Origin of the sequence: Georgenia satyanarayanai (genome assembly GCF_023715365.1) — a bacterium.
In the GTDB taxonomy this organism is placed as follows: domain Bacteria; phylum Actinomycetota; class Actinomycetes; order Actinomycetales; family Actinomycetaceae; genus Oceanitalea; species Oceanitalea satyanarayanai_B.
Map to the genome: position 1 here is coordinate 1 of NZ_JAMBNZ010000005.1, position 55690 is coordinate 55690.

Below are 55690 nucleotides of genomic sequence, written 5' to 3' on the forward strand. Positions count from 1 at the left end.
GCCGAGCAATTCAACGTCTGGCCAGCACGCATATCCGACATCGAACGCGGCAAGAGGCGAGATGACGACTTCGCCAGCACCTACCGCCAGTGGCTCCTCGCCGCTTGACAGTCCATAGGAGCATCATCCGAGCTCCGCCCGTCCTCGGGCAGCTTCGGACCTCCGCCGTCCGGAGATGGGCACCGCAGAGGAGGCGGCGAGGCGAGCCACAACGCCGTCATCTCACTGGTCCTGACCAAGGCGCCCCCACTTCCGACGACGACGGCGGTCAGGGCATGATCCCGAGCGGTCTACGCGCCGCTGCTCAGTGCCGTGGGTGTCTTCACAGCCGCAGTCTTTCAGTCACCACGGACCACCTCCGCACTTACGAGCGTCGCGCGGGCACCCGCCACACGCTAAGCCCTTCCTAAATGTGTGTGCACCCCCGGCCGATGCGGGCCCGGTCCCGATGGCGGATCGTGAGCCGGAACAAGTGCTCTCAGGAGCCCGAGGATCTCTGTGGCCAGGAGGCCCACCCTTCAGTGAGGTCACAGAGGATGGGCTTGGCGGCTTCGAAACGCTCTGCCGGGATCTCCTCGGCGCGGGATCTTCCGGAGTTTGCACCGTCGGGATAGGTGAACGCGTACTCGACCCAAGGCTGGGGTCCGTCTTCGATGCCCTCCCGGTAGTGTCCGGTGATGACCGCGAGCACTTGCTGCTCTAGTAGGTCGGCTTCAGTGGTCCAGTTGGAGTCGCACGCGTCGCAGCCGCATACCGGATAGTGGAAGTCGTGCAGCAAACCGGCGTGCAGAAAGATGCCGGGGTAGGCAGTGAACACGAACGTCAGCGCGGCGCATGCCGGGTCGTTGGGCTGGATGCGCACCGCGCGTAGGAATTCAGGAGCTGGGCGGAGCAGATCTCCAGCGGTCCCCTCACCCTCGGTGAGTCGGACGTCGTAGGTAGCGCGCAGATGTGAGATGAGGGCATCAGCCACTGTGTGGAGTGGTGCGAAGCGCTCGGGATGGGTGTCGACCGAGTAAGTCTCTTCCGGCGGTGACCCGCTCCACCGGTTCCCGTAGTCGATGATCTGGCCGTCTGCGTCATGGAAGACCGGTGCAACGACCGAGGGCCGGTTATACGCGCTCACCTCCTCATCCTCCCGCACCCGAGCGCGAAGGACGTCCTTTCGATCACTCCCCACGCCACGGCGCGCTAGTAATCCGGTTCTCCCGCAGGGCTCAGGGCGGGGGCTACGGTCAAACACCTCCGCGTGTCCGCCGTGGGATTCAGGTCGAGACTGCCTCGACGGTGGACACGGTCCCGTGTGAGGAACCGGCCGCGGGTCACGCCGAGCTCGCCGTCCTCCTCGGCGTGGAGATCAGCCTCGTCCCGCAGGGGATCCCTTCCACGTCGTACGCCTGACCGGCGACGCGCTGGACCGCTGCCGCCGCCGCACGCTCTCTCTCGGAATACGACCTACCTATCGGGCTCGAAGTCATGCGGCTCTTCGGACATTCGGTGGGGATCACGTCTTGAGGCCTCCGGCGACGAGGAGCATACGGAGACGGTAGTTGTCGCGGTTGCGGTAGCCGCGGGCGAGGCGGCGGTGGAGCTCGATGATGCCGTTGATGGCCTCGGTGCCGCCGTTGTTGGAGCGGTTGGTGGTGAAGTAGGCCAAGAACGCGTCCTTCCAGCGGCGTAGCGTCCGCCCGAGTCTCGCGATCTCGGGGATGGGGCAGGTGTGGAAGATGCTCAGGGTGCGTTCGGCCATGACCCGGCCGGCGGTCAGGTCGGCGCAGCGGTAGGCGGCCCTGAGGTCTTGGGCGCAGCGCCAGGCGAGGTAGACGGCCTGGTGGGCCTCGTCGGTCTCGATCGCTGCCGCGAGGCGAGTGAGTTGGCGGTCGGTGAGGTTCTCCGCGCCGGCGCGCAGGATTCTCTGGATGCCGTAGAGCGGGTCGCCCTTGCGGCCGCGGTGTCCCAGGGTCTCTTGCTGGACGCGGCGACGGACCTCATCAACGGCCTGGGTACCGAGCTTGACGACGTGAAAGGCGTCCAGCACGGCGGTGGCGTCGGCGAGCTCGTCGGCGATCGCGGTCTTGTAGCCGGCGAAGGGGTCCAGCGCCGCGACCTGCACCCCGGCACGGAAGTCGGCGCTACGGTCGGTGAGCCAGTCGGCGTAGGCCTTGCCCGAGCGGCCGGTGAACCGCCCCGGGTTCGATGGAGAGTTCAGTTGTTGGCTGTGATGAGGGTGTCTGTGTCCTCGGTGGCGTGATACCGGGCCTCGAAGGTCACCGGTGAATTGTATCCCAAGCTTGAGTGCAGGCGCTCATTGTTGCACCAATCGGCCCACATCATGGTGGCCAGCTCGACATCCTCTAAGGTCTTGAAGGGCCGGTTGTGAAAGATGTCGGTCTCGATGCACTCGCTCTTGTATAGTCCGATAATAGATTCCATGAGTGCATTGTCGTACGCGTCGCCCACGCTCCCGATCGACGGTGCGATCGCCTCGAGGGCGAGTCGCTCAGTGAAGCGCACAGAAGTGTATTGACTCCCTGCGTCGGAATGGTGAATCAAGCCTTCTGGGATCGGGTCCCCGGAGGCGTCCCGGAACCAGATTGCCATTCGCAAGGCATTGGTGACAAGATCGGCGTGCATGGTACTTTGCACATGCCAACCGACAATGCGCTGAGCGAAGACGTCGACAATGAATGCCACGTAGACGAACCCAGACCACGTGCGCACATATGTGAAGTCCGCGATCCAGGTGTGATTCGGAGACGGGGCGGCGAACTGTCGGCCCAGCAGGTCCGCGGCGCGCTGACCCTCATCTGCTGGCACCGTGGTGCGCACCCGACGGCCGCGCAGCACGCCGCGCCAGCCAGCCTCGCGCATGATGCGCGCGACCGTGCAGCGGGCCACGGTGATGCCCATGGCGCGCAGCTGGTGCCAGGTCTTGCGATAGCCGTACAGGCTCACAGCCGTGGCCCTCCACGCTCCGGTCAATTCATCGCGCTTGAACCGCAGGTCGAATATGGCATTGCGGATATACGCCTCGTGAATGTCCCTGTCGCTGGGTCGGCGCGATCGCCACGCATAGTAGGTGCTCGGGGCGATCTTGCAGCCGTGCTCGGTCAGCACGGCGCAGATCGGCTCGACCCCGAAACGCTCCTTGTGGCTTTCGATGAAGTGGCAGATCACCGCAGTGGCGGGTCGAGCTCCCGCGCGAAGAAAGACGCTGCCGCTTTCAGGATGTCATTCGCCCGGCGAAGTTCCCGAACTTCACGTTCGAGCTCCTTCACCCGCGCCGGGTCGACAGTAGGGACGCTGGGCGTCTTACCGAGGGCCTGGCCATCGGCGTTCTTCACCCACACGCGTAGGCTTTCAATTCCGATATCCAACTTGTTGGCTACGGCCTTGACCGCGCCGTAGCGCGTTTCATAGTCCTTCTCGCATTCGAGCACCATCCGGACCGCGCGCTCCTTGAGCTCCTGCGGGTATCGCTTCGACATAAGTCCGATCCTCCCAAGATCGCGACCCTCCATCGAACCCGGGGCGGTTCACACCGCTCGGGAGACGGCCCGGGAGCTCGTGATGTTCATGCAGCGACCCGGTGGCCAGAGCCAGTTCTCCACGGCTCTGCGAACCCCACCGACCCGCCAGCCGCAGCTGCGCTCGCTCATGGACACCGTGATTGCCGAGCCTGCGGCGGAGCACACGGTGATGTCCATGGCCGCCGCCGACGGGGTCAGCGAGCGCCACCTCACCCGCCTGTTCCGCCCGCTGGCTTGAGCAGGTACGCGTCGACGCCGCCCGGTCGCTGGTCCTCGACGGCCACACCCTCGCGCGCGTCGCCGAGCTGTGCGGCCTCGGCAGTGACGAGACGCTCCGCCGCGCCTTCATCCGCCACCTCGGCACGACGCCGTCAACCTATCGCGAGCGGTTCAGCACCACGAGCCCCACCGGGCGAACGCGCCTGCTGTAGTCGTCGACGGCCCCTCCCCTGACGCGACCTGTCGGTCGCTCAGCCGCCCTCCGCCGTCGAGCACCGACCGACGCACTGGTCGACCTCATGCACCGTCACCCCCGTCTCCGTCAGCCCCTCGAGCGTCGCGGCGGCCCCCTCGAGGAGGAAGCCGCACCCGTCGACCGGCCACTGCGGTCGCACCGCCCGACCATCGTCGTCGACGAGGAAGATCGCCGGCTGCACCTCCATCTTGGCCATGCACGCGCCGCTGCTTCGCGGCGCCGACTCGCGGGCCAGCGCGGCGAGGAACGGGTCCACGTCACCGGTGAGCGTGACCTCCTCGATGGTCAGCCGCTGAAGCACGTCCGCGTCCTCCTCCGCAACGGGGACATCGGGAAGCGGCTCGTCGGCACCGAGATCCTCGATCCTCGGGACCAGGGTGGGCGGGGCCGGCTCCTGGAGCATCGTCGTCATGGAGATCCTGCAGAGCACGACTCCGGCCGGCTGGAAGTCCGGAGGGACCGCCCCTGGCGTGGGGCCGGGGCTGCCGGTGTCCTGCGGGAACAGGGAGATACTGGTGACGACGTCGTCAGCGAGGCAGTCGGGGCCCGACTCAGCCACCTCCGCGAGGGGCGGCATGGTTGCGGGCGGCATGGTGGCGGCCGGGTCGGCCGGCGCGGGCTGTGTCCCGCAGGCTCCGAGGACGCACAGGCCCACAGCCGAGACGGTCAGTCGGCCCCACCGGCGGCCCCGTCGGCGGATCATGTCGCGGCGGAGATCTGCTGCACTGTCAGGGGTCATGGCCTGATTGTGTCGACCGACCGAACCATCTTTCACGGTTCGGGGGGACATCGTCCTCGACGGCTCAGGATGCGCCGCCCGTGATGCCGGTCACACACTGGGACGGCCAGCATGTCCGCACCGACGAGGGAGATCACCATGGCCACCGGGGAGACCGGCTTCGACGACGTCACCTTCAACCTCATCTCCGTGCAGTACCACGCACTGAAGGCCGGGCACGACTACGGACAGTACGTCCGCGACGCCCGCAACGCCGGCGAGGAGGACATCGCCCAGTTCTTCGAGCAGGTGATGAAGGAGGACTCCGAGCGGGCACACAGGTGCCACGAGCTCCTCCGGCAGCTCGGCGGTGGGACCGACCAGACGTCACCGCAGCAGGGACCGGCCTGACCAAGCACGTGACACGGACGAGGAGTGCAGCATGAGCGAGAGCACCGCCGGAGACGTGCCCGTGGAGAACCCGCAGCACGCGTCCGCCCCTGAGGCACCTGACCGCGCCGCCCCGGAGACTCGGGAGGACACCCCCGACCTCACCGGCGCAGTGCCGCCAGAAGGACCCGACCCCGACGCCGACGGCGAGGACCGCTTCGACGCCGGCTGATGAGTCCCGCCCTCGACCGACGATCATGGGAGTCGCCGGCGGTCGGTCGGCTGTCGGCGGAAGTCGACTGTCGGCGGTACGTCGGATGTAGGCGGTACGTCGGTTGTGGGCGGCGCGGCATGCTTGGCCGCTGGGGCGGCGGATGAGGGCGGCGGAAAGCGACAAGTGTCGCGGCTGCCGTCGGTAGGGTGGCCATGCCCGCCGGTCGGCGGGCACCAGCCATCGCCGGCAGCGCTCGCCGGTTGGAGGCTGCGCACGGCCGTACCGCTCACCTGCATTTAGGAGCTCCATGGAACTCGCCGGCACCGCCCTGATCGTCGTCGTGGCGGTCGTTGCCCTCATCGTCCTCGTCATCATCGGCTTCATCTACGCCAAGGTGCGCTTCAAGATCGCCACCCCGGACGAGGCGCTCATCATCACCGGCCGCAAGAGCGGCAAGCCCGTCATCAACCCGGAGACCGGGGACGAGACCACAGACCTGTCCGGCCAGCGCGTCGTCATCGGCGGCGGCACGTTCGTCAAGCCGGTCTTCGAGCAGGTCGTGCGCCTGTCGCTGGCCTCCCAGAGCTTCTCGGTCGCCGCCGAGGACGCGACGACGAAGAGCGGTGTCGGCGTCACGCTGCGCTCCATCGCCGTCGTCAAGGTCGGTGGCACCGAGCGGATGGTGCGCGCCGCCGCGCAGCGCTTCGCCGGCCGCAGCCAGGAGCAGGTCATCGAGCAGCAGACGAGCGAGGTGCTCGTCGGTGTGCTCCGTACGATCGCCGGAACGCTGACCGTCGAGTCAATCCTCTACGAGCGCCAGGAGTTCTCGAAGGAGGTCAAGGACATCGCCGTCCCGATGCTCGCCGAGCGAGGCCTCGTCCTGGAGAACTTCGAGATCCAGACCGTCGAGGACTCCGGCGACTACATCCGCAACCTCGGGCGCCCCCGGGCCGCCGCCGTCGCCCGTGACGCGGAGATCGCGGAGGCGCAGGCCCAGCAGGAGAGCACCGAGCGGTCCAACGAGGCCGCGGTCCAGATCGCCGAGTCGAACAAGGCCCTGGCCTTGCGCAACGCTCAGATCGCCCAGCAGACGGCGCAGGCCCAGGCCGAGGCCGAGGCGGCGAAGGAGCGCGCCGAGGCCGAGGCGCAGCAGGCCGTCCTCGTCGAGCAGGAGCAGGTCGCCGTGCGCCGGGCGGCGCTGCGCGAGCAGGAGCTGCAGACCGAGGTCCGCAAGCCCGCCGAAGCCCGTAAGTACGAGGCCGCGCAGGAGGCCGACGCCCGCAAGTACTCCGTCGAGCAGGAGGCGGAGGCCTCCAAGACGACCGCCATTCGCAAGGCCGAGGCGGAGGCCCAGCGCACCATCGCGCAGGCCGACGCCGAGGCGTCCGCGGCCCGCGCCCGCGCTGAGGCCGACCTCGTCCAGCAACAGCGCCGTGCCGAGGGTGCCCTCGCCCTCGCCCGTGCGGAGGCGGACGGCACCCAGGCCCGCGGTGAGGCGGAGGCCGCCGCCGAGCGCGCCAAGGGCGAGGCACGCGGTGCCGCGATCAAGGCCGAGTCCGACGCCTACCAGGCGTTCCCCGAGTCGGCCCGTCTCCAGATGATCCTCGACGCGCTGCCCCGCATGGCCCAGCCCTACGCGGACGCGCTCGGCAGCATCGACGACCTCACCGTCATCGACAAGTCCGGCGCCTCGCGCCTCACCGAGCAGGTCTCCGTGGGTGTCCAGGAGCTCGGCACACTGCTCAAGGCCCAGACCGGCATCGACCTGCTCGACCTCGTCCGCGGCCGCACGACGGACGCGCAGCAGCCCGCGCCGGTGGGCGTGGGGCGCACCGCTGCGGGCGACGACGGCGAGAGCAGCACCTCCGCCTGACACCACCCGGCGGGCCCGGCACGTCCGGGCCCGCCGGTGAGCGAGGTCATCCACGCGGCACCGCGCCGCGCCGATAGGGTGGGAGGTCGGAGCAGCCGGGACCACCGCCCCTCGCTCCCCGGGCCCGACGACGCGCCTCCCAGTCCTGACCACCGGCGCCTGCGCCGTCGACCACGGGAGACCTCGTGACCTCACCCCTCGCTGCGCCCACCGGCCCCAGCCCCATGGAGCGCCGCCGGGTGCGCAGCGAGGACGTCACCTCCGTCGTCGGCGCGCTGCGCAGCCCGCGCCGGCTGCGCACCGAGGTCCTGGCCGGCCTCGTCGTCGCCCTCGCTCTCATCCCCGAGGCGATCTCCTTCTCGATCATCGCCGGCGTCGACCCGCGTGTCGGGCTCTTCGCGTCCTTCACGATGGCCGTCTCCATCGCCTTCCTCGGCGGACGTCCCGCCATGATCTCGGCGGCGACCGGTGCCGTCGCGCTCGTCATAGCGCCGGTCATGCGCGAGCACGGCATGGACTACCTCATCGCGACCGTCATCCTCGCCGGTCTGATCCAGGTGCTCCTCGCCGTCGTCGGCGTGACCCGGCTCATGCGCTTCATCCCGCGCAGCGTCATGGTCGGCTTCGTCAACGCGCTGGCGATCCTCGTCCTCCTCGCCCAGCTGCCCTACCTCACCGACGTCTCCTGGCACGTCTACGCCATGGTCGCGGCCGGGATCGCGATGATCGTCCTCGTCCCCCGCCTCACCAGGGCCGTGCCCGGCCCGCTCGTCGCCATCGTCGTCCTCACGGCGGTGACCGTGGGCTTCGGGCTCGCGGTCCCGGACGTCGGCGACCAGGGCGAGCTGCCCGACTCCCTGCCCTCGTTCTTCCTGCCCGACGTCCCGCTCACGCTCGAGACGCTGCAGACCATCGGCCCGTTCGCCGTCGCCATGGCCCTCGTCGGGCTCATGGAGTCCCTCATGACGGCGAAGCTGGTCGACGACGTCACCGACACCCACTCCGACAAGACCCGCGAGGCGTGGGGCCAGGGTGCCGCCAACGTCATCACCGGCTTCCTCGGCGGGATGGGTGGCTGCGCGATGATCGGCCAGACGATGATCAACACGAAGGTCTCGGGCGCGCGGACCCGGATCTCGACCTTCCTCGCCGGGGTCTTCCTCCTCGTCCTCGTCGTCGCGCTGGGTGACGTCGTCGGCACGATCCCGATGGCGGCGCTCGTCGCCGTGATGATCATGGTCTGCGTCGCCACCTTCGACTGGCACTCCGTGCGGCCCTCGACGCTGCGGCGCATGCCGAAGAGCGAGACGACCGTCATGCTGTCGACCGTCGTCGTCACCGTGCTCACCGAGAACCTCGCCTACGGCGTCGTCGCGGGCGTCGTCGTCGCGGCCGTCATGTTCGTCAACCGTGTCGCCCACGTCACCGAGGTCGTCGAGGTGGCCCACCCCGACGACGACACCCGCGTCTACGCGGTCGTCGGTGAGCTCCTGTGGGCGTCGTCCAATGACCTCGTCTACCAGTTCGACTACACCGGCGACCCGAAGAACGTCGTCATCGACCTCTCCCGGTCCCACATCTGGGACGCGTCGACCGTCGCGACGCTCGACGCGATCACGACGAAGTACGCCGCCAAGGGCAAGAACGTCACCATCACCGGGCTGAACGAGGCAAGCGCGCAGCGTCATGCCCGTCTCGCCGGCCACCTGGCCGGGGAGTTCTAGGAGCGGACCTCGCCCGCCCTCCCCCTCCGTGCGTCGAGGACGGCGACCACGAGAGTGATGAGCAGCAGTGCCGCCGTCGCCGCGAACCCGGCGGTGACGGCGAGCGGCCACCCGCTGCCGTCGAGCACGGCGAAGGCGATGGCCGTGATGATGCCCAGTCCCATCGCGGTGCCGATGCGCTGGCCGGTCTGGAGCACGCCACCGGCGCTGCCCGCGTACTCGAGGGGCACCTCCCCCAGCGTGATCGTCTGGTTCGGCGTGATGACCAGGCCCTGGGCGGCTCCGATGAAGGTGAGCGTGAGGAGCATCCACCACACGCTCGCGTGGCCGGCATCGACGAGCTGGACGACAGCGATGCTCAGCGCCAGACCGATGATCGCGCTGACGATCCCGGCGACGACGATCCGCCGACCGTGGCGAGTCACCCGCCTGCCCGACCAGTTCGCGGCGAACGCCGACAGGACGGCCGCGGGCATGCCGATGAACCCCGCCTCCAGGGCGCTGCGGCCCAGGCCGTCCTGGACGTAGAGCGCCACGAGCACCCACACGCTGGTCACGCCCATGAAGTACAGGCAGGCGATGAGCGTGCCGGTGGTGAAGCTGCGCACGCGGAAGAGCCCGAGGTCCACCATGGGTGCGTGCCCGCGGTCGCGGTAGCGGCGCTCCCACCACAGCCACACACCGAGGAGGACGACGGCGACGGGCAGGACGAGCCACCCGCCCGGCCCGAGGGACCTCTCGACGAAGGGCAGGAGCAGCGCGAGCACCGCGAGGCCGAGCAGGATGGCACCCACCGGGTCGAGCTCGCGCACCACTGACCGCCCGCCGCGCTCGCGCGGGTTCCGTAGCGGGCGGGGCAGCCAGCGCAGCGCGAGGACGATGGCGGCGATGCCGACGGGCACGTTGACGAGGAAGGTCCACCGCCAGCCCTGGGCCTCGCCGGCGAGCTCGACGATGAGCCCGCCGATGACGGGGCCGATGGCGACGGACACCCCGATGACGCTGCCGAGCGCGCCGAAGGCCCGGCCCCGCTCAGGACCGCGGAAGTACTGCTGGATCATCCCCACGGCCTGCGGGTTGAGCAGGCCCGAGCCCAGGCCCTGGAGCACCCGCGCGATGTTGAGGCTGAGCGGGTCGGGAGCGAGCCCGCCGGCGATCGAGGAGAGGGTGAAGAGGGCGACGCCGGCGATGAACAGCGGCCCCCGGCCGAGGATGTCCCCGGCGCGGCCGGCGGCGACGAGGACGACGCCGAAGGTGAGGGCGTAGCCGGTGAGCACCCACTGCAGCTCGGAGTCCGAGGCACCCAGGCCCTGCTGGATCGAGGGCAGGACGACGTTGATGATGCTCACGCCCACGAGCGACATGAAGATCGCCACGAGCAGGACCGCGAGGATGCGCCAGCGCCGGGGGTCGGGTGTGGTGGTGTCGTCCGCCGGGCTCAGGGTGGCCGCCTCTCATCCGCTGGTTGTGCTCCCCGATGCTACGACCGTCACGGCCGAGTGGGATCATGGTCCATCGTGAGCACGCCACTGAACCGCTTCGGTGACCGCGCCCGCCGGTCGGCGTGGGCCGTGTGGCTGGCCGGCGGCGGGGTCTACTTCCTCGCCCTCCTCCACCGCGCCTCACTCGGCGTGGCGGGCCCGGACGCGGTGGACCGTCTCGGGATCACCTCCACCCAGCTCGGCTCCTTCGTCATGGTCCAGCTGGGCCTGTACGCCGTCATGCAGGTGCCCGCCGGCGTCGCCATCGACCGCTTCGGCCCGCGGCGCGTCCTGTTCGTCGCCACGCTCGTGCTCGGGACGGCGCAGCTGGGCTTCGCGCTCGCGACGAGCTACCCCGTCGCCCTCGCCGCCCGCGCCCTGCTCGGCATCGGGGACGCCGCCGTCTTCATCGCCGTCCTGCGGCTGGCCGCGATGTGGTTCCCGCACCACCGGTACGCCTTCCTCACGATGCTCACCGGGCTCATCGGGATGGCCGGCAACCTCGCCGCCACCGTCCCGCTCGCCGCCGCCCTGGGCTGGCTGGGCTGGACGCGCACCTTCGGCTTCACCGCGGCCGCCTCGCTCCTCTACGCGCTCCTCCTGCTGCGGCCCGCGGTCGCCGCGCCCTACCGTGCCGTGCCGGCCCCGGACGTGCCCGCCGTCCCGCGCAGCGCCGTCGCCGACGTCCGCGCCGCCTGGGCCCGCCGCGAGACCCGCCTCGGCTTCTGGACCCACCAGGCCACGATGACCCCCGGGGTCGTCATCTCCCTCGTGTGGGGCTTCCCGTACCTCACCGCCGGGCTCGGCTGGTCCGACGCCGCGGCTGCCTCCCAGCTGTCGATCTTCGTCCTCGGCACGCTCACGATGAGCTTCGTCGTCGGGCCGCTCGCGGGGCGCAGGCCCACGTGGCGCTCGCCGATGGCGATCGTCGTCGCGCTCCTCGGCATCCTCGCCCTGGCCCTGCTCGTCCTGTGGCCGGGCGGGCAGCCGCCGCACGCCGTCGTGACGATCGCCTTCGTCATGCTCGCGATCGGTGGTCCCGGCTCGCAGATCGGCTTCCACATCGCCCGCGACTACAACGCGCCCGTGCGGATCTCGACGGCGACGGGCCTGGTCAACGCGGGTGGCTTCGTCGGGGCGATGCTCGCGGCGATCGTCGTCGGGCGGGTCCTGGACCTGCGCGGCGGCACCGACCCGAGCCTGCTCGACTACCGGTGGGCGGTGGCCTCCATCGCCCTCATCGCCGTCATCTCCACCCTCGCGCAGGTCCTCACGCTCCTCGGGGTGCGCGCGGACATCCTCGAGCGGATGGCACGCGGGGAGCACGTCGTCGTCCCCCAGACCGAGCACTGGTGGGACCGGGCCTACCAGCGGCTGGCCCGCCGCCCGCGCCCGTAGCGGTAGCCGGCCCCGGCGAGGAGCACGACGACGCCGCCCGCCACCACCGGCGGCGGCAGCGACGCGACGAGGACGAGACAGCCGACCACGCCCAGGACCTGGACGGGGACCGGCGCGAGCGGGGTCAGGCGGCCCCGACATCGCGGCGGCGGAGCCCGACCAGACCGGCGAGCAGTAGCAGGGCGGCGAGTGCGGCCATGACGACCAGCGGGGCGGGCACGAGGTCGGCGTCGGGGACCGCCGGGGTGTGCGCGAGGGGTGAGACGTCGCGCGCCCAGCCGGGCAGCCCGAGGAGGTCACCGAGGAAGGCGACGACCGCTGCCCACACCACCAGCGCCCACGCGAGGCCGGCCGCCCGCGGGGCGAGGCCGTACAGCGCCACGGCCAGCGCACCGACGAGCAGGATCCCGGGCAGGTGGGCGAGGGCGGCGAGCGTGAGCTCACCGACCCAGGCGGCCTCACCGGTGGCCAGCGTGACACCGGCTCCCACGCCGAGCCCGATGAGCACCTGGACGAGGACGGCCTCGACGAGCACGACGGCGACCCACCGGACGAGGAGGGCGGTGCGCGAGCTCCCGGAGACGAGCAGACCCTCCACCCGGCCCGCCCGCTCCTCCGCCCGCAGCTGCAGGACGCCGGAGACGGCGAGCGCGGCCGGCCCGACGGCGAGGAACCCGAGCATGACCGCGGCGAAGGACCGGGTGAGGTCGCTGAGGTCGAGGTCGATCCACTCCCCCACCGCGGGGATGTCAGCGACCATGCCCTCGAGGGAGTTCGCGAGCGTCCCGAACGCCAGGGCGAAGAGGAACAGCCCGACGGCCCAGCCGATGAAGGTGCCGGACACGAGGCGCCGGGCGAGGCCGGTGGGCGCGAGCAACGACCGGGACGCGGCCGGCGGACCGGGGCGCGCGGGCCGCAGCCCGGCACCGAGGTCGCGCTGCCGGGCGAGGGAGACCGCGAGGACGAGGAGCAGGACGGCCACGAGGGTCGACACGGCCAGCGGCCACCAGCGCAGGTCGACGTAGAGGCGGGTCTGCTGTGCCCACGCGAAGGGGGAGAGCCACGACAGCCAGGAGCCCTGGGGCTCGATGACGTCGCCGATCCCGCGGACGAGGAACGCGACGGCCACCGCCCCCAGGGCCATGCCCGAGGCCGCGCGGGCGTGCTCGGTGAGCTGTGCGGTCACCGCGGCGACCGCACCGAAGACGAGGCCGGTGAGGCCCGTCGCGACGCCGAGGGCCACCGAGTCCGCCGCGGCCATCCCGGTCCCCACGAGCGCGCCCGTGACGGCGGCGGCGACGGCGAGGTCGGCGACCGTGACGGTGAGCACGGCGGCGAGCGCCGGGGCGAAACGGCCCACGGGCAGTGAGCGCAGCATCTCCAGGCGGCCGGACTCCTCCTCACCGCGGGTGTGGCGCACGACGAGGAGCACGCTCATGATGGCGGCCGGCAGGAACACCCACAGCGAGAGCTCGTTGGCGAGCATGGCGCCGAAGGTGTAGTCGTCCAGCGCGAACGCGGGCCCGGTCATCATGACGGCGGCCGGGCTGTCCATGAGGGCGGCCCGGGCCTGCAGCGCCTGCGCGTCGGGGTAGGTGTCCTCGAGCGCGGCGACCGAGCCGGCCACGAGCGCGGCAAAGGCGAGCGCCCAGACGAGGATCTGCCGGCGCGAGACCCGCAGGAAGAGGCGCAGCAGCCGGGCCGTGCCGGTGAGGAGCTCCCCGCCGTCGGTGCTCGCACGCCCGGTGGCGGCCCGGGCGGTGCGCGTCGTCGTCATCGAGCAGCCCTTCGCCCCTCGGTCTGGTGCTCCGGCTCGTCGCCGTAGTGGCGCAGGAACAGGTCCTCGAGCGAGGGCGGGGTGATGGTGAGGTTGTGCACGCCGAGCTCCGCGAGCACGGGGAGCAGCTGCGCGACGGCGGTGTCGTCGACGTCGAAGCGCACCCGGGCGCCGTCGACGGCGAGGTCGTGCACCCCGGGTGCGCGTCGGACGCGGGCGAGGTCCGCCGTCGTCGTGACCGTGACGGTGGACCGGGTGAGGTGGCGCAGCTCGGCCAGGGTGCCCGTCTCGACGTCGCGGCCCGCACGGATGATCGTCACGGTGTCGCAGAGCTTCTCGACCTCCGCGAGGATGTGGCTGGAGAGCAGGACGGTGCATCCCTGGTCCCGCAGGCGGCGGACCTCCTCGGTGAAGACGGCCTCCATGAGGGGGTCCAGGCCGGAGGTCGGCTCGTCGAGCAGGTAGAGCTCGACGCCGCGGGACAGGGCCGCGACGAGCGCGACCTTCTGCCGGTTGCCCTTGGAGTAGGTCCGGGTCCGCTTGGTCGGGTCGAGCTCGAAGCGCTCGAGCAGCTCGGCACGCCGGCGGCGGTGGGCGGTGCCCGTCTCGTGCCGGGTGAGGACGTCGATCGCCTCGCCGCCCGTGAGGCCCGGCCACAGGCTCGTGTCACCGGGGACGTAGGCGAGGCGCCGGTGGACGGCGACGGCGTCGCTCCACGGGTCGCGGCCGAGGACCTGAGCGGTGCCCGAGTCCGCTCGCAGCATGCCGAGCAGGACCCGGATGGTCGTCGACTTGCCCGACCCGTTGGGACCGAGGAAGCCGGTGACCTGACCTGCCGGCACGCGGACGGAGAAGCCGTCGAGGGCGCGGGTGGAGCCGAAGGTCTTGACGAGGTCCTGCGCGAGGATGGCCGTGTCCGACATCGTGTCTCCTGTCAGCGTTCGGGTGCCTGGCCGGTGCGGCTCTCGACGTAGGAGTCGAGCAGGGACCGGTCGGTGAGCAAGGGCTCGGTGTAGACCTCGAGGAGCGGGCCGACGATGCGCTCGGAGTAGGCGCGCAGCCAGCCGGGCAGCTCCTCGAGGTCGAGGTGCTCCTGCTGGGCAGGCAGCTGGAGGAGCAGGGCGCCGAGCGCCTGCTCGGTGAGGACCCGCGCCCGCGCCTCGGGGTTCCTGCTGGGCCGCACGACTCCGGCCGCCTCCCCCTGCCGGAGGTACCCGACGGCGTCGCTGACGAAACCGTCGACGAGCTGGGTGGCCAGCAGGCCGCCGGCCTGCAGCCGGCGCAGGACGTAGCCGACGACCGGCGCGTAGCCCTCGATCTGCGCCAGCTGCGTGAGCATCGCCCCGGCCCCACTGCCACCGCCGAGCACGGGGGTCTTGTTCTCGCGGGCCACCGTGAGGACGTGGGCGTCGCAGGCCTCACGCAGCCCGTCGCGGGAGCCGAAGTGGTGGATGATCAGCGCCGCGCTCACCCCGGCGTCCGCCGCGATGGTGCGGAGCGGGGCGGCCACGCCGTCGACGGCGAAGCGGCGCACGGCGGCGTGGAGGATGCGGGCTCGGGCGGTGAGCTCGCCACCGACGGCCTCCGCTGAACCCATGTTCAACATGCTAAACGTGCGTTCAGTACGCGGTCAAGAGGCCCGTGTCAGAGTCCTCCGCGCAGGGCGGCGACCGGCTCGAGGGACGCGGCCTTGAGCGCCGGGTAGGCCCCGGCGAGCAGGCCGATGACGCCGCCGAGCGCGGCCGAGCCGGCGACGAGACCGAGGTCGAGGATGGGCGTCCACTCCTGGACCACGCTGATCCCCACGACCGCGAAGGCGCCCAGCGAGGCCCCGATGAGGCCACCGAGCAGGCCGATGGTCACCGACTCCGCGATGAACTGGGTGGCGATCTGGCGGCGGCTGGCGCCCAGCGCCCGGCGCAGGCCGATCTCGCCCACCCGCTCCATGACGCCCAGCAGCGTGACGTTGGCGATCCCGAGGCCACCCACGAGCAGGGCCACCCCGCCGAGCGCGAGGAAGATCGCGTTGATGTCGCCCTGGACGTTCTCCCGCAGCACGTTCCCCAGGGACGGGGCCTGGACGGTGACGTTCTCCGGGTTGTTCGGCGACAGCGCGAGCGGCGCCTGCTCGGCGAGCAGCGGGCCGGCGCCGACGGCGATGCGCACCTGCACCTCGGTGGCCGCCGTGAGGTCGAGGTCGGCGCGCGCGGTCCCCAGCGGGAGGATGACGGCGTCGAGCACGTCCTTGCGGCGCGCGACGTCGTCGATGATGCCGATGACCGTGTAGGCCTCCTCGCCGATGAAGATAGCGGGCTGGGAGTCCACCCGGTTGATGCTCAGCCGCTGGGCGGCGCCGGAGCCGAGCACGACGACGCGGTCGGCGCGGGCGTCGTGCCCGGCGTCGAACATGCGCCCGGTGGCCAGCGTCCCGCGCAGGGCGGGCAGCAGCTGCTCCGAGCTCGCCACGAGGCTGGGCTGCGCCTGGGTGGCCGCCGCGGGGTCGATGAGCGGCACGGAGGTGATCCGGCGCTCCCCGGCGTCGAGGTCGGCCATGAGGACGGCGGCCTCGACGCCGGCCAGTCGCTCCAGCCGCTCGGAGCTGTCCCACGGCAGCGCCGTGCGCGAGCGGCTCGCGCCACCCGCACCCTCCGCGGTGCCGGGAGTGACGACGGCCTGGGTCGCCGCGACGGCGTCGAACTGGCGGGCGATCTGCCCACCGCCGGTCTGGGCCATCCCGATGGTGACGACGAGCGCTGCGATGCCGAGCACCGTACCGAGGATCGTGAGGGCGAGCTTGCCGGGGCGCGCGCCGATGCCGTGCGCGGACTCGCGCAGCAGGTCACGCACCCCGAAGCCGTTGCCGCTCACGGCACCTCCCGCAGCACACCGTCGGTGATCCGCACGCGCCGCTGGGCGCGGGCGGCGACGGCGTCGTCGTGGGTGATGACGAGCAGGGTGAGGCCGTCGGCGTGCAGCTCGTCGAAGAGGTCGAGGACCTCCCCGGACGTCACGGTGTCGAGGTTGCCGGTGGGCTCGTCCGCGAGCAGCAGCCGCGGCGCGGTGACGACCGCCCGGGCGACGGCGACGCGCTGACGCTCCCCGCCCGAGAGCGTCGTGGGCCGGAAACCGATGCGGTGCTCCAGGCCCACCCGCTGCAGGGCGGCGTAGGCGCGGCGCAGCCGCTCCTCGCGCGGCAGGCCGGAGTACATCGTGGCGAGCAGGACGTTCTCCAGGACCGTGCGGTGCGGGAGCAGGTGGAAGGCCTGGAAGACGAAGCCGATGAGCCCGCCGCGCAGCGCGGTGCGCTGCCGCTCGCCCACCGTGTGGGTGGGGATGCCGTCGAGCCAGTACTCCCCGGCCGAGGGCCGGTCGAGGAGGCCGAGGAGGTTGAGCAGCGTCGACTTGCCCGAGCCGGAGGGCCCGACGATGGAGAGGTACTCCCCGCGCGGCACCCGGAGGGAGACCGGGTGCAGCGCGGTGACGGCGGGCGGCCCGGGGAAGGAGCGGGAGACCTCCCGCAGGTCGACGACGGGCGGCACCTCGCCGTCGTCGACGACCGCGTCCTCGCGGACCGGCGCGGCCGTCACCGGCCGACCACCACGAGGTCGCCGACGGTGAGCCCCTCACCGCTGACCTCGACGTACCCGTCGGCCGTGAGGCCGGTCTGGACGACGACGATCTCGGTGCGCGCCTCGCCGCGCTCCACCTCCACGCGGCTCTCCCCGCCCGCGCCGGCGGTCAGCGCGGCGACGGGCACGACGAGGACCTCCCCGCCGGTCGACTCCAGCGGGATCGTCACCCGGACGTTGGAGCCGACGATCTGGGCGCGCTGCTCCTCGGTGATCTCGGTGGGGACGAGTACGAGCTCGTGCCGTGCCCCACCGCCACCGCCACCGCCGTCACCCTCCCCCTCGCCGTCGCCGGCGGGCCGGGCGCTGGGGGTGCGCGTCTCGGTGACGGTCGCCTCGATCTCCTCGTCCCCCACGGTGAAGTAGGCCTTGGTGCCCTCGGGCACGAGGGTGGCGTCGGCGTCGGAGACGCTGGCGAGGACCTGGAGGGTCGCCCCGGAGATGGTCAGTGCCTCCCCGCTCACGGTGTCCCCCCGGCGCACCATGACGGAGTCGACCCGGCGCGGCAGGGTGTCGACGTAGACGACCTCTGCGGCGGGCAGCGGGGTCATCGCGTTGCTGCGTGCCTCGGCGAGCGCCCGCGCGGCGTCCTCGACGGCGGTCGCTGCGGCGTCACGAGCCGAGCGCTCCGCGGAGGTGTCCGGGGCGGCGAGCGCCTCCTCGCGCTCGACGCGGACGACCGCCAGCTCCTCACGGGCCTGGGTGACGGCCTCGGCGCCCTCCTGCGCCGCGAGCTGGACGGCTCGCTCGGCGCGGGCCACCGCGGTGTCGAGCCGCAGCCGCTCCGAGCGGGGCAACCCGCCGGCGGCCCGGTTGACCTCCGCCTGCGCCTGCGCGTAGGCCTCCTCGGCCATGCGCAGCCCCTCCCGGGCTGCGGTGAGGGCCTCGTCGGCCCCCTCCTCCGCGACGGGCGACGCGTAGCCGGCCTGCTGGTAGAGGGCGTCGACGGCGGCGGAGGTGGCGGCGTCGAAGACGTCGGAGTCGCGGTTGCCCGCGTTGAGGCCGAGCGAGTGCAGCGCGGCCTTGAGCTGGGTGACGTCCGGCCCCGAGCTACCCACGCGCAGCGTGCGGTAGACGGGCAGCTCCCCGGGCAGCACGACGACCGGCCGCCCGGCGACCTCCATGACCACCTGCCCGGCCTCGACGAGATCCCCGACCTCGGGCACCTGCCCGGTGACGATGGCGGGCCCGCCCATGTCAGTGGTCTCGAGAGCCACCGAGACGGGGTCGTCGTAGAGCGCGTCACCACGCAGGGTGAGGTCGGTGGACAGCTCGCGTTCCTCGACCGGCACGGTGATGAGGCCCGCCTCGGGCGGCGCGGCCTCCGCCGCGCGCTGCGCCGGGGAGATGACGAGGTTGCTCACCCCGATCCCCGCCGCGAGGCTCGCGACGGCGGTCACGGCAACGACGACGATCGTCCGGTTCGCGCGGGGCGGCCGGACCCCGGGAGGCAGCTCCTCCTCGGGCTCGCCGGGCAGGTCGAGGACGGCGCCGTCCGGCTCGCCGGACTGCTGCCGGCGGCGGAGGCGAATCACGCGTCCTTCCCGTACGCCGCGACAACGGCGTCGATGTCCGCCTGGTAGGTCTCGATGAACTTCTCCTCGAGCTCGAACTGGATCTCGAGGGAACGGGCCTCCACGTCGAGCTCCTCCTGGCAGCGGAAGTCCGCGACGGCCGCCGCGATCTCCCGCTCGCGGAGCTCGGCCAGCCCCATCTTCTCCATGATCTCCGCGACGGGGTCGGTACCGCCCGCGGCCTCCAGCGCCTCCCAGTCGAGGTTCTCCCAGTCGATCTCGGCGTCGGCCTTCTGGTAGAGCGCGTCGTACTCCTCGTAGAACTGCTCGGTCGCCGCCGTGGGGGTGGTCATGCCGGTGATGCCGGCGTCAGCCATGCAGGCGGCCCACTCGTCGTTGATCTCCCGCATGCGGGGGTCCTTCTCACCGTCCTGGTAGAGCTGATCCATGGCCTCGAAGAGCTCGGTGAAGGCAGGGTCGGACCACGGGTCCCCCTCCTCGTAGACCTCGTGGTTGGCCAGGCCCTGGCAGCCGGCCTCCTCCCAGTCGTACTCCTCGACGAACTCCTCGTCCTCGACCCACTCCTCCTCCTCGGTGAAGGTCTGCGGGCCGTAGAGGGCCTCGTAGTAGGCCTCCTGCTCGGAGGCGGACATCCCGCTCACGTACTCGTCGTTGGGGTCGACGAACTCCTCCTCGGGCTCCGCGACCTCCTCCTCCTGCGCCGACCACGGGTCGGTGGTCACCCCGTAGCCGTACTGCTGGGCCCACTCCTCGGTGTCCCAGTCCTCGTCCTCGGTGACGATCATGGTCCCGGTGTCGTACTCGACGGGCGTGTACTCGAAGCCCTCGTCGGCCATGCAGGCGGCGGTGACCTCCTCGACCTTCCGCATGCGCTCCGCCTCCTCGCGCTCCATCTCCTCCGGGTCCTGCCCGCTGCCCCAGACGACGCCGAGCGCCTCGTTGAGGGGGCTGTCCTCCCAGGTGAGCTCGGCGCTCTCGGCGGAGGGACCGTCCGAACAGGCGGTGAGCGCCGCGAGAGCGGCGACGGAGGCAATGAGGACTCGGGCGGTGCGCATGGGCATCTCCTCGGGTGGGGCGCGCTCCAGTTGCGAGCCGATGCGGGTCACGCTAGTGAGCGGGCCGTCCGGTCGGCGTCGTCCCAAGGGATGATTTCCTCCGTCCGCGGACTCGATTCGGTAACGGTCGGGAGCCAGCGCCTAGAGTGGGACGGTGCCTGCAACCATCAAGGACCCGATCGTCTGGATCGACTGCGAGATGACCGGGCTGGACCTCAGCCGGGACGCGCTCATCGAGGTCGCCGTCGTCGTCACCGACTCCGAGCTGCGGCCGGTGGACGCGGGGATCGACCTCGTCATCGCGCCGCCCGTCGGGGCCGTGGAGCAGATGGGCGACGTCGTGCGGGAGATGCACACGACCTCCGGCCTCCTCGAGGAGCTCGACGCCGGGCTCACCATGGCCGACGCGCAGGAGCAGGTTCTCGCCTACGTGCGCCGCTGGGTGCCCGAGCAGCGCAAGGCGCCCCTCGCGGGGAACTCGGTGGGCACCGACCGCACCTTCCTCGAGCGCGACATGCCCGAGCTCGTCGAGCACCTGCACTACCGGATCATCGACGTCTCTTCGGTCAAGGAGCTGGCCCGCCGCTGGTACCCGCGCGCCTACTTCCACTCCCCCCAGAAGCACGGCGGACACCGCGCGCTGGCCGACATCCTCGAGAGCATCGACGAGCTGCGCTACTACCGCGCCGTCCTGTGGCCCGAGGGTGAGGGCCCGGACTCCGCCACCGTCAAGGCGGCCGCCGAGGCGGTCACCTCCAGCCCGACGGCGGCCGAGATCGCGCGTCTCGCCGCAAAGACCGCCGCCAATGCCGCCGGTGAGACACGCATCACCGGCTCCTGAGCCGCACGGATTCCACACCGCCGGGGTCCACCGGCTACAGTGGGTGACTGCTGCGCCTCGCTGAGGCGCGCATGGTGGGTGTAGCTCAGCTGGTAGAGCGCCGCGTTGTGGTCGCGGATGTCGCGGGTTCAAGTCCCGTCACTCACCCCGACAGCGAGGCCCGGACCGACAGGTCCGGGCCTCGCTCGTTTCCCGGCCCCGGCCCCGCAGCGGGGCCCGACCGGTATCAGCCGCGAGGTCCGCGGAGCAGGACCGTACGATCGCGCCGTGGACGACGATCTCGGCGCGGCACGCGCGCTCCTCAGCACCCGGCACCTCGTGGTGCTCGACCTCGACGGTCCCCTCACCCGGCTCCTGCCCGGCCAGGAGTACCTCCGCGTGACGGCCGGCGCCCTCGAGCTCGCCCTCTCGCTCGGGCTCGAGCCCGACGACGAGCTGGCAGCCCAGACCGACCACGTCCAGCTCCTGCGCCTCGTCGCCCGGCGGAACCCGGAGGCCGGGCGCGTCGTCGAGCGGTGGTGCACCGACCGGGAGGTCGCCGCAGCGGCCGGCGCCCCGCTCGCTGACGGCGCGGAGACCTTTGTCACCGCGTGCCTCGACCGGGGTGCCGCCGTCGCCGTCGTCACGAACAACGCGCCGGAGGCGGCGGCCGCCGTCCTCGCCACGGGTGGGCCGGCCCTCGCGGGGCTCCCCGTGCACGGGCGGGACACGGCCCGGCCGGAGCACCTCAAGCCCTCCCCGCACCCGCTGCTGGCCGCGGCAGAGGGCGCCGGCGTGGCTCCCGCGGATGCCGTCATGGTCGGTGACTCGCTCAGCGACGTCCAGGCGGCGACGGCGGCCGGGATGCCGTGCATCGGTCTGTCCCCCGACCCCGAGCGGCGCGCGGAGCTGCGCGCCGCGGGTGCGGTCGCGGTGGCGCCTGACCTGGCCGGGCTCGGGCCGGGCCCCGTTTAGAGTGGCGAGGTCGCCAGTGAAGGAAGGATCAACCGATGTCCCAGCTCGAGGAGCGCGCCGACCCCCTGGCGGCGCAGCCGCCCGCCGTCGTTGAGCGTGAGGTCGAGACCGTCCTGCCCACCCGGCACGGCGCCTTCCGGATGCTCGGCTTCCGTGACGTCGCCGGGACCGAGCACGTCGCCCTCGTCATGGGCCTCACCGACCCGGACCCGCTCGCCGCGCCGCTCGTGCGGGTCCACTCCGAGTGCCTCACCGGTGACGCCTTCGGCTCCTGGCGCTGCGACTGCGGTGAGCAGCTGGACGCCGCGCTGGCGGCGGTGGCCGCCGAGGGCGAGGGCGCCGTCGTCTATGTCCGGGGGCACGAGGGCCGCGGCATCGGCCTCCTCGAGAAGCTGCGCGCCTACGCCCTGCAGGACCTCGGAGCCGACACCGTCGACGCCAACCTCGCCCTCGGGCACAGCGCCGACGCGCGCAGCTACGACCAGTCCGCCGCGATCCTCCTCGACCTGGGCGTGCAGCAGATCCGCCTCCTGTCCTCCAACCCGGCCAAGGAGGAGGCCCTCACCGCCCTGGGCGTCGACGTCGTCGAGCGGGTGAGCCTCATCGTCCCCGCCCACCCCGAGAACGAGGCGTACCTCGCGACCAAGCGCGAGCGCATGCGGCACGACCGTCCGCGTGCGGACGACGCCTGGGACGCCCTCCGGCGGGGTGCGGTTCCCGCCGTGACGCCGGACGACCCCGCGCACGAGCTGGTCGAGCGCTACGGCCCGCTCGTCGCCCTCGGCTCCCACGCCGTCGTCGCGCAGCTCGGCCAGAGCCTGGACGGCTTCATCGCCTCGCGGACCGGTGACGCGGAGTTCGTCACCGGCGAGGAGGACCGCGAGCACCTGCACCGGCTGCGGGCGCTCGTGGACGCGGTCGTCGTCGGGGTCGGGACGGTCACCGCCGACGACTGCCGCCTCACCGTGCGCGCCGTCCCCGGCCACCACCCCGTCCGGGTGGTCCTCGACCCGCGTGCCCGCACGCCCCTCGGCTCCCACGTGCTCACCGACGGCGCGGCGCCGACCCTGTGGCTCGTCGGCCCCGGCGCCGTCGTGCCGGCCGACCTTCCCGGCCACGTCCACGTCGTCCGCCTGGACGACGACGGCCCGGCCCACCCGGCGCGCGTGCTCGAGCTGCTGCGCGAGCGCGGCCTGGGCCGGTTGCTCGTCGAGGGCGGGGGCCGCGTCGTCTCCGCGTTCCTCGACGCCGGCGTGCTCGACCGCCTCTTCCTCACGACGGCGCCGGTGCTCATCGGCGACGGCGTCCCGGGGGTCCGCTTCACCGGCTCCGACCTCCTCGCCGACGCCGTCCGCACCCGCACGCGCCGGTTCCACCTGGGCGAGGACGTGTGCACCGAGCTGGATCTGCGGGCGCTGCGCTCAGCCCGGGCCGAGCCCGCGCCGTAGGTCCGCCGCGGTGTCGGCCCACGTGCGCAGGTGCTCCCGGCGCGCGAGGGCGGCCGCGCGCCACGCCGCGCGCTGCTCCGCGTCGGTCAGCCACCGGCGCAGCACCCGCGCCCACGCGCCGGGGTCCGTGGGTGGCACGGCGGCGCCTGCTGCGTCGTCGGGGAGCGGGGCGGGCCGGCCGGCGAGCGCCTCGACGGCGCCGGTGCCCGCCGCCACGACCGCGGGCACACCGCGGGCCAGCGCCTCGGTGACGACGAGGCCGTAGGTCTCCACGAGCGAGGGCACGAGCAGCAGGTCGGTGCGCTGCCACAGTCCTTCGAGCGCGTCCCCGGTGACGACGCCGGGCAGCGACACCCGGTCCGCCAGCCCGACCGCCGCGAGGGCACGGAGCAGTCCCTCTGCGACGGCGGGCTGGGCGGTGCCCGGTCCCGCGAGGGTCGCCTGCCACGGCAGGTCGCGCACGGCGTCGAGGGCCGGGACGAGGACGGCGTGGTTCTTGCCCCGGGTGAGGGCGCCGAGCGCGAGGAGGTGCGGCGGCCTGCTGCCGCTCGCGACCGAGGCAGGCTCGGCCCCGGGCTCGGCAACGAGGACACCGGTCCGCCCGTAACGACGAGTGAGGTCCGCGGCCGCCCAGCGGCTCGTCGTGACGACGGCGGACGCGGCACCGACGGTGCGGGCCTCCAGCGCGGCGAGCCGGTCCGCGTCCGCGGGCGGCAGTCCGAGCTCCGCCGGCAGCGGGAGGTGGACGAGGAGGACCACCCGCACGCCGGCGGTGACGGCGGTGGTCACCTCCTCGGGGCAGGCGCTGCCCACGAGGCCGTCGAGCACGACGGTGCCGGACGTGTCCAGCGCCCGGCGCAGCGCCTCACGGTCGGCAGGCCCCGGGCGTGGCCACGGTCCGCGCAGGGCGAGCACCTCCACCGGCCCGTGCGCGGCGTCCCACGCGCGGGCGAGGCGCGCGTCGTAGACGTCACCCCCGCTCGGCCCGTCCCCTCGCGCGGGGACGACGAGGCGCAGCGCCGGCACCGGCTAGCTCCCGGGGAGCTCGAGACGGTAGGTCGCCCAGGCGTCGGGGTGCTCGCGCAGCGTGACCTCCAGCGCCGTGTACGGGGCCATGTCCAGCCCCTCGGCGAGCCGGTGGGCCACGTGCCGAGCCACGACCTCGGTGGTGGTGACGACGCCCGCGAACTCCTCGAGGTCGTCGAGGTTGCGGTAGCGCAGCGCGCCGGTGACCTCACCGAGCCGCTCGGTCGCGGCGCCGATGTCGATGACGACGCCGTGCTCGTCGAGCCCGGGGCGGAACCACGTCGCCTCGACGACGTAGGTGACGCCGTGCAGGCCCTGGGCGGGGCCGAAGAACGGGTCGGGCAGGCTGTGGGCGACCATCATGTGGTCGCGGACCGTCACGCTGAACACTCAGCTCTCCTCGGGGTAGTGGATGACGTGGCACAGGGCGGGGAGCCGGCCGGACGCGATGTCCGCCATGGTCCCGGGCAGCTCGGCAAAGTCGCTCGCGCCGGTGAGGAGGGCGTCGAAGCGCGGATCCCGCAGCGCGTCCAGGGCCACCCCCAGCCGGTCGGCGGTGGTGCGGCGGGCCCGGCGGGCAGCGCTGACGGCACCGACCTGGCTGGCGCGGACGGTGAGCCGCCGGGCGTGGAAAGCCTCGCCCAGTGGGACCCGCGGCGCGTCGGTGCCGTACCAGGACAGCTCGATCACCTCCGCCTCCTCCCCGGCCAGCCCCAGCGCGGTGGCGAGACCGGCCTCGCTCGCCGAGCAGTGCACGACGACGTCGCAGTCCCCGGCGGCCTCCTCCGGAGTGACGAGCTCCAGCCCGAGGCGCGCGGCGAGCTCCTCCCGGCGCGGGTCGACGTCCACCACCTGGAGCCGCCCGAGCGGGAAGCCGCTGAGCAGGGCGGCGACGGAGGCGCCGATCATCCCCATGCCGACGACGGCGACCCTGTCCCCGAGCCGTGGGGCGGCGTCCCACAGGGCGTTGACGGCGGTCTCCACCGCCCCGGCGAGCAGGGCGCGCTCGGTGGGGACGTCGTCGGGCACGCGGACGACGGCGGTGGCGGGCACGACGTACCGCGTCTGGTGCGGGTACAGGCAGAACACCCGTCGGCCGACCAGCTCCTCGGGGCCGTCCTCGACGACGCCGACGGAGAGGTAGCCGTACTTCACCGGGCCGGGCAGGTCGCCCTCCTGGAAGGGTGCGCGCATGAGCGGGCGGACGGCCTCGGGCACCGCGTGGCGGTGGACCAGCGTCTCGGTGCCCCGGCTGATCGCCGAGGTCAGGGTGCGGACGAGCACCTCGCCGGGGCCGGGAGGGGCGACGGGCGCCTGGCGCAGCTCTCCCTGTCCCGGGCCGACCGTCCAGTACGCCTCTGCCATCACGTCCCCATCCTGCCCGCCCGGCACCGGCCGACGCGAACGGGCACGCGCGCGCCGAGTGCTGCCGCAGCACTTATGCTCACGCTGACCAGCGGCGCGCGTCCGCGCCCACCCGCACGGAAGTGAGATCTCATGGCCGGTGGCCTTGCTGCCCTGCTCGACGACATCGCCGCCCTGGCCAGGATCGCCGCGGCCTCGGTCGACGACATCGGTGCAGCAGCGGGCCGCGCCAGCGCCAAGGCCGTGGGCGTCGTCATCGACGACACCGCGGTGACTCCGCGCTACGTCCACGGCTTCACCGCCAACCGCGAGCTGCCGATGATCCGGAAGATCGCCGCCGGCTCGCTGCGCAACAAGCTCGTCTTCATCCTCCCGGCGATCCTGCTGCTCAGCCAGTTCCTCCCGTGGCTGCTCACCCCGATCCTCATGGTCGGCGGGCTCTACCTCAGCTACGAGGGCGCGGAGAAGCTCTACGAGTACGTCACCGGGCACCACAAGGAGAAGACGGCGGCCCCCGCCGCCGCGAAGGGCGAGGACCACGAGAAGACGATGGTGAGCGGCGCGATCCGCACCGACTTCATCCTCTCCGCCGAGATCATGGTCATCGCGCTCAACGAGGTCGCCGACGAGCCGCTCCTCAACCGGGCGATCATCCTCGTCGTCGTGGCCCTGGCGATCACGCTCCTCGTCTACGGGGTCGTCGCGCTCATCGTCAAGATGGACGACATCGGGCTGAGCCTCGCGAAGCGGGACTCCGCCGGCTCCCAGAAGGTCGGCCGTCTCCTCGTCAAGGGGATGCCGAAGGTGCTCGCGGTGCTCTCCGTCGTCGGCGTCGTCGCGATGCTCTGGGTCGGTGGGCACATCCTGCTCGTCGGGGTCGACGACCTCGGCTGGCACGCGCCCTACGAACTCGTCCACCACCTCGAGGAGGCGATCGCCGGCGGGCTGGGCGCGCTGAGCGGCTTCGTCACCTGGCTCGTCAACACGCTGTCCTCGGCGGTCGTCGGGCTCGTCGTCGGTGCCGTCGTCGTCGTCGTCATGCACCTGGTCCCGCGCAAGAAGAAGGACGCCGCCCACTGACCCATGTGCCACAACCGGCCCAGCGACTCTCCTTGCGCGCTGGCATCAAGTCCGCAGGCCTGATCAGCGCTCCGGCTTGAGGTCTTTGTGGCACATGCCTGCGCCGCCCCACTGGGAGCGGGTGCGTCAGGGGCGGCCGAGCGTCAGGGGCGGCCGAGGTAGCCGTCGGGCGTGACGGGCAGGGCCCGCTTGTGGCCGGTGCGGCGGTACCAGCCGACGATGGTCGCCTCGTCCTCGGCCGAGACCTCGCGGCCCTCGAGGTAGTCGTCGACGGCGTCGTAGCGCACGCCGAGTGCCTCCTCGTCGGCCAGCATCGGCTTGTCCGACTCGAGGTCGGCCGTCGGGACCTTGTCGACGAGGTCGTCCGGCGTGCCGAGGTGGCGCCCGACGTCCCGCACGCGGCGCTTGGGCAGGCCCGACAGCGGGGTGAGGTCCGCGGCGCCGTCGCCGTGCTTCGTGTAGAAGCCGACGCACGCCTCGGCCGCCTGGTCGGTGCCGACGACGAGCATCCCGCGAGCGCCGGCGATGGCGTACTGGCTGACCATCCGCATCCGGGCCTTGACGTTGCCCTTGTGGTAGTCGTCCTTGGCGTCGGTGACCGGCGTGCCCGAGGCGAGGACCTGGTCCCACAGCGCGTCTGTCGCGGGGCCGATGTCGATGGACTCGACGATGTCAGCGTCGATGAACTCGAGGGCGGCGACGGCGTCGTGCTCGTCCTTCTGCACCCGGTAGGGCAGGCGCACGGCCACGAACTGGGCCTCCCCGCCGGCCTCCCGCACCCGCTCGCAGGCGAGCTGGCACAGGCGCCCGGCGACCGTCGAGTCGACGCCACCGCTGATGCCGAGGACGAGGCCCTTGGCTCCGGTGTCCTGGAGGTACCGGGCGAGGAACTCGATGCGACGCTCCGCCTCGGCGGCGGCGTCGAACGTCTCGGGGTCGACGACCTCGAGCGCGGCGATGATCTCCGACTGCAGCTGGGTGTCCATTCCGTGAATCTACTGGCGCAATGTGTCGTCGTCATTCCGGACGGCCGCGCTCTCGGCGGGTGCCCGGAGCGCGGCGCCTCTAGCGTGGACGGATGACCTCCCGCCCGTCCTCCCCGCTCGACCTCTCCCTGCCCGACGGCGGTGGCCGGCGGGTCCTTGTCACCGGTGCCAGCGGCTACGTGGGCGGGCGCCTCGTCCCCGAGCTCGTCGCCGCCGGCTTCGCGGTGCGTGCCGGGGCGCGCGACCCGCGCAAGCTGGAGGACCGGCCCTGGGCCAAGGACGTCGAGCTCGTCAGGGCCGACCTCGAGGACGCCGAGCAGGTCCGTGCCGCGATGGCCGACGTCCACACGGTCCTCTACCTCGTCCACTCGATGGGTGGGGGCGGGGACTTCGTCGAGCGGGAGGCCCAGATCGCCCGGACGGTGGCCGAGGCCGCCGCCGCACAGGGCGTGCAGCAGATCGTCTACCTCGGTGGCCTCCACCCCGACAGGGAGCTCGCCGAGCTGTCGGACCACATGCGCTCGCGCGAGCAGGTGGGCCGCATCCTGCTCGCCTCCAGCGTCCCCACGGTCGTGCTCCGCGCCGGCGTCGTCATCGGCTCCGGCTCGGCCTCCTTCGAGATGATCCGCCACCTCACCGAGCGGCTGCCCGTCATGCCCGGGCCGCGCTGGCTCGACAACCTCATCGAGCCGATCGCCATCCGCGACGTCCTCTACTACCTCGCCCACGCAAGCGCGCTGGAGGAGCCGGTCAACCGCACCTTCGACATCGGCTCCGGCAAGCCGCAGCCCTTCAAGGACCTGCTCTCGGACTACGCGAAGGTCGCCGGGCTGCGGCCGCGCCGGATCTGGGCGCTGCCGATCCCGGCCCCGCGCCTGTCGGGCTTCTGGATCGGGATGACGACACCGATCCCCCGGGCGTTGGCGATGCCGCTGGCCGCGTCGATGGCCGAGGACGCCGTGGCCGGGGACCACGAGATCGCCACGGTCATCCCCGACCCGCCCGGCGGGCTCACCCAGTACCCCGACGCGTGTCGGCTCGCGATCGAGCGGCAGGTCTCCGGCCGGGTGACGGCCAGCTGGGACGACGACGTCACCGCGTCCGTCGGCCCTGCCGACCCGTTGCCGTCGGACCCCGACTGGGCCGGGCACACCGTCTACACCGACGTCAGGGAGCGCGAAGGCCGAGCGGCACCGGAGTCGGTGTGGCGGGTGGTCCAGGCCATCGGCGGGGACAACGGCTGGTACTCCCCGGCGTTCCTGTGGCGGCTGCGCGGCTTCCTCGACAAGCTCGTCGGCGGACCCGGCATCGCGCGCGGACGGCGCCACCCGCACCGGCTGCAGGTGGGGGACCACGTCGACTTCTGGCGGGTGGAGTCCGTGGAGCCCGGGCAACGGCTCACGCTGCGCGCCGAGATGCGCTCCTCGGGCCGTGCCTGGCTCGAGCTGTCGGTCGACGCGCTCCCCGGCGGCGGCTCCCGCTACCGGCAGCGCGCGATCTTCTTCCCCCGTGGGATCCTCGGGCGGCTGTACTGGCTCGCCGTGCTGCCCTTCCACGCGCTCATCTTCCCCACGATGGCGCGCAACATCCTTCACGAGGCCGAGCGGCACCCGGTGTCCGACGGGTCCTGACCCTGGCACCGCAGTGTGCAGACGACGGCGCACGCGTTCGAAAGGCTGAAAGTGCGTCGACAAGGACGCTGCCCGAATTGCGTTGATCCCCCGCGGATGTCAGTCACCGGCCAGGGCACTACGCATCAACTGGCAGCCCGAAAAGTTCTTGGGTGCAGACTCAAAGAACAAGGGCACCCGTTGAGGCCGTTCGAACCGCTCGATTAGCAGAACCACGAGCTCCTGACCAGTAGAACCTCCGCACACTGTGGGTACTCGCGCACGGTTTCAAGGCGTCCGCGTTTTGCTACAGTCGGTCGCTGCATCTGTGCAGCCGTCCGCCGCCCAGGCGGAGACAACAACCTCAGGAGGACAGCCATGGCGGGCCTTACATCGACAGTCGCAACAATTCGATATGTGAAGTCAGCGCTCGTTGCGACAGTCGGTGGCTTTGCCTTACTGGTGGTGTTCGGAAACATCACCGATTACAACTCGAACTTCCAGTTCGTCAAGCACGTCCTGGCGATGGACGCCCGCCGTCCCGACCTCGGACTCTCGATCGAGTACCGCGCGATCAACTGGGAATGGGCCTGGCACGCTGCCTACATCGGCGTGATCGTCGTCGAGACGTTCATCATGGTCGCCTGTCTCTACGGTGCTTACCGCATGGTGCGCGCCGCCCGACTCGGCGACGTCGACTTCATCGCCGCAAAGAAGTGGCCCGTGCTGGGCCTCTTCGCCGGCTTGTTCCTGTGGTTCTTCGGCTTCCAGGCCGTGGGAGGTGAGTGGTTCGCCATGTGGATGAACGAGTCTTGGAACGGGATCCCCGATGCGGTTCGGCTCTGCACGTACATCGCGACCGTGCTGATCATCCTGCTGGTGGGTGGCGATCGCCTCGACGAGCTGCCGCGCGAAGCGGCAGTGGACCGCGAACAGCGCATGGACGCCGGGGACCGCGTCTGAGCGAGCACCCGAGAGGCGGGCTGCGGACGCGCTAGCGCCCGCAGCCCGTTGCTCGTCCCACCGCTTCGGGCACGCCGGCAGGCGTCGCATCGGCGCCACCTCACGCCGCGCCACCGCCTTGCCGCCACCGCCGCCAAGCCGCTCGTGAACCTGCGCCCGGGGGGACCGCGAGGTGACAATGGCGAGATGCCTCTGCTCACCGTCGGACACGGATCCCTTGAGCGCGCCGGACTCGCCTCTCTCCTCACCGGCCGGCGGGTCGCCGCCGCCGTCGACATCCGCCGCTTCCCCGGCAGTCGCCGCAACCCCGACGTCGCGCGCGACGCCATGGCGCAGTGGCTGCCCGAGGCGGGGGTCGCCTACCGCTGGGAGCCGCGCCTGGGCGGGCGCCGCCACCTCCGCAAGGCCGAGGACGCCGCCTCACCGGACACGTGGTGGAAGGTCGACGCCTTCCGCGCCTACGCGGGCTACACCCGGACCGAGGAGTTCACGGCCGCCCTCGCCGAGCTCGCTGAGGAGGCCCGCGGCGACGCCCGCATCGCCGTCATGTGCTCCGAGGCGGTGTGGTGGCGCTGCCACCGCCGCCTGGTCGCCGACGTCGCCACGCTCCTGTTCGGCCTGCCCGTCCACCACCTCATGCACGACGGTGAGGTGCACCTCCACGAGCCGTCCGATGGTGCCCGAGTGCATGGCGACGTCGTCGTCTGGGACGGCAAGCCACCCGCCACAGGGAACTCATGAACAACTCCTGCACCATTTTTGCGTCGTTCGACTGGCGCGCTTCGTACGGTGCTGCCTACGGTGGAGTCGTCCGTCCCACGAGGGCGAACCACCGCGCACGATTCCCGACCCTGGAGGACGCATGATCACCGAGCAGCAGGCAACGAGCATCATCGAGAACAAGGTCACCGTCGTCGGCACCGATGGCGACAAGATCGGCAACGTCGGCACCCTGTACTTCGACGACGAGACCGGTCGCCCGGACTGGGTCACCGTCAAGACCGGGCTCTTCGGCAGCTCCGAGACCTTCGTCCCGCTCGAAGGCGCTTCCCTCAGCGGCGACACCCTCACCGTGCGCCACACCAAGGAGGCCGTCAAGGACGCGCCGCGCATGGATGCGGACCAGCACCTCGACCTCGACCAGGAGGCTGAACTCTACCGGTACTACGGCCTCGACTACGGCGCCGGCACCGGCACGACGGGCACCACGGGTACCGCCGGCACCACCGGGACGTCCGGCACCACGGACCGCGACTCGCACGTCGCCGACGACACCCTGGTCCGCTCCGAGGAGCGGGTCGACGTCGGCACGCGCCGCCGCGAGGCGGGCAAGGTCCGCCTCCGCAAGTACGTCGTCACCGAGAACGTGACGAAGACGGTCCCCGTCACCCGCGAGGAGGTTCGCGTCGAGCGCGAGCCCATCACCGGCGCGGACCGCGGCCGCGGGGGCGCCGAGATCGGCGAGGACGTCGCCGAGGTCACGCTCCACGAGGACGAGGTCGTCACCGACAAGGAGACGGTCCCGGTGGAGAAGGTGCGCCTCGACACCGACACGGTGAGCGAGGACGCGCAGGTCACCGAGGAGGTCCGCAAGGAGCAGATCGCCACGGAGACGGACCGCGACACCCGTCACTGACACCACCCGGTGCGCGTGCGCACCCCACGACGAAACCCCGAGAGGCGCGGAGAGCCGCGCGTCCCGGGGTTTCGTCTTCGCCGGCGGTGGACATCCGGTGCAGCCCGCGCGGCCGTGGTCAGCGGCGCCGGCCGTAGGTGAGCACGAGATTCTCGCCGGTCGGGTACGGTCGCCCGCGGGCCGCAGCCCACGTCGGGCCGGTCCCGCACCAGGTGAACTCGCGCGGACGACGACGGCGGGCACGTGGCTCCGCCGTCGTCGCCCCCTCCCGGCTGCTTCTTCTGGAGGGTGATCGACCACTCCGCGTCACCGATGCGGCGGTAGTCGGTCACCGGACAGCCCTCCTGGGCGGCCCAGCGCGGGATCGCGTCGGTGGCCTGGGTGCAGTCGAAGTGGATCGTCAGGTCGTCGCCCTCGGGCACGGCCGCGATGGCGTCCTTGGCCTCGACGAGCGGGAAGGGGCAGACCCGTCCGGAGGTCTGGAGGGTGATGGGCACGGGTGGTCCTAGGGGCCGGCGCACCGCCGGGGTCGGTCGCTCGAGCCGGTCAGGCGAGCGGGGTCACCGGCACCCGCCGGTACACGGGCGGTGGGCAGCGGCGCGCGGCGACAGGTACGTGTGGCTGAGCATGGCGGTCCCCCACCGCCGTCCGGCCACTGAGACGGACGCGGGACGAGCCGCCCGCGGGTCACCAGAAGGCGCGGGAGGCGATGGCGTCGGCGAAGCCGTCCACGGCGTCGTCGACGGCACCGAGGTAGAGGGAGGCGTCGACGAGCGAGACCTCCATGACGGACGGCTCGCCGTTGTCGCCCTCGACCATGTCGATACGGCTGAACAGGAGCTGGGCGTCGCGGCCCATGCGCGACTTGATGTAGCCGTGGATCGCAGCGCGGGCCTGCTCCCCCACCCGCAGCTCGGCCTCGGTGGCGTACCGCGAGACGGCGACCTCGTCGCCCGGGGCGTCGGCGGCGGCCTGCGGGCCGAGGAGCATGGGCTCCTTCTCCACGACGTGGGACAGCACGCCGTTGAGGTAGATCAGCGCCGTCTCACCGCGCTCGTCCACCGACTCGACGTAGCGCTGGACCATGACGGCGCGTCCCTCCTGGAGGAGCCCGTAGGCGTGCTGGATCGCGTGCATCCGCGAGGTGGCGTCGCGCGCGGTGTACCGGCCGGTGTCGCGGGAGCCCGAGGAGATGGCCGGCTTGACGACGAAGTCGCCCAGCGAGGGGAAGCGGGTGTGCACCTGGTGCTTGGACAGGTTCTGCTCCGGCTCCAGCCACACGGTGTCGATCGTCGGCATGCCGCGCCGGCCGAGCTCCTGGAGGTAGTGCTTGTCGGTGTTCCACTCGACGGTGTCTGCGCTGTTGAGCAGCTTGCGGATGCCCTTGGTCCAGGTGAGGAAGTCCGGCCGGCGGCTCGCGTAGTTGTGGACGGCGCGCAGGACGACGATGCCCGCCTCCGTCCAGTCCACGGACTCGTCGTCCCACGCGGCGACGCGTGGCTCGATGCCCCGCTCGGCGAGGGCGTCCGGCAGCCCCTCCTCACCCTGGTCCAGGTCGGGGTGGTCCAGGCAGGTCGCGAGAGTGACACGAGGCTTCGACACGCGCCCAACCTATCCGAAAGCGCGGTATGCCGCGGGTTGCTCGCGGGACCCGGTGATCCTCATCACGAGGGCCCCTCCTGGCTGGGCAGCACCCGGAGCCGGTGGTAATGTTTGGGACTGCCGCAAGGGCACCAGCAAGCGCCATTAGCTCAATTGGCAGAGCAACTGACTCTTAATCAGTGGGTTCTAGGTTCAAGTCCTAGATGGCGCACCAGCCGAAGGCCGTCTCCCCCGGGAGGCGGCCTTTCGCGTTGCTACCCGAGCTCGAGCACCTGGCCGTTCTCCGGGAAGTCCGGCAGCGCGCTCGGCCTGCGCCCGCCGGTCGCCCACCGCGGGTCGCGCTCGCCGCCGGCGCTGACACCGCACCACCGCATGGGGACCCCCGCGGCGGCGGTGGGGTGCTCCCGGTCCATCAGCTGCACGTGCAGGTGCGGCTCGGAGGTGTTGCCGGTGTTGCCCACCTGGGCGAGCACCTCCCCGGCACGCACCGTCCCACCGTCCCGGACGGCGACCGAGCCGCGGCGCAGGTGGGCGTAGACGCCGACGGTGCCGTCCTCGTGCCTGACGAGGACGTGGTTGCCGAGGACCTTGCCGACGCCGGCCAGGTCCCGGAGGAACCCCTCGGCGGTCATCATCCAGATGAGCAGCGGCCACGTGTCCCGGGCGCCGTGGTCCCGCTGGGAGTCGCTGGCCCGGACCACCGTGCCGCCGGCCATGGCGTGCACCGGACGGCCGAAGGCCGGGTAGGTCTCCGGCGGGCGCGGGCGCAGGCCCCAGCCGACCGCCGTCGGGGCGTCGGGTGCGGGCTGGAGGACGTCAACGGCGTACGCCTGCCCGTAGGCCTTGACCCCGTGGCTCGGCACCGCCGTCCCGGGGCCGTTGACGACGACCCAGCGCCCACGCAACGGCGCCTCGACCTCGACGGCATCGTGCGTCGTTGCCGGCGGGCGGACGAGGGACAGCGCGAAGGCGACGGCGGCGACGACGAGCCCCCACGGTCGCGGGACCGGCAGGAGCACGGCGACGGGGACGGCCGCGACGAACAGCCGCGTCCACCACGTCTGCCAGCGGGCGACGGCGCGCCTCATCGCCGTCCCCCGAGGACGACGGCGAGCAGCGGGACGACCCGCGCGACGGGCACCTCGTACCGGCCGCCGCCCAGCGCTCGGAGCCATCCCGCGGCGGTGAGCTGGCGCAGGTGGTGGTAGACCTGCCCGCTCGTGCCGACGCCGTCGGTGTCGACGAGCTCCGCGACCGTCGTCGCGCCGGCGAGGACGCGCTGGAGCAGGCCCAGCCGCACGGGGTGGCCGAGCGCGACGAGCACGTCGGCCTCCTCGGTCCAGTCGGCGCCGAGGAGGTCGTCCGTCGCGGCACCGAGCTGCCACTGCGCGCGGCGCCCGTCGGGCAGCTCGACGTGCCCGACGAGGACCACGGCGCCGGGGTCCTCCACCCGCTCCTGCAAGCCGTGGAGGGCCCACAGCGGGCTGTCGGGCGCGACGTCGGCGGCAGAGGAGGCGAGGCGGGACTCGAGGGCGGCAACACGTTCCTCGAGAGCGGCGAGGCGGTCGGCTGACATGACTCAACGGTATTACGAACTTCCGTACTCACATAGGCCGCGGACCGGCGGGCCGTGCGATCCTGGACGGGACCGCCCATGACGACGACGGAGGACCCGTGCCCCAGCTCTCCCCCGGCGACACCGCCCCGGACTTCACCCTGCCCACCGCCGACGGCGCCACGGTGAGCCTCGCGGAGCTGCGCACCTCGGCCGACAAGGGCGTCGTCGTCTACTTCTACCCGGCCGCCTCCACGCCGGGCTGCACCACCCAGGCCTGCGACTTCCGCGACAGTCTGGCGGCCCTCCAGGGCCAGGGCTACGCCGTCGTCGGCGTCTCGCCCGACGGCACCGACAAGCTCGCCCGCTTCGCCGACGCCGAGTCCCTCACCTTCCCGCTCGCCTCCGACCCCGACCACGAGGTCATCGAGGCGTGGGGTGCCTGGGGCGAGAAGAAGAACTACGGGCGCACCTACACCGGCCTCATCCGGTCCACCGTCGTCGTCGACGCGGACGGGACCGTCACGCTGGCCAAGTACAACGTCAAGGCCACCGGCCACGTCGCCCGCCTGCGCAAGGACCTGGGCATCGACTGACCCCGTAGGCTTGTCCAGCGCGCGAGTGGCGTAATTGGCAGCCGCGCCAGGTTTAGGTCCTGGTGTCCTTGGACGTGCGGGTTCGAGTCCCGCCTCGCGCACGACGTACGCGCCCCGCGCGGGCACCCACGCACCACGGAGAGAAGCACCATGAGCGGACTGGCCTCGGACGACATCACCCCCTGGCTGCCGCCGGAGGACCTCGACAGGGTCCGCCGCCAGGTCCCGATGCTCTACGTCGACGTCCTGCCCGTGCGGGTGGACGCCACCGGCCAGGTGCAGCAGGTCGGCTTGCTCCTGCGCGCCACGGACGGCCGCCTCCAGCGTGCGCTCGTCTCCGGCCGCGTCCTCTTCCACGAGACCTTGCGCGAGGCGCTCACGCGCCACCTGGAGAAGGACCTCGGCTCGCTGTGTCTGCCGCGCGTGCCACTCTCCCCCCAGCCCTTCACCATCGGTGAGTACTTCCCGACGCCGGGACAGGGCTTCCACGACCCGCGCCAGCACGCGGTGTCGCTCGCCTACGTCGTCCCCGTCGACGGCGACTGCCACCCCCAGCAGGACACCCTCGAGGTCGGCTGGTTCACCCCTCGTGAGGCGCTGCTCCCCGAGGTGCAGGCGGAGCTTGTCGACGGCCACGGCACCCTCCTGCGCCAAGCGCTGGCGCACGTCGGCCGCCTCCCGTGAGCATCCAGCCCGGGACCGGCCAGCAGGGGCTGGACGTGGGCCGTGCCTCTCGGTCCGCCGGGCCCGGGATGTGGGGCCAGCGGGGCGCCGCGATGCTGCTCGACATGGCGGCGGTCGTGCTCTTCGCCTACCTCGGGCGCGGGGCGCACGACGGCGGGCGGGCGGTGACCGACGTCCTCGAGGTGGCCCTGCCGTTCCTTCTCGCACGGCTCCTCGTCACGGTGCTCGTCCAGCACGGGTCGCTGCGGCTGTGGCCGGGGGGCGTCGTCGCCTGGCTCGTCACCTGGGGCGGCGGCCTGGGCCTGCGAGCGGCGCTGGGGGACGGCACGGCGGTGCCCTTCGTCCTCGTGGCGCTCGGCGTGATCGGGGCGCTGTTCCTCGGCTGGCGCGCCGTCTGCCTCCTGGTGCCGCGCGCCCGCCGCCGCTGACCCACGCCCTTCTCGCCGAGTACGCACATGCGGTCGCCAGGACGCCCGTCGGGCGACCGCCAGGTGACCGTACGTGCGTACTCGCGGGTCGGGGTCAGGCGAGGACGCGCACGATGTGCGGCGCGAGGGCGCGGAAGGCCTTGCCGCGGTGGGAGATCGCGTTCTTCTCCTCGGCGCTCAGCTCGGCCGCGGAGCGGTCCTCGCCGTCGGGCTGCAGGATCGGGTCGTAACCGAAGCCGCCGCTGCCTCGGGGCGCGGTGAGCAGCCGCCCGGGCATCTCGCCGGTCTCGACGACCTCCACGCCGTCGGGCGTGACGAGCGCGGCGGCGCAGACGAAGCGGGCGCGGCGGTGCTCGGCGGGCACGTCGGAGAGCTGCGCGAGGAGGAGGTCGAGGTTGGCGCGGTCGTCGCCGTGCCGGCCGGACCAGCGGGCGGAGAAGATCCCGGGCGCCCCACCGAGGACGTCGACGGCGAGGCCCGAGTCGTCCGCGACGGCCGGCAGGCCCGTGGCGGCGGCCAGCGCCCGCGCCTTGATGAGCGCGTTCGCGGCGAAGGTGACGCCGTCCTCCACGGGCTCCGGTGCACCGACGTCGGCGGCGCCGACCACGGACGCCGGGTCCAGGTCCGGCAGGAGCGGGGCGAGGATGGCCCGTAGCTCCCCGATCTTGTGGGCGTTGTGCGTGGCGAGGACGAGCCGCGCCGCGGTGGCGCTCACCGGCCGGGGATGGGCGCGGCGAGGGCAGCGCGCTGGAGCTCGGTGAGCTTGGCGGTGCCGGCGACGGCGAGGTCGAGGAGCTCGTCGAGCTCGTGGCGCTCGAAGGGCTTGCGCTCGGCGGTGCCCTGGACCTCGACGAAGCCCCCGGACCCGGTGACGACGACGTTCATGTCCGTCTCGGCGGCGACGTCCTCGACGTAGGGCAGGTCGAGGACCGGCTGCCCGTCGACGATGCCGACGGAGACGGCGGCGACGGAGTCGGTGAGCACCGGCGTCGCGCCCTGGGTGATGGCGCCCTTGGCGATCCCCCACGCGACGGCGTCGGCGAGCGCGACGTAGGCGCCGGTGATGGCGGCCGTGCGGGTGCCGCCGTCGGCCTGGAGCACGTCGCAGTCGAGGACGATCGTGTTCTCCCCCAGCGCACTCACGTCGATGATGGCGCGCAGGGAGCGTCCGATGAGGCGGGAGATTTCGTGGGTGCGGCCGCCGACGCGGCCCTTGATGGACTCGCGGTCGCTGCGGGTGTTGGTGGAGCGAGGGAGCATCGCGTACTCGGCGGTGACCCAGCCCTGGCCCGAGCCCTTGCGCCAGCGCGGCACGCCCGGGGTGAAGGAGGCGGCGCACAGCACCCGGGTGCCGCCGAACTCGACGAGCACGCTGCCCTCGGCGCTGTCGAGCCAGCCTCGGGTGAACCGGACCTCACGGAGCTCGTCGGGGGCGCGGCCGTCGGCGCGCGGAACGATGGTGCTCGCGGAGGTTGAGGTCATCCCGACAGGCTAGCGACTCCCCCGCCGTCGGGGCGAGGCGCGACCGGCGGAGGTGACCTTCCTCGCGTGAGACGGCCCCGCACGCCGCACCGGGTGGTGCGACGTGCGGGGCCGAGCAGTTCCTCAGGCCTGCTGGGCCGTGATGAGGTCGGCGTACCAGTGGGCGCTGGCCTTCTTCGTGCGCTCCTGGGTCTCGTAGTCCACGTGGACGATGCCGAAGCGCTTGGAGTAGCCGTAGCCCCACTCGAAGTTGTCGAGCAGCGACCACACGTAGTAGCCGCGCACGGGCGCACCGGCGGCGACGGCGTCGCTCACGGCCTGGACGTGGTCGCGCAGGTACTCGATGCGGTCCAGGTCCTGGATGCTGCCGTCGGTCTCGACACGGTCCGGGAAGGCCGCCCCGTTCTCCGTCACCATGAGCTGCAGGCCCGGGTGCTCGCGGTGCATCCGCACGAGGAGCTCGGTGAGTCCGCGGGCGTCGATGGACCAGCCCATCTCCGTGTACGGACCGGGCAGCTGCGGGAACTCGATGTCCGCGCAGGCCGGCCACGGGCTGGCCGTGCTCGCCCCGTGGCCGTCGGCCTCCTCGCGCTCGCCCACGCCGTCGTACGCCCGCACGACGGTGGGGCTGTAGTAGTTGACCCCCAGGACGTCGAGGGGCTGGCGGATGAGCTCCAGGTCGCCGTCCTTGACGAAGGACCAGTCACTGACCGAGGCCGTCGCCTCGACGATGTCCTGCGGGTAGGAGCCGGTGAGGACCGGGTCGAGGAAGACCCGGTTCTGCAGGCCGTCGATGCGCTGCGCGGCGGCGACGTCGGCCGGCGCGTCGGTGGCCGGGTTCACCCAGGCGAGGTTGAGCGTGAGCCCGACCGTCGCGTCGGGACGCTCGGCGCGGATCGCCGTCGTCGCCAGGCCGTGGGCCAGGTTGAGGTGGTGGACGGCGGCGAGGACGTCGGCGTGGTTCGTGCGGCCCGGGGCGTGGACGCCGCTGCCGTAGCCGAGGTAGGCCGAGCACCACGGCTCGTTGAGGGTGATGAAGGTGCCCAGGCGGTCACCGAGGCGGGCGGCGACGACGCCCGCGTACTCGGCGAAGCGCTCCGCCGTCGCCCGTGCCGGCCAGCCGCCGGCGTCCTCGAGCGCCTGGGGCAGGTCCCAGTGGTAGAGCGTCGCGGCCGGCGCGATGCCGGCGGCGAGAAGCTCGTCGATGAGTCGGGAGTAGAAGTCGATGCCCTCCTCGTTGACCGGGCCGAGGCTGTCGGCGGTGACCTGCGAGGTGATGCGGGGCCAGGCGATGGAGAAGCGGTAGGTCTGCAGACCCAGCTCCTTCATGGTCGCGACGTCCTCGCGGAAGCGGTGGTAGTGGTCGTCGGCGACGTCGCCGGTGTCCCCGTTCTGCACCTTGCCGGGGGTGTGGCTGTAGGTGTCCCAGATGGAGGGAGTACGGCCGCCCGCGTCGGCGGCGCCCTCGATCTGGTAGGCCGCGGTCGCCGCGCCCCAGACGAAACTCGTGGGCAGGTCGAGGCGGAGCGCGTCGGGCGCGGTGGTGGTCTGGATGCTCATGGTGTGAATCAGGGCGCTGACGCCCTGCTCCCTTCTTCGTGGGTGAGAGGTGGCCTCAGCCCTTGACGGCGCCGGCCATGATGCCGCTGACGATCTGGCGGCCGAGCAGGATGAAGACGACGACGACGGGCAGCGTGCCGATGAGGGTGCCGGCCATGATGATGGCGGTGTCCGGCACGTAGCCGCTGCCCAGGTTGTTCAGTGCGACCTGGACGGTCGGGTTGGTGGAGTTCAGGGTGATGACCGGCCAGAAGAAGTCGTTCCAGGCCGTCATGAAGGTGAGCATGCCGAGCACCGCCATCCCGGGGCGGGCGATCGGCAGGACGATGCTCCAGAAGGTGCGCAGCGACGTCGCGCCGTCCACGCGGGCGGCCTCGATGAGCTCATCCGGCAGGGACTGCATGAGGTACTGGCGCATGAAGAAGACGCCGAAGGCCGAGACGAGCGTGGGCAGGATGACCGAGGACAGCCGCCCGGCGAGGTCCAGCTCGGACATCACCATGTAGAGCGGCACGACACCGAGCGTCGGCGGGATCATCATCGTCCCGAGCGTCATGGCGAACAGCTGCTTCTTGCCCTTGAAGTGGAGCTTGGCGAAGGCGAAACCGGCCAGCGTGCAGAAGAGCAGCGTCGCGACGGTGACCGTGCCGGAGACGATGACCGAGTTCGTGATGGCCAGGCCGATGTTCTGCTGGTCGAGCGCCGTCTGGATGTTCGCCCACAGGTTCGGGCCCGGGGTGAGCGGCGGCGGGGACTGGACCATCTGCGACATCGGCCGGCTCGCCGCGACGATCATGTAGTAGAAAGGCGCGACGAACAGGAAGGCCGTGACGCCGAGGACGACGTAGGTGAGCCAGCCGGCCCCGTGGTTGTCGCGCTTGCGCGAACGGCGCGGCGCGGCCAGCGGCGTGCCGGGGATGGCAGGCGGGCGGGTGATCGTGGTCATCGGTCTCCCCCGTCGGTGAGGCGCTGGCGCGTGCGCAGGCGCACGAGCGCGGTGTTGAGCAGGACGAGGACGATGATGAGCAGGAAGGTCACCCACGCGACGGCGGCCGCCCGGCCGAGGCTGCCGAACTGCCAGCCCTGCTGGTACATGAACAGGCCCAGCGTCTGGTACTGGTTGACGGCGCCGCCGTTGGGCGTCCCACCGCCGAAGAGCAGGGGTTCACCGAAGAGCTGGGTCGCCCCGATCGTCGAGACGACGACGGTGAATACGATCGTCGGGCGCAGACCCGGCAGGGTGATGTGGCGGAACTGCTGCCACCGGCTCGCGCCGTCGAGGGAGGCTGCCTCGTAGAGGTCGAAGGGGATCGACTGCATGCCGGCGAGGTAGATGAGGGCGTTGTAGCCCGTCCACCGCCACGTCACGATGACCGCGATGGCGATCTGCGCGGTGAGGTTGCCGTTGCGCCAGTCGATGGCCTCCATGCCGACGAGCGAGAGCATCCAGTTCGCGAAGCCGCCGTCACGCCCGAAGATCTGCGCGAAGACGAGCGTCGACGCCGCGACGGAGGTCGCGTACGGCATGATCATCGCGATTCGGAAGAAGTTCCGCGCCCGCATCCGGTAGTTGAGCAGGTGCGCCAGACCCAGGGCGAGGACGAGCTGCGGCACGGTCGAGAGGACCCCGATGGTGAAGGTCTTGAGCAGCGCGTTGTAGAACTTCGGGTTCTCGAAGAGCCAGACGAAGTTGTCCAGCCCCACCCAGGTCATCTCCGAGTTGAGGCGGAAGTCGTAGAGGCTGACCCACACCGTGTAGACGAGGGGGAACAGCCCGAAGGCGGCGAAGAGCAGGAAGAACGGCGCGACGTAGACGTAGGGCGCCGTGACGGCCTCCCACCGGAAGATCCGGGACCGCAGGGTGCGGCGGGGCGGCTGGGGCGCGGGACGCGCGGGGGGCTCGGGGGCCGGCGCGCTCGCTGCCGGCCGCACGGGGGCGGTGGACGTCATGGTGGCCTCTCGTCTGGTCAGGGCGGGGACGGACCGGTGGGGCGGGCGATGTGCGCCCGTCCCACCGGGTGCCGTCAGCCGACCTGGTTGAGGATCTGGGAGACGCCGCTCTCCCAGGCCGCGGCCGGGTCGACGCCGTTGACCTCGACGGACAGCAGGGCCTGGACGAGCGCGTTCTTCGCCACGCCGTCGTGCGGGCCGAGGATCTGCGTCGGCGCGTTCTCGGCCGAGGTCGTGAACACCTCACCGGTGGGGGCGCCGTTGAAGTACTCGTCGGTCGTGTCACCGACGAGCTCGATCGCGCCGGTGTTGGAGGGGAAGTTGCCGACGTTCTCGAAGACGGCGGCCTGCTGCTCGGCGTCTGTCAGCCACGCGAGGAGCTTGGCGGCCTCCTCCTTGTTCTCGCTGGCCTCCGGGATGCCGAGGTAGGCACCGCCCCAGTTGCCACCCTGACCACCGGGGAGGGTGGTGATGTTCCACTGGCCGCTGCCGGCGTCGCCGGCCTTGCCCTTGATGTAACCGATCATCCACGAGGGGCAGGCGATCGAGGCGAAGGTGCCGCTGCCGAAGCCGGCGTCCCAGCTCGGGTCGACGAACTGCTCGAGCTTGGCGGTCAGCCCGTCCTGGCCGGCCTGCGCTGCCATGTCGAAGGCCTCGCGGACGGCGGGGTTGGTGTCGACGACGAGCTCACCGCTCGCGTCGTGGTAGATCTCCTCCTCGGTGGAGATGATCGCGTTGTACAGGCCACCGGCCGAGTCGTGGAAGGCGGTGCCCTCCGGGGCGCCGGCCTGGAACTCCTCACCGAGGGCGAGGAAGTCCTCCCACGAGCCGAGGCGGCTCGCAAGCTCGTCCGGACTGCTGGGCAGGCCGGCCTCCTCGAAGAGGTCGGTGCGGTAGCACAGTGCCATCGGTCCGATGTCGGTGCCCAGGCCGAGGACGCGGCCGTCCGCCGTCGTGGCGGCGTCGGCCTTCCACTGGACGTAGTCACCGACGCGCTCGCCGGCCACGGTCTCGCTGAGGTCGGTCCACAGGTCGGCCTGGTTGGCCGTGACCTCGGAGATCCGGGCGACCTCGATGCCCTGGATGTCGGCGGTGCCGCTGCCGGAGTTGAGCTTGGTCTGCAGTGCGGGCCAGTACTTGTCCTCGCCCTGGGTGGAGTCGTACTCGATGACGATGTCGGGGTTCTCCTCCATGTACTGCTCGAAGAGGCCCGACTCCTCGAAGCCGAAGGTGCCGAAGAGCGAGACGGTGAGGGTCGTCTTGCCGTCGCTGCCGGCGTCGGCCGCGGCCGAGTCGTTGCTTGCGCTGTCCCCGCAGGCGGACAGCGTCAGTGCGCCCGCCGTCATGGCCGCGATGACGGCCACAGACTTCCTGGTGTGCATTGCTCCTCCTCCCGGCCGAAGCGGCCGGCTGGTGTCGGCGGGCGAATCAGGCCTTCCTGATCGCCCCGTCCGTGCCCCCAGCTCTTCCTGGGCGGCGCGGGAACGGATGGGCGCCGTGGAAGCGGTTCCATGACGTTCCACGTACTGTGCCGGTGCGGTGCCCACCGTGTCAACCCATCCGGCAGAACCGCCTTCCACTTGCGTCGCCCTTCTCGATCTTGCGGCGCCCTTTCCGTCACCCTCGGCGGAGCGAGAAGTGCGACGCAAAGGGGGCTGGCCGGCCGGCGACCAGGGCACGCCGGAACAGCTCAGCGCTCGGCGCGAGAGGGGCTGGCGGAGGGGCTTTTGGCCCGGGCTAGGCGGAGTCGCGGGGGACGAGGGCGACGTCGAGGGTCACCGAGGTGGCCTGGCCACCGTCGGCGAGGTCGATGAGCATCCGGGCCATCTGCCGCCCCATCGCCTCGAGGGGCTGACGGACAGTGGTGAGCGGCGGGTCGGAGTCGACGGCGATCGGGACGTCGTCGAAGCCGACGACGGCGACGTCATCGGGCACGCGCAGGCCCCGCTCGCGCAGCGCCCGCAGCGCACCGACGGCGGTGAGGTCGTTCGCCGCGAAGAGCCCGTCGAGCTTCTCCCCCGTCGCGAGCAGCTCGCGCATGGTGCGGTAGCCGCCGCCGATCGTGAAGTCACCTTCGACCACCCGCGAGCCCGGCAGCTCGACGCCCTGCTCGGTGAGCTCCGCCCGGAAGCCGGCGAACCGGTCGCTGGTCGCGGTCATGTCACGCGGACCGGTGATGGTCGCCGGCGTGCGGCAGCCGCGGGCGAGCAGCGCCTGCGCGGCGAGCCGGCCCCCGGTGAAGTTGTCCGGGCTGACGAAGGGGAAGGAGGCGCGGCGGCTCGGCGGGCGGCCCGCCAGGACGACGGGCACCCCGAGCCGGTGGACACGCCCGGGCAGCGGGTCGTCGCCGTGGACGGAGAGGAACATCGCGCCGTCGACGTGGCCACCGGCCGCGTACTCCTCCAGCCGGGCGCGGTCGTCGTCGCTGCTCACGACGACGAAGAGCAGCTGGCGTCGTCGCTCCGCCGCCGCCACCTGCGCCCCGCGCAGCACCCCGGCGAAGAACGGGTCGGCGAAGAACTTCTCCCCGGACTCGGCGACGACGAAGGCGAGCGCGTCGCTGCGGCTCGTGGCCAGCGAGCGGGCCGCCTGGCGCGGGACGTAGGAGAGCTCCGCGGCGGCCGTGCGGACCGCCTCGCGGGCCCGGTCACTGACCCTCGGGTCGCCGCTCAGCACCCGGCTGGCGGTGGCGCGGGAGACCCCGGCCCGCTCGGCAACCGTGTCCAGGGTCGGCGCCGGGTCTCTCAGTGGCGTGGCCATGGGGCTCCTCCCTCCGGCAGTGGTCGTGGTGGACAGTATGCACACCGCTTCCATGGGCGGCGTCCAACGCCCAGGCGTGCGGGTGCCCGCGAGCCGGTGTTCGATGGGCGGGGAGGCACCGGTGGACTGGTTCGTCGCGGAGGACTACGGGCTGGCGCGCGTCGTGCTGCAGCGGGGCGTCGCGCTGCTGTACGTCGTCGCCCTCGTCGCGGTGCTGCGGCAGTTCCCGGCCCTGCTCGGCGAGCGCGGACTGCTGCCCGTCCCCCGCTTCACCGCCCGCGTCCCGGCACGGGCGACCCCGAGCCTCTTCCACTGGCGCTACTCCGACCGGCTGCTGCGCGTCGTCGCCTGGACCGGGCTGCTGCTGGCCCTCGCCGTCATCGTCGGCCTCCCGCAGCAGGGCCCGTCGTGGGTGCCGATGCTCGTGTTCCTCCTCCTCTACGGGCTGTACCTGTCGGTCGTCAACGTCGGGCAGGTCTTTTATGGCTTCGGCTGGGAGTCGCTGCTGCTCGAGGCGGGCTTCCTCGCCGCCTTCCTCGGCTCCGACGACGTCGGCACCCCGTGGATCACGCTCGTCGCCTTCCGCTGGCTCCTCTTCCGCGTCGAGTTCGGGGCCGGCCTCATCAAGCTGCGCGGCGACACCGCCTGGCGCGACCTCACCGCCCTGCACTACCACCACGAGACCCAGCCGATGCCCGGCCCGCTCAGCTGGTTCTTCCATCACCTGCCCGGCCCGCTGCACAAGGTCGAGGTCCTCGCCAACCACGTCACCCAGCTCGTCGTGCCCGTCCTCCTCCTCGCACCGCAGCCGGTCGCGACGTGGGCGGCCGCCGTCGTCGTCGTCACCCAGCTGTGGCTCGTGCTGTCGGGGAACTTTGCCTGGCTCAACTGGGTCACCATCGTCATCGCCTTCTCGGCGGTGAGCGACGACGTCGTCTCGGGCCTGGTCCCGGCCCTCGCCCCGGACCGGGCGTACGGGCCGACGCCGCTGTGGTTCGCCGTCGTCGTCATCGGCGTGGGTGCGGTGCTGCTCGTCCTCAGCTGGTGGCCGGCCCGCAACCTGTTCTCGCGGCGGCAGCGGATGAACGCCTCGTTCAACGCCTTTCACCTCATGGGCGCCTACGGGGCCTTCGGCTCGATCACCCGGCGACGGGACGAGATCGTCGTCGAGGGCACGCGCGCGGCGGACCCCGGCGAGGACGACTGGGAGGAGTACGTGTTCCGCGGGAAGCCGGGGCCGGTGGGCCGGCTGCCCCGGCAGTTCGCGCCCTACCACCTGCGGCTGGACTGGGGCATGTGGTTCCTCGCGCTGGGATCCTCGGCGCAGCTGTCGTGGTTCCTGCCCTTCCTCGACCGGCTCCTGGAGGCGGACCCGGCCACCCTGCGGCTGCTCGCCCACGATCCCTTCGACGGCGAGCGCCCGGCGTGGGTGCGGGCGCGTGTCTTCCGCTACCGGTACTCGACGTGGGAGGAGCTGCGCCGCGAGCGGGTGTGGTGGGTGCGCCGGGAGGTCGGGGCGCTCACGGCTCCACGGCGCTTGCCGCGGTGAGGCCCGCACCCGTCCGCGGTCAGCGGCGGGCGGCGAGGAAATCGGCGATCCGGCCGATGGCCTCCTCCAGGACGCTCGCCTCGGGCAGCGTGACGAGGCGGAAGTGGTCGGGCGTGGGCCAGTTGAACCCGGTGCCGTGGGTGACGAGGATCTTCTTGGCCCGCAGCAGCTCGATGACGAACTCCTGGTCGTCGTCGATCGGGTAGACCGCGGGGTCGAGCCGCGGGAAGCAGTAGAGGGCACCGCGGGGCCTGACGTTGCTGACCCCGGGAATCTCGTTGAGCAGCCGGTCGGCGAGCATCGACTGCTCGTAGAAGCGGCCACCCGGCCCGATGAGCTCCTCGATCGACTGGTACCCGCCGAGTGCCGTCTGGATCGCGTGCTGCGCCGGCACGTTGGAGCACATGCGCATGTTGGCGACGAGCGTGAGGCCCTCGAGGAAGTCGGTGGCGATCTCCTTCGGTCCGGAGATCATCACCCAGCCCGCGCGGTAGCCGCAGACGCGGTACGCCTTGGAGAGGCCCGAGAACGTCAGGCACAGCACATCGTTGCCGGCGTACGTCGCCGCATGGTGGTGCTGTGCGTCCTCGAAGAGGATCTTCTCGTAGATCTCGTCGGCCATGACGACGAGGTCGTGCCGCCGCGCGATGTCGACGAGCGCCCTGACCGTCTCCGCGCTGTAGACCGCCCCGGTGGGGTTGTTGGGGTTGATGATGACGATGGCGTGCGTGTTCTCGGTGATCTTCGCCTCGATGTCGGCGAGGTCGGGGTTCCAGTCGTCATCCTCGTCGCACCGGTAGTGCACGGGGGTGCCGCCCGCGAGGGTCACGGCGCCCGTCCACAGCGGGTAGTCGGGCGCCGGCACGAGGATCTCGTTGCCGTCGTCGACGAAGGCCTGCAGCACCATCGAGATCAGCTCGGACACGCCGTTGCCGATGAAGATGTCCTCCACGCCGACGTCGCGCAGACCGTGCGACTGGTAGTAGTTCATGACGGCGGTGCGCGCCGACCAGATGCCCTGGCTGTCGGAGTACCCGGCCGACTGCGGCAGGTGGTGCACCATGTCGGCGAGGATCTGCTCGGGCGCCTCGAAGCCGAACGGTGCGGTGTTGCCGATGTTGAGCTTGAGGATCCGGTGCCCCTCGGCCTCGAGGCGCTGGGCCTCGACGAGGATCGGCCCCCGCACGTCGTAGCGGACACCTTGCAGCTTCTTGCTCTGGCGGATCGAACGCATGCCCCATCCTCGCAGGAGTCCTGGGCCCGCTCGGGGATGGCGCACACCTCGCTCATGTCGCGGCGCCGGCCGGACTACCTCGCGCCTGGCGCCGCCAGCACCTCCAGGGCGCGGGCGAGCACCTCCTCCAGCGGCGCCCGCGGAACGGGCGCCCGGGACCACACGCGCAACGCCGCCAGGAGAGCCCCCGCCTGCGCCGCCCCGACGACCTCGGCCGCCAGCTCCTCCACGCCGCGCCGCCGGAGGTACGCGGCGAGGATGCGACCGGCCCGGACCTGGCGCCGCGCCGCCGACTCCTCGAGCTCCTCGGCCACGCCCATCGGCTCGGCGTTGGCGAACGCCAGTGCCGCGGCGCCCGGCTCGAGCGCGGCGGCCACGCGGAGCAGCGCGTCCCGCGTGTCGGTGACGGGGTCGGCCGCGGCGGCGTCGTCGTCCCCCAGCCGCACGGTGAGGGCGCCGAGCGCGTCGTCGACCGAGGTCCACAGCAGGTCGCTCTTGGCGGGGATGTAGTTGAAGAAGGTGGCCCGACTCACGCCCGCGCGGCGGGTGATGTCCGCCACGGAGGTGTCGGCGTAGCCCTGCTCGAGGAACAGCTCGACGGCCGCTTCCTCCAGCATCTCGCGGCTCGCAGACCGCGGCCGGCCCGCCCGGCGTCCCTCGTGCATACCGAGATCCTACGGTCCGCCGTCGTCCACGCAGGTCTATTGTTGGACGCAGACCAAGAACCTCCGAGTGAACGGTGCTCCCATGGCCAAGGCCACCTCCCTCGCTGCCGCCGCCCTCGCGGCGTCCCTGCTCCTCGCCGCGTGCGGCGGGGGCGACAGCGACGACGCCGCGTCGGGCGCCGGCGAGCCCGTCGAGGGCGGCACGCTCGTCTACGCCACCGGCGACGCCGAGCCCACCTGCCTGGACCCGCACGTGGGCGGCAACTACCCGCAGGCGCTCATCAGCACCCAGTACCTCGAGCCGCTCGTCGGCCGCGACGCCTCCGGGGAGATCCAGCCCTGGCTCGCCACCGACTGGGAGGTCAGCGAGGACGGGCTCACCTGGGACCTCACGCTCGCCGAGGGCCTCACCTTCACCGACGGCACGCCGCTGGACGCCGAGGCCGTCAAGGTCAACATCGAGCACCTCCAGGACCCGGACACCGCCTCCTCCACCGGCTACCTCGGGGTGCGGAAGATCGACGAGGTCGAGCCGGTGGACGCCACCCACGTGCGCCTCCACCTCTCCGAGCCGGACTCCGCACTGCTCGAGTCGCTGTCGATGCAGTGGACGGCGATGCAGTCCCCCGCCGGCATCGCCCGCGGCCAGGACGAGAACTGCGCCGCGCCCATCGGCACCGGACCCTTCGTCGTCACCGAGTGGGTGCCCCAGCAGCACGTCCTCCTCGAGCGCAACGAGGACTACGCGAGTCACGGCCCGGAGGCGGACCACGACGGCGCCGCCCACCTGCAGCGCATCGAGTGGCGCTTCATCCCCGACCCCGCCACCCGCTGGGCCGCCCTGCAGTCCGGGGAGGTGCACGTCATCGACAACCCCGAGCCGGAGGCGATCGTCTCCGCAAAGGCCGGGGAGGACATCACCCACATCGACGCGCCGCGGCCCGGTTCCGTCAACCGCATCGAGCTGAACTCGGCGCAGGCGCCCTTCGACGACGAGCGGGTCCGGCAGGCCTTCGTCTACTCCGCCGACGTCGACCCCGGCATCGAGGCGCTCTACCAGGGCGTGGCGACCCGCTCCCACTCCCCGCTGTCCAGCGTGGAGCCCATGGGTTACAGCGACCCCTCGCTCTTCGTCACCGACCTCGAGGAGGCCGAGCGGCTCCTCGACGACGCCGGCTGGACCGAGGTCGACGACGAGGGCTACCGCGTGCGCGACGGCGAGCGCCTCACCGTCCGCTTCCCGGTGAGCACGAACCAGTCGGTCGCCGCCGAGCAGGCGCTCTTCGAGCAGGTCCAGGCCAACACCAGGCGCGTCGGTTTCGAGGTCGTCCTCACCCCGCTCGACCTGTCCGCCTGGTACGGCGCGCTCGCAGCGCCGGAGGGCGGCGGGGAGAACACCTACGAGGCCGTCAGCGCCCCGTACACGAAAGTGGGGCCGGACGTGCTGCGCACGCTCTACCACTCCGACGGCACGGTCCCCGCGCCCAGCGGCTACTTCGCCAACCTCTCCCAGGTCACCGACCCGGAGATCGACGCCCTCCTTGACGAGGCCGCCCGGATCACCGACCCGGGCCAGCGCGCCGACCTCTACGAGGAGGCCCAGCGCCGCGTGCTCGAGGGCTACTACATCCTGCCGCTGTACGACCAGCAGAACCACTTCCTCACCCGCGAGGTGGAGGGCGTGACGACGCTCGGGACGGTGTCCACCCCGACCTTCGTCAACGCCCGGCTCACCTCCTGAGGGCCGCCCGATGACCGTGCTGCGCTGGCTGCTCGGGCGCCTCGCCGCCGCGGCGCTGGTGGCCTGGGTGGTCGCCACCGTCGTCTTCTTCGCGCTGCGCTCGGCCGGCGGGGACCCCTCCGAGGCGATTCTCGGCGGTCCCGGTTCCCAGGCGAGCCCGGAGGCGGTCGCCCTGGTCCGCGCGGAGTACTCCCTGGACGAGCCGCTCCTCGTCCAGTACCTCCTCCAGCTCGCGCGCACCGTCACCTTCCAGCTCGGGGACTCCTACGCCCGCCGGCGGCCGGTCTCCGAGCTCGTCGGCGACCAGCTCACCGGCACGCTCGTGCTCGCGGCGCTGGGACTGCTGCTCGCCTGGGTCCTCGCGCTGGCGGTGGCGACGGCGGCGGTCCTCGCCCGCGGCCGCGTGGCACGCCGGGCGGTGGGGCTGCTGCGCGGGGCGGAGGTCGTCGCCTCGGTCATGCCGCACTTCTGGCTGGGAGCCGTGCTCATCGCCGTCTTCGCCGGCGGGCTGGGCTGGCTGCCCGCCACGAGCAGCAACAGCTCACTGCGCTCCCTGCTCCTGCCCGCCGTCACCCTCGCGGTGCCCGTGGCCGGCTTCCTCGGCCAGGTGATGCGCGACGGTCTGGAGGAGGCGCACACCGCCCCCTTCGCGACGACCTCCCGCTCCCGCGGCGCCTCGGAGGGCCGGGTGCTGTGGCGCCACTCGCTGCGGCACGCGGCGCTGCCGGCCATCGCGCTCTCCGGCTGGGCCTTCGGCTCGTTGCTGTCCGGTGCCGTCGTCGTCGAGACGCTCTTCGGCCGGCCCGGGCTGGGCCGCCTCCTCATCGACGCGACGCACTCCCGCGACGTGCCCGTCGTCATCGGCGTCGTCCTCGTCATCGCGCTCGGCTACGTCATCGTCATGTCGGTGGCCGACGTCCTCGAGCGGGTCGTCGACCCGCGGCTGCGGGGCCGCGTCGAGGCCGTGCGCAGCGCCCCGCAGGGGCAGATGGTCGCGTGACGCCCGAGCTGGTGCGCGCCCCGCGCGCATGGACGGCACGAGCCCGGCGGGTACTGGGCCCGGGCGGTGTCGTGAGTGCCGCCGTCGTCGTCCTCGTGCTGGTCGCGGCGCTGTGGCCGCAGCTGCTCGCGCCCGGCGACCCGACCGCCGTCGCCCCGGCCGACGCCTACCAGCCGCCGGGGAGCGGGGCGCTGCTCGGGACGGACGCGTCGGGTCGGGACGTGTACACGCGCGTGATCCACGGCGCGGGCCAGTCGCTCGGGGTGGGTGCGCTCGCGACGGCGATCGGGCTCGCTCTCGGCGTGGTGCTCGGCTTCGGCGCCGCGCTCGGGCCGCGGTGGCTCGACGGCCTGCTCAGCCGGGTCATCGAGGTGCTCTTCTCGCTGCCCAGCCTCGTGCTCGCGCTCCTGCTCGTCGCGGTCCTCGGTGCCGGCGTGGGGCCCTCGGTCATCTCGGTGGGGCTGGCGACGGCGCCCGGCTACGCGCGGATCCTGCGCGCGCGGGCCCAGGCGGTGGCACAGAGCGCCTACGTCGGCGCGGCCCGGCTCGAGGGCGTCTCGGCGCCCGTCACGTTCGTGCGGCACGTGCTGCCGAACACGGTGTGGCCGCTCGTGGCGGTGGCGACCCTCGGCATCGGCCAGGCGATCGTCTGGGTGTCCGCGCTGAGCTACCTCGGCCTCGGCGCCCTGCCGCCCTCCCCGGAGTGGGGCGCGATGCTCAACGCCGGCCGCCTCCACATCACGAGCTCGTGGTGGCTCACCGTGGCGCCCGGGCTGGCGATCACGGTGACCGCGGCGGCACTCACCATGCTCGGGCGCAGGCTGAGCGCAGTGGCCCCCTCATGAGCACCGTCCTCGACGTCGCCGGCCTCACCGTCGCCTTCCCCGGGGTGGGCGAGGTGCTGCGCGGGGTGGACCTGCGGCTGGAGGCCGGACGCTGCCTCGCCGTGGTCGGGGAGTCCGGTGCCGGGAAGTCCGTGCTTGCCCGCAGCCTCGTCGGTCTGGCCGGGGAGGGCGGCGCGCCCGCGCGGGTGCGCGCTGGGCGCCTCACCGTGAACGGGCGGGACCTGCGAGTCGCCGACGAGCGGCAGTGGCGGGCGCTGCGCGGGCAGGACGTCGGCCTCGTGCTCCAGGACGCCCTGCAGTCCCTCGACCCGCTGCGGACCGTGGGCGCCGAGGTCGGCGAGGCCCTCGCGGTGCGCGGGGTGGGCCGCGCCGAGCGGCACGAGCGGGTGCTCGCGGCGCTGGCCGCCGCCGGGCTGGACGAGCCGGCGGTCCGCGCGGCGCAGCGCTCGGGCGAGCTGTCCGGTGGCATGCGCCAGCGTGCGCTCATCGCCTCGGCGATCGTCTCCGAGCCGGCCCTGCTCGTCGCGGACGAGCCGACCACCGCCCTGGACGCGACCGTTGCCCAGGGCGTGCTCGAGATGCTCGGCCGGCTCCGCGATGCCGGCACCGCGATCCTCCTCGTGAGCCACGACCTTGGCGCCGTCGCGCGGCTGGCCGACGACGTCGTCGTGCTCGACGGCGGACGCGTGGTCGAGTCCGGACCGGCCGGCGTCGTCCTCACCACCCCCGCCCACGAGGTCACCCGTGCGTTGCTCGACGCCGTCCCGCGCGGTACCAGGCCGCCGGTGGCCGAGGCGGGGCGCGAGGTGCTGCGCGCGAGCGGCCTGCACCGCCGCTACCGGCTGCCCGGCGGCGGGTCGGTCAGCGCCCTGGACGACGTCTCGCTCGTCGTGCGCCGCGGGGAGGCGGTGGGGGTGGTCGGGGAGTCCGGGAGCGGGAAGTCGACGCTCGCGCGGATGCTCGTGGCCGCCGAGCAGCCCGACGCCGGACGGGTGGAGCTGGCCGGGGAGCCGTGGAGCGAGCTGCCCGAGCGCCGGCGGCGGTCGCGCCGTCACCTCGTGCGGCTCGTCCCCCAGGACCCGCTCGGCTCCTTCGACCCGCGCTGGAGCGCCGGCCGGGTGCTGCGCGCGGCGATCCGGGCGTCGGGCGGCGACCGCACGCCCGCCGAGCTGCTCGAGCTCGTGCGACTGCCTCCCGGCACGCTGGGACGGCGGCCGCGGGCCCTGTCCGGTGGCCAGCGCCAACGGTTGGCGATCGCCCGCGCCCTGGCGGCCGACCCGGAGGTGCTCGTCCTCGACGAGCCCGTCTCCGCCCTCGACGTCACCGTCCAGGCGGCGATCCTCGAGCTCCTCGTCGAGCTCCAGGAGCGCACCGGGACCGCGCTCGTGCTCGTGTCCCACGACCTCGCCGTCGTGCGGCAGGTGTGTCACGCCGTCGTCGTCATGCAGCGCGGGCGCGTGGTGGAGGAAGGCCCGGTGGACGAGGTGTGGCAGGACCCGAAGGCCTACGCGACCAAAGCCCTCCTCACCGCCGCCACCCCACCCACCCCCTAACCGCATATGCGCGAAAACTGCGGTCTCCACGCTCGGCGGGCCGCAGTTTTCGCGCATATGCGCAGTTGTTGGGTGGTCAGCCGGTGTTCTGGAGGCCCGCGGCGATGCCGTTGACTGACAGGAGGAGCAGGCGCTTGATCTCGGCGAGCTCCTCCTCGGTGCGGGCCTCGCCGGTCTCCGTCCGCAGCGCGCGCAGGGCGCGCAGCTGGATGAGGGAGAGCGCGTCGACGTAGGGGTTGCGCAGCTGCACCGCGCGACCCAGCACGCGGCGGCCCTCGAGCGGGTACTCGTGGCCGGTGATGCGCAGGACCCACTCGGTGGTGAGGTCGAGCTCCTCGAGCACGAGGCCGGCGAGGTCCTCGCGGTCCCCGAGGGCCAGGTACTGGCGGGCAATGCGCCGGTCGGTCTTGGCCAGTGACATCTCGACGTTGTCGATGAGCGTGTTGAACAGCGGCCACTCCCGGTAGGCCGTGCGCAGCTGCTCGATGTCACCCACCGCGGCGAGCGCGGAGCCCAGACCGAACCAGCCGGTGAGGTTGATCCGCGCCTGGGTCCAGGCGAAGACCCACGGGATGGCGCGCAGGTCCTCGAGGGACTCCACCGACAGCCCGCGGCGGGCCGGGCGGGAGCCGAGGGGCAGCAGGCCGACCTCCTCCTGCGGGGTGACCTGCGCGAACCAGGGGGCGAAGCCCTCGGCGTGGATGAGGTCGAAGAAGCGCTCGCGCGAGCGCTCGTCCAGGGTGCTGGCGAGGCCGGCGAAGCGCTCGGCGGCCGCGGCGTTGCGCTTCTCGGTCGACGGGGCGGAGGCGAGGAGCGTGGCGGCGGCGACCTGGTCGATGTGCCGGGCGGCGATCGCGCGGTCCCCGTAGCGGGCGGTGATGACCTCACCCTGCTCGGTGAGCTTGAAGCGGCCGTCCACCGAGTGCGGCGGCTGGGCGAGGATCGCCCGGTTGGCGGGGCCGCCACCGCGGCCGAGCGCGCCGCCCTTGCCGTGGAAGAGGGTGAGGCGGATGTCGTGGCGCTGCGCCCAGGCGGCGATCTCCTCCTGCGCGGTGTAGATCGCCAGGGTCGCGGAGACCGGGCCGACGTCCTTGGCGGAGTCGGAGTAGCCGAGCATGACCTCCATGCGCCGGCCCGTCTTCTCCAGGCGGGCCTGCACCTGCGGGACCTCGAGCATCTCCTCGAGGATCCGCGGGGCGTTCTGGAGGTCGTCGAAGGTCTCGAACAGCGGGACGACGTCGAGGACCGGCGCCGCCTCCGCGGAGCCGAGCGCGTGCTCGGCCAGGCGGTAGACCGCGATGAGGTCCTCGCTGCTCCGGGTGAAGGAGACGGTGTAGCGGCGGCAGGCGTCCACGCCGTGGCGGCGCTGGATCGCGGCGATGGAGCGGAAGGTCTCGAGGACCTCCTCCGGGTCGACGCTCGGCTCGGGCATCGAGTCCGGATCCGCGATCCACGCGAGCGTCTGGGCGTGCACCTTGGAGTGCTGGCGGACCTCGAGCTCGGTGAGGTGGAAGCCGAAGGACTCGACCTGCCAGATGAGGTTCTGCAGGTCGCCGTGCGCCTTGCGCAGCGCACCGGCCTGGCGCAGGGAGTCCTGGACCACGCGCAGGTCCGCGAGGAGCTCCTCGGCGCCGGAGTAGGCGAGGTCGGCGTCGCGCTCGCGCGTGGCGGCCAGCCGGGCCGCGGCCACGAGCATGACGCGGCGGTGCGGCTCGCGCGGGGAGCGGGCGGCCACCTGCGCGGTGACCTCCTCGGAGAGCTGGCGCTGGGTGCCCCACAGCGCGGTGAGCTCGGCGGAGGGCGGGGTGGACTTCTCGTCGAGGGTCATCGCCAGGCCCACGCGGGCGGTCTCCCGCTCGAGGGCGGTGAGGACGTGCTCGGCGGCGATGGCCGCGGCCTGCCGGGTGACCTTGGCGGTGACGTTGGGGTTACCGTCGCGGTCCGCGCCGATCCAGCTGCCCAGCCGCACGAAGGGCGTCGCCCGCGGGGCGGCGAGGCCGCGCTCCTCCCCGAGCAGCCAGTCGTCGGCCTGGCGGTACACCTGCGGCAGCACCTCGAAGAGGGTCGCCTCGAAGACGGACATCGCCGTGAAGACCTCGTCGACCGGCGAGGGCTTCGTCTCGCGCAGGTGGGCGGTGCGCCACATCGTGTCGATCTCGGCGAGGAGACGGCGCTCGATGCGCAGCCGGCCGTTGGCGCCCAGCCGGGGGTCGTCGGCCTCGGCGACGAGCTCGGAGATCCGGCGGATCGAGCCGGACACGGCGCGACGGCGGGCCTCGGTCGGGTGAGCGGTGAGGACGGGGTGGAACTCGATCTCACGCAGGCGGCGCGCGGCCTCCTCCTCGGAGGTCTCGGCGGCGAGCTGCACGTAGGCGCCGGCGAGGGCGTCGGCCCGCGGGGTGGCGTCCTCCCGGGCGCGCAGGGCGCGGACCCGGTGGTACTCCTCGGCGAGGTTGACGAGGTGGAAGTAGCAGGTGAAGGCGCGGGCGACCTGGTCGGCGCGCTCGACGGTGAAGGAGTCGATGAGGGCCTGCGCCTCGGCGAGGCGGCCGTCGCCGTCGGTGTCCTCGACGGCGCCGATCGCCAGCTCGCGCAGGCGCTCGACGTCGGTGAAGAGCTCCTCCCCGCCGTCCTCCCGCAGCACCCGCCCGAGAAGCACACCGAGGGTGCGCACGTCGGCGCGCAGGTCGTCGGGCATGTCGAGGCGGGCGTTGCTCCGTGCTTCGTCCGGTGAGGAGGTCTGCGTCATGGGGCTCAGGTTAACGACACCCGACGGCG

At 72.4% G+C, this 55690-nt stretch carries 53 protein-coding genes, 3 tRNA genes, 1 pseudogene and 1 other annotated feature; of the genes and pseudogenes, 26 read left to right on the top strand and 31 right to left on the bottom strand.

What is annotated here, in order from left to right:
- Positions 1–478: 478 nt before the first annotated feature.
- The 3 genes and pseudogenes from M3148_RS07750 to M3148_RS07760 all read right to left on the bottom strand — a co-directional run bounded on the left by M3148_RS07750 (position 479) and on the right by M3148_RS07760 (position 3488).
- Entirely contained in the window at positions 479–1126 is a 648-nt protein-coding gene (locus M3148_RS07750) for a DUF6226 family protein (RefSeq protein WP_251304110.1), read from the bottom strand.
- Positions 1127–1504: 378 nt separating this feature from the next.
- Positions 1505–2176: pseudogene (locus tag M3148_RS07755) on the bottom strand (ISL3 family transposase); the annotation flags it as partial.
- 29 nt (positions 2177–2205) lie between these two features.
- A protein-coding gene (locus tag M3148_RS07760; RefSeq protein WP_251304111.1) for an IS3 family transposase occupies positions 2206–3488 on the bottom strand; the annotation gives its coding sequence in 2 pieces (ribosomal slippage) (positions 2206–3215 and positions 3215–3488; 1284 coding nt in all).
- Positions 3085–3216: a sequence feature (AL1L pseudoknot), on the bottom strand. (Overlaps the previous gene by 132 nt.)
- Before the next feature lie 82 nt (positions 3489–3570).
- On the opposite strand from M3148_RS07760, the gene M3148_RS07765 reads away from it, so the two are divergent.
- On the top strand, positions 3571–3768 hold the full coding sequence (locus tag M3148_RS07765) for a hypothetical protein (RefSeq protein WP_251304112.1): 198 nt from the start codon (positions 3571–3573) through the stop codon (positions 3766–3768).
- 28 nt (positions 3769–3796) lie between these two features.
- Positions 3797–3961 carry a hypothetical protein gene (locus tag M3148_RS18405; RefSeq protein ID WP_368859545.1) on the top strand — a complete coding sequence of 55 codons (165 nt, stop codon included), beginning with the start codon at positions 3797–3799 and terminating at the stop codon, positions 3959–3961.
- A gap of 39 nt (positions 3962–4000) precedes the next feature.
- Here the strand turns inward: M3148_RS18405 and M3148_RS07770 are convergent, their stop codons facing one another.
- A complete protein-coding gene (locus M3148_RS07770) occupies positions 4001–4744 on the bottom strand; it encodes a hypothetical protein (RefSeq protein ID WP_251304113.1) in 744 nt (247 codons plus the stop codon).
- Positions 4745–4855: 111 nt separating this feature from the next.
- Here M3148_RS07770 and M3148_RS07775 point away from each other — a divergent pair, with 111 nt between their 5' ends.
- From M3148_RS07775 to M3148_RS07790, 4 genes are all read left to right on the top strand, one after another.
- Complete coding sequence (locus tag M3148_RS07775; RefSeq protein WP_251304114.1) at positions 4856–5134, top strand: acyl carrier protein; 279 nt, start codon at positions 4856–4858, stop codon at positions 5132–5134.
- Between the two features lie 31 nt (positions 5135–5165).
- Positions 5166–5345, top strand: a complete 180-nt coding sequence (locus tag M3148_RS07780; protein WP_251304115.1) for a hypothetical protein — start codon at positions 5166–5168, stop codon at positions 5343–5345.
- Positions 5346–5634: 289 nt separating this feature from the next.
- On the top strand, positions 5635–7200 hold the full coding sequence (locus M3148_RS07785) for an SPFH domain-containing protein (RefSeq protein ID WP_251304116.1): 1566 nt from the start codon (positions 5635–5637) through the stop codon (positions 7198–7200).
- A 185-nt stretch (positions 7201–7385) separates the two neighbouring features.
- Complete coding sequence (locus tag M3148_RS07790) at positions 7386–8924, top strand: SulP family inorganic anion transporter (protein ID WP_440136909.1); 1539 nt, start codon at positions 7386–7388, stop codon at positions 8922–8924.
- Here M3148_RS07790 and M3148_RS07795 read toward each other — a convergent pair.
- Positions 8921–10300 (bottom strand): MFS transporter, encoded by a 1380-nt coding sequence (locus M3148_RS07795; RefSeq protein ID WP_308203225.1) that lies wholly within the window; start codon positions 10298–10300, stop codon positions 8921–8923. The two genes, M3148_RS07790 and M3148_RS07795, sit on opposite strands and share 4 nt — an antisense overlap.
- Positions 10301–10441: 141 nt before the next feature.
- On the opposite strand from M3148_RS07795, the gene M3148_RS07800 reads away from it, so the two are divergent.
- Positions 10442–11803, top strand: a complete 1362-nt coding sequence (locus M3148_RS07800; protein WP_251304117.1) for an MFS transporter — start codon at positions 10442–10444, stop codon at positions 11801–11803.
- Here M3148_RS07800 and M3148_RS17835 read toward each other — a convergent pair.
- Genes M3148_RS17835 through M3148_RS07835 form a run of 8 tightly spaced genes read right to left on the bottom strand, consistent with a single transcriptional unit; the run spans position 11770 to position 19799 of the window.
- Complete coding sequence (locus tag M3148_RS17835) at positions 11770–11892, bottom strand: hypothetical protein (protein WP_285883786.1); 123 nt, start codon at positions 11890–11892, stop codon at positions 11770–11772. The two genes, M3148_RS07800 and M3148_RS17835, sit on opposite strands and share 34 nt — an antisense overlap.
- Positions 11893–11927: 35 nt before the next feature.
- Positions 11928–13580 carry an ABC transporter permease gene (locus M3148_RS07805; protein ID WP_251304118.1) on the bottom strand — a complete coding sequence of 551 codons (1653 nt, stop codon included), beginning with the start codon at positions 13578–13580 and terminating at the stop codon, positions 11928–11930.
- Entirely contained in the window at positions 13577–14503 is a 927-nt protein-coding gene (locus tag M3148_RS07810) for an ABC transporter ATP-binding protein (protein ID WP_251304119.1), read from the bottom strand. Before M3148_RS07810 ends, M3148_RS07805 begins: the two co-directional genes overlap by 4 nt.
- An 11-nt stretch (positions 14504–14514) precedes the next feature.
- Positions 14515–15177, bottom strand: coding sequence for a TetR/AcrR family transcriptional regulator (locus tag M3148_RS07815; RefSeq protein ID WP_251304120.1), 663 nt, complete (start codon positions 15175–15177; stop codon positions 14515–14517).
- A gap of 47 nt (positions 15178–15224) precedes the next feature.
- The gene (locus tag M3148_RS07820) at positions 15225–16448 is read right to left on the bottom strand and encodes an ABC transporter permease (protein ID WP_251304121.1); all 1224 of its coding nucleotides are present in this window, start codon (positions 16446–16448) and stop codon (positions 15225–15227) included.
- Entirely contained in the window at positions 16445–17167 is a 723-nt protein-coding gene (locus M3148_RS07825; RefSeq protein ID WP_251304122.1) for an ABC transporter ATP-binding protein, read from the bottom strand. Before M3148_RS07825 ends, M3148_RS07820 begins: the two co-directional genes overlap by 4 nt.
- The gene (locus M3148_RS07830; RefSeq protein ID WP_251304123.1) at positions 17164–18744 is read right to left on the bottom strand and encodes a hypothetical protein; all 1581 of its coding nucleotides are present in this window, start codon (positions 18742–18744) and stop codon (positions 17164–17166) included. Before M3148_RS07830 ends, M3148_RS07825 begins: the two co-directional genes overlap by 4 nt.
- Complete coding sequence (locus M3148_RS07835) at positions 18741–19799, bottom strand: hypothetical protein (protein ID WP_251304124.1); 1059 nt, start codon at positions 19797–19799, stop codon at positions 18741–18743. The genes M3148_RS07830 and M3148_RS07835 overlap by 4 nt, the downstream gene beginning before the upstream one ends.
- Before the next feature lie 199 nt (positions 19800–19998).
- On the opposite strand from M3148_RS07835, the gene orn reads away from it, so the two are divergent.
- The 4 genes from orn (at position 19999) to ribA (ending at position 23042) form a co-directional block, all read left to right on the top strand.
- The gene (orn, locus tag M3148_RS07840) at positions 19999–20640 is read left to right on the top strand and encodes an oligoribonuclease (RefSeq protein ID WP_251304339.1); all 642 of its coding nucleotides are present in this window, start codon (positions 19999–20001) and stop codon (positions 20638–20640) included.
- A gap of 74 nt (positions 20641–20714) precedes the next feature.
- Positions 20715–20787, top strand: a tRNA-His gene (locus M3148_RS07845).
- Between the two features lie 120 nt (positions 20788–20907).
- On the top strand, positions 20908–21594 hold the full coding sequence (locus M3148_RS07850) for an HAD family hydrolase (protein WP_251304125.1): 687 nt from the start codon (positions 20908–20910) through the stop codon (positions 21592–21594).
- A 35-nt stretch (positions 21595–21629) separates the two neighbouring features.
- A complete protein-coding gene (gene ribA, locus M3148_RS07855; RefSeq protein ID WP_251304126.1) occupies positions 21630–23042 on the top strand; it encodes a GTP cyclohydrolase II in 1413 nt (470 codons plus the stop codon).
- Here ribA and M3148_RS07860 read toward each other — a convergent pair.
- Genes M3148_RS07860 through M3148_RS07870 form a run of 3 tightly spaced genes read right to left on the bottom strand, consistent with a single transcriptional unit; the run spans position 23016 to position 25433 of the window.
- A complete protein-coding gene (locus tag M3148_RS07860) occupies positions 23016–24068 on the bottom strand; it encodes a glycosyltransferase family 4 protein (protein WP_251304127.1) in 1053 nt (350 codons plus the stop codon). The genes ribA and M3148_RS07860 overlap by 27 nt on opposite strands.
- Positions 24069–24071: 3 nt before the next feature.
- Positions 24072–24458 carry a 6-pyruvoyl trahydropterin synthase family protein gene (locus M3148_RS07865; protein ID WP_251304128.1) on the bottom strand — a complete coding sequence of 129 codons (387 nt, stop codon included), beginning with the start codon at positions 24456–24458 and terminating at the stop codon, positions 24072–24074.
- On the bottom strand, positions 24459–25433 hold the full coding sequence (locus M3148_RS07870; protein ID WP_251304340.1) for an NAD(P)-dependent oxidoreductase: 975 nt from the start codon (positions 25431–25433) through the stop codon (positions 24459–24461).
- A 132-nt stretch (positions 25434–25565) separates the two neighbouring features.
- Between M3148_RS07870 and M3148_RS07875 the strand changes: the two genes are divergently transcribed.
- Positions 25566–26513, top strand: coding sequence for a DUF808 domain-containing protein (locus M3148_RS07875; protein WP_251304129.1), 948 nt, complete (start codon positions 25566–25568; stop codon positions 26511–26513).
- 143 nt (positions 26514–26656) lie between these two features.
- Here the strand turns inward: M3148_RS07875 and nadE are convergent, their stop codons facing one another.
- The gene (nadE, locus tag M3148_RS07880) at positions 26657–27499 is read right to left on the bottom strand and encodes an ammonia-dependent NAD(+) synthetase (protein WP_251304130.1); all 843 of its coding nucleotides are present in this window, start codon (positions 27497–27499) and stop codon (positions 26657–26659) included.
- A 92-nt stretch (positions 27500–27591) separates the two neighbouring features.
- Between nadE and M3148_RS07885 the strand changes: the two genes are divergently transcribed.
- The 4 genes from M3148_RS07885 to M3148_RS07900 all read left to right on the top strand — a co-directional run bounded on the left by M3148_RS07885 (position 27592) and on the right by M3148_RS07900 (position 31708).
- Positions 27592–29130 carry an SDR family oxidoreductase gene (locus M3148_RS07885; protein WP_251304131.1) on the top strand — a complete coding sequence of 513 codons (1539 nt, stop codon included), beginning with the start codon at positions 27592–27594 and terminating at the stop codon, positions 29128–29130.
- A gap of 396 nt (positions 29131–29526) precedes the next feature.
- Positions 29527–30072, top strand: a complete 546-nt coding sequence (locus tag M3148_RS07890; RefSeq protein ID WP_251304132.1) for a DUF2165 family protein — start codon at positions 29527–29529, stop codon at positions 30070–30072.
- A 186-nt stretch (positions 30073–30258) separates the two neighbouring features.
- The gene (locus M3148_RS07895) at positions 30259–30813 is read left to right on the top strand and encodes a DUF488 domain-containing protein (protein ID WP_251304133.1); all 555 of its coding nucleotides are present in this window, start codon (positions 30259–30261) and stop codon (positions 30811–30813) included.
- A gap of 121 nt (positions 30814–30934) precedes the next feature.
- Positions 30935–31708, top strand: a complete 774-nt coding sequence (locus tag M3148_RS07900) for a DUF2382 domain-containing protein (protein ID WP_251304134.1) — start codon at positions 30935–30937, stop codon at positions 31706–31708.
- Here M3148_RS07900 and M3148_RS18130 read toward each other — a convergent pair.
- Both M3148_RS18130 and M3148_RS07910 read right to left on the bottom strand, forming a co-directional pair.
- Positions 31702–32205: a sulfurtransferase TusA family protein gene (locus M3148_RS18130; protein ID WP_308203227.1), complete on the bottom strand. Its 504-nt coding sequence runs from the start codon at positions 32203–32205 to the stop codon at positions 31702–31704. The genes M3148_RS07900 and M3148_RS18130 overlap by 7 nt on opposite strands.
- A gap of 190 nt (positions 32206–32395) precedes the next feature.
- On the bottom strand, positions 32396–33310 hold the full coding sequence (locus M3148_RS07910; RefSeq protein ID WP_251304135.1) for an ATP-grasp domain-containing protein: 915 nt from the start codon (positions 33308–33310) through the stop codon (positions 32396–32398).
- Between the two features lie 138 nt (positions 33311–33448).
- On the opposite strand from M3148_RS07910, the gene M3148_RS07915 reads away from it, so the two are divergent.
- Positions 33449–33524 (top strand) — tRNA-Lys (locus M3148_RS07915).
- Positions 33525–33564: 40 nt separating this feature from the next.
- Here the strand turns inward: M3148_RS07915 and M3148_RS07920 are convergent.
- Positions 33565–34398, bottom strand: coding sequence for a M23 family metallopeptidase (locus M3148_RS07920; RefSeq protein WP_251304136.1), 834 nt, complete (start codon positions 34396–34398; stop codon positions 33565–33567).
- Positions 34395–34886, bottom strand: coding sequence for an ArsR/SmtB family transcription factor (locus M3148_RS07925; RefSeq protein WP_251304137.1), 492 nt, complete (start codon positions 34884–34886; stop codon positions 34395–34397). Before M3148_RS07925 ends, M3148_RS07920 begins: the two co-directional genes overlap by 4 nt.
- A gap of 98 nt (positions 34887–34984) precedes the next feature.
- Between M3148_RS07925 and bcp the strand changes: the two genes are divergently transcribed.
- From bcp to M3148_RS07945, 4 genes are all read left to right on the top strand, one after another.
- Positions 34985–35461 (top strand): thioredoxin-dependent thiol peroxidase, encoded by a 477-nt coding sequence (bcp, locus tag M3148_RS07930; RefSeq protein ID WP_251304138.1) that lies wholly within the window; start codon positions 34985–34987, stop codon positions 35459–35461.
- Between the two features lie 19 nt (positions 35462–35480).
- Positions 35481–35562: transfer RNA gene (locus M3148_RS07935), tRNA-Leu, on the top strand.
- 49 nt (positions 35563–35611) lie between these two features.
- A complete protein-coding gene (locus tag M3148_RS07940; RefSeq protein WP_251304139.1) occupies positions 35612–36145 on the top strand; it encodes an NUDIX hydrolase family protein in 534 nt (177 codons plus the stop codon).
- Entirely contained in the window at positions 36142–36573 is a 432-nt protein-coding gene (locus M3148_RS07945; RefSeq protein ID WP_251304140.1) for a DUF3054 domain-containing protein, read from the top strand. The genes M3148_RS07940 and M3148_RS07945 overlap by 4 nt, the downstream gene beginning before the upstream one ends.
- Before the next feature lie 94 nt (positions 36574–36667).
- Here M3148_RS07945 and rdgB read toward each other — a convergent pair whose 3' ends face one another.
- From rdgB to M3148_RS07980, 7 genes are all read right to left on the bottom strand, one after another.
- Positions 36668–37288, bottom strand: a complete 621-nt coding sequence (rdgB, locus tag M3148_RS07950; protein ID WP_251304141.1) for an RdgB/HAM1 family non-canonical purine NTP pyrophosphatase — start codon at positions 37286–37288, stop codon at positions 36668–36670.
- A complete protein-coding gene (gene rph / locus M3148_RS07955) occupies positions 37285–38055 on the bottom strand; it encodes a ribonuclease PH (RefSeq protein WP_251304142.1) in 771 nt (256 codons plus the stop codon). The genes rdgB and rph overlap by 4 nt, the downstream gene beginning before the upstream one ends.
- A 123-nt stretch (positions 38056–38178) precedes the next feature.
- A complete protein-coding gene (locus M3148_RS07960; RefSeq protein ID WP_251304143.1) occupies positions 38179–39615 on the bottom strand; it encodes a GH1 family beta-glucosidase in 1437 nt (478 codons plus the stop codon).
- A gap of 55 nt (positions 39616–39670) precedes the next feature.
- A complete protein-coding gene (locus tag M3148_RS07965; RefSeq protein ID WP_251304144.1) occupies positions 39671–40561 on the bottom strand; it encodes a carbohydrate ABC transporter permease in 891 nt (296 codons plus the stop codon).
- Entirely contained in the window at positions 40558–41565 is a 1008-nt protein-coding gene (locus M3148_RS07970; protein ID WP_251304145.1) for a carbohydrate ABC transporter permease, read from the bottom strand. Before M3148_RS07970 ends, M3148_RS07965 begins: the two co-directional genes overlap by 4 nt.
- Before the next feature lie 74 nt (positions 41566–41639).
- On the bottom strand, positions 41640–42947 hold the full coding sequence (locus M3148_RS07975; protein WP_251304146.1) for an ABC transporter substrate-binding protein: 1308 nt from the start codon (positions 42945–42947) through the stop codon (positions 41640–41642).
- 355 nt (positions 42948–43302) lie between these two features.
- A complete protein-coding gene (locus M3148_RS07980; RefSeq protein WP_251304147.1) occupies positions 43303–44325 on the bottom strand; it encodes a LacI family DNA-binding transcriptional regulator in 1023 nt (340 codons plus the stop codon).
- Between the two features lie 121 nt (positions 44326–44446).
- Between M3148_RS07980 and M3148_RS07985 the strand changes: the two genes are divergently transcribed.
- Positions 44447–45874, top strand: a complete 1428-nt coding sequence (locus M3148_RS07985) for a lipase maturation factor family protein (RefSeq protein ID WP_251304148.1) — start codon at positions 44447–44449, stop codon at positions 45872–45874.
- A gap of 19 nt (positions 45875–45893) precedes the next feature.
- Here M3148_RS07985 and M3148_RS07990 read toward each other — a convergent pair whose 3' ends face one another.
- Together M3148_RS07990 and M3148_RS07995 are read right to left on the bottom strand one after the other, a co-directional pair.
- A complete protein-coding gene (locus M3148_RS07990) occupies positions 45894–47108 on the bottom strand; it encodes a pyridoxal phosphate-dependent aminotransferase (protein WP_251304149.1) in 1215 nt (404 codons plus the stop codon).
- A 74-nt stretch (positions 47109–47182) separates the two neighbouring features.
- Complete coding sequence (locus M3148_RS07995; RefSeq protein WP_251304150.1) at positions 47183–47773, bottom strand: TetR/AcrR family transcriptional regulator; 591 nt, start codon at positions 47771–47773, stop codon at positions 47183–47185.
- 82 nt (positions 47774–47855) lie between these two features.
- Between M3148_RS07995 and M3148_RS08000 the strand changes: the two genes are divergently transcribed.
- From M3148_RS08000 to M3148_RS08015, 4 genes are read left to right on the top strand one after another with little or no spacing between them, the layout of a single operon-like run.
- Positions 47856–49514, top strand: a complete 1659-nt coding sequence (locus M3148_RS08000; RefSeq protein WP_251304151.1) for an ABC transporter substrate-binding protein — start codon at positions 47856–47858, stop codon at positions 49512–49514.
- A 10-nt stretch (positions 49515–49524) separates the two neighbouring features.
- On the top strand, positions 49525–50514 hold the full coding sequence (locus tag M3148_RS08005) for an ABC transporter permease (RefSeq protein ID WP_251304152.1): 990 nt from the start codon (positions 49525–49527) through the stop codon (positions 50512–50514).
- Entirely contained in the window at positions 50511–51359 is an 849-nt protein-coding gene (locus M3148_RS08010) for an ABC transporter permease (protein ID WP_251304153.1), read from the top strand. Before M3148_RS08005 ends, M3148_RS08010 begins: the two co-directional genes overlap by 4 nt.
- Complete coding sequence (locus M3148_RS08015; RefSeq protein ID WP_251304154.1) at positions 51356–52912, top strand: ATP-binding cassette domain-containing protein; 1557 nt, start codon at positions 51356–51358, stop codon at positions 52910–52912. The genes M3148_RS08010 and M3148_RS08015 overlap by 4 nt, the downstream gene beginning before the upstream one ends.
- Positions 52913–52988: 76 nt before the next feature.
- Here M3148_RS08015 and M3148_RS08020 read toward each other — a convergent pair whose 3' ends face one another.
- Positions 52989–55661 (bottom strand): phosphoenolpyruvate carboxylase, encoded by a 2673-nt coding sequence (locus M3148_RS08020; RefSeq protein WP_251304155.1) that lies wholly within the window; start codon positions 55659–55661, stop codon positions 52989–52991.
- Positions 55662–55690 lie beyond the last annotated feature (29 nt).

What these genes read in the sequence shown, in the direction of transcription:
- M3148_RS07765 (WP_251304112.1), top strand. Translation starts at nt 3,571, where the DNA reads ATGTTCATGCAGCGACCCGGTGGCCAGAGCCAGTTCTCCACGGCTCTG.
- M3148_RS07770 (WP_251304113.1), bottom strand. Translation starts at nt 4,744, where the DNA reads ATGACCCCTGACAGTGCAGCAGATCTCCGCCGCGACATGATCCGCCGA.
- M3148_RS07775 (WP_251304114.1), top strand. Translation starts at nt 4,856, where the DNA reads ATGTCCGCACCGACGAGGGAGATCACCATGGCCACCGGGGAGACCGGC.
- M3148_RS07780 (WP_251304115.1), top strand. Translation starts at nt 5,166, where the DNA reads ATGAGCGAGAGCACCGCCGGAGACGTGCCCGTGGAGAACCCGCAGCAC.
- M3148_RS07785 (WP_251304116.1), top strand. Translation starts at nt 5,635, where the DNA reads ATGGAACTCGCCGGCACCGCCCTGATCGTCGTCGTGGCGGTCGTTGCC.
- M3148_RS07805 (WP_251304118.1), bottom strand. Translation starts at nt 13,580, where the DNA reads ATGACGACGACGCGCACCGCCCGGGCCGCCACCGGGCGTGCGAGCACC.
- M3148_RS07810 (WP_251304119.1), bottom strand. Translation starts at nt 14,503, where the DNA reads ATGTCGGACACGGCCATCCTCGCGCAGGACCTCGTCAAGACCTTCGGC.
- M3148_RS07815 (WP_251304120.1), bottom strand. Translation starts at nt 15,177, where the DNA reads ATGGGTTCAGCGGAGGCCGTCGGTGGCGAGCTCACCGCCCGAGCCCGC.
- M3148_RS07835 (WP_251304124.1), bottom strand. Translation starts at nt 19,799, where the DNA reads ATGCGCACCGCCCGAGTCCTCATTGCCTCCGTCGCCGCTCTCGCGGCG.
- orn (WP_251304339.1), top strand. Translation starts at nt 19,999, where the DNA reads ATGACCGGGCTGGACCTCAGCCGGGACGCGCTCATCGAGGTCGCCGTC.
- ribA (WP_251304126.1), top strand. Translation starts at nt 21,630, where the DNA reads ATGTCCCAGCTCGAGGAGCGCGCCGACCCCCTGGCGGCGCAGCCGCCC.
- M3148_RS07870 (WP_251304340.1), bottom strand. Translation starts at nt 25,433, where the DNA reads ATGGCAGAGGCGTACTGGACGGTCGGCCCGGGACAGGGAGAGCTGCGC.
- M3148_RS07875 (WP_251304129.1), top strand. Translation starts at nt 25,566, where the DNA reads ATGGCCGGTGGCCTTGCTGCCCTGCTCGACGACATCGCCGCCCTGGCC.
- nadE (WP_251304130.1), bottom strand. Translation starts at nt 27,499, where the DNA reads ATGGACACCCAGCTGCAGTCGGAGATCATCGCCGCGCTCGAGGTCGTC.
- M3148_RS07885 (WP_251304131.1), top strand. Translation starts at nt 27,592, where the DNA reads ATGACCTCCCGCCCGTCCTCCCCGCTCGACCTCTCCCTGCCCGACGGC.
- M3148_RS07895 (WP_251304133.1), top strand. Translation starts at nt 30,259, where the DNA reads ATGCCTCTGCTCACCGTCGGACACGGATCCCTTGAGCGCGCCGGACTC.
- M3148_RS07900 (WP_251304134.1), top strand. Translation starts at nt 30,935, where the DNA reads ATGATCACCGAGCAGCAGGCAACGAGCATCATCGAGAACAAGGTCACC.
- M3148_RS07920 (WP_251304136.1), bottom strand. Translation starts at nt 34,398, where the DNA reads ATGAGGCGCGCCGTCGCCCGCTGGCAGACGTGGTGGACGCGGCTGTTC.
- M3148_RS07925 (WP_251304137.1), bottom strand. Translation starts at nt 34,886, where the DNA reads ATGTCAGCCGACCGCCTCGCCGCTCTCGAGGAACGTGTTGCCGCCCTC.
- M3148_RS07940 (WP_251304139.1), top strand. Translation starts at nt 35,612, where the DNA reads ATGAGCGGACTGGCCTCGGACGACATCACCCCCTGGCTGCCGCCGGAG.
- rph (WP_251304142.1), bottom strand. Translation starts at nt 38,055, where the DNA reads ATGACCTCAACCTCCGCGAGCACCATCGTTCCGCGCGCCGACGGCCGC.
- M3148_RS07960 (WP_251304143.1), bottom strand. Translation starts at nt 39,615, where the DNA reads ATGAGCATCCAGACCACCACCGCGCCCGACGCGCTCCGCCTCGACCTG.
- M3148_RS07965 (WP_251304144.1), bottom strand. Translation starts at nt 40,561, where the DNA reads ATGACCACGATCACCCGCCCGCCTGCCATCCCCGGCACGCCGCTGGCC.
- M3148_RS07970 (WP_251304145.1), bottom strand. Translation starts at nt 41,565, where the DNA reads ATGACGTCCACCGCCCCCGTGCGGCCGGCAGCGAGCGCGCCGGCCCCC.
- M3148_RS07975 (WP_251304146.1), bottom strand. Translation starts at nt 42,947, where the DNA reads ATGCACACCAGGAAGTCTGTGGCCGTCATCGCGGCCATGACGGCGGGC.
- M3148_RS07980 (WP_251304147.1), bottom strand. Translation starts at nt 44,325, where the DNA reads ATGGCCACGCCACTGAGAGACCCGGCGCCGACCCTGGACACGGTTGCC.
- M3148_RS07990 (WP_251304149.1), bottom strand. Translation starts at nt 47,108, where the DNA reads ATGCGTTCGATCCGCCAGAGCAAGAAGCTGCAAGGTGTCCGCTACGAC.
- M3148_RS07995 (WP_251304150.1), bottom strand. Translation starts at nt 47,773, where the DNA reads ATGCACGAGGGACGCCGGGCGGGCCGGCCGCGGTCTGCGAGCCGCGAG.
- M3148_RS08000 (WP_251304151.1), top strand. Translation starts at nt 47,856, where the DNA reads ATGGCCAAGGCCACCTCCCTCGCTGCCGCCGCCCTCGCGGCGTCCCTG.
- M3148_RS08005 (WP_251304152.1), top strand. Translation starts at nt 49,525, where the DNA reads ATGACCGTGCTGCGCTGGCTGCTCGGGCGCCTCGCCGCCGCGGCGCTG.
- M3148_RS08015 (WP_251304154.1), top strand. Translation starts at nt 51,356, where the DNA reads ATGAGCACCGTCCTCGACGTCGCCGGCCTCACCGTCGCCTTCCCCGGG.
- M3148_RS08020 (WP_251304155.1), bottom strand. Translation starts at nt 55,661, where the DNA reads ATGACGCAGACCTCCTCACCGGACGAAGCACGGAGCAACGCCCGCCTC.